The sequence below is a fragment of the Alcaligenes sp. GCM10023179 genome, from assembly GCF_042653705.1.
Taxonomy (GTDB): domain Bacteria; phylum Pseudomonadota; class Gammaproteobacteria; order Burkholderiales; family Burkholderiaceae_B; genus Alcaligenes; species Alcaligenes phenolicus.
The window spans coordinates 1-57,374 of record NZ_JBHSIQ010000003.1; the positions used below are offsets into that span (position 1 = coordinate 1).

At 56.2% G+C, this 57,374-nt stretch carries 48 protein-coding genes and 3 tRNA genes (1 of these 51 running past the window's edge); 31 read left to right on the forward strand and 20 right to left on the reverse strand.

All coding sequences use genetic code 11. The features are described 5' to 3' along the window. The first annotated feature begins 379 nt into the window (after positions 1-379). On the forward strand, positions 380-1,960 hold the full coding sequence (locus ACFPDR_RS13955; protein ID WP_376911272.1) for a phytoene desaturase family protein: 1,581 nt from the start codon (positions 380-382) through the stop codon (positions 1,958-1,960). A gap of 9 nt (positions 1,961-1,969) precedes the next feature. On the opposite strand, the gene glcC is transcribed toward ACFPDR_RS13955, so the two are convergent. Then, a complete protein-coding gene (glcC, locus tag ACFPDR_RS13960) occupies positions 1,970-2,734 on the reverse strand; it encodes a transcriptional regulator GlcC (RefSeq protein WP_051316371.1) in 765 nt (254 codons plus the stop codon). 195 nt (positions 2,735-2,929) lie between these two features. Between glcC and glcD the strand changes: the two genes are divergently transcribed. The 8 genes from glcD to ACFPDR_RS14000 all read left to right on the forward strand — a co-directional run bounded on the left by glcD (position 2,930) and on the right by ACFPDR_RS14000 (position 14,408). Further along, entirely contained in the window at positions 2,930-4,429 is a 1,500-nt protein-coding gene (gene glcD / locus ACFPDR_RS13965; RefSeq protein ID WP_035268958.1) for a glycolate oxidase subunit GlcD, read from the forward strand. Then, positions 4,429-5,514, forward strand: coding sequence for a glycolate oxidase subunit GlcE (glcE, locus tag ACFPDR_RS13970; protein ID WP_374697912.1), 1,086 nt, complete (start codon positions 4,429-4,431; stop codon positions 5,512-5,514). The genes glcD and glcE overlap by 1 nt, the downstream gene beginning before the upstream one ends. Further along, entirely contained in the window at positions 5,499-6,722 is a 1,224-nt protein-coding gene (gene glcF / locus ACFPDR_RS13975; protein ID WP_376911273.1) for a glycolate oxidase subunit GlcF, read from the forward strand. The genes glcE and glcF overlap by 16 nt, the downstream gene beginning before the upstream one ends. 305 nt (positions 6,723-7,027) lie before the next feature. After that, positions 7,028-8,338, forward strand: a complete 1,311-nt coding sequence (locus ACFPDR_RS13980; RefSeq protein WP_197313691.1) for a hypothetical protein — start codon at positions 7,028-7,030, stop codon at positions 8,336-8,338. A 205-nt stretch (positions 8,339-8,543) separates the two neighbouring features. Next, a complete protein-coding gene (locus tag ACFPDR_RS13985) occupies positions 8,544-10,010 on the forward strand; it encodes an APC family permease (RefSeq protein WP_042487679.1) in 1,467 nt (488 codons plus the stop codon). Positions 10,011-10,136: 126 nt separating this feature from the next. Further along, positions 10,137-11,084, forward strand: coding sequence for an AraC family transcriptional regulator (locus tag ACFPDR_RS13990; RefSeq protein ID WP_052363012.1), 948 nt, complete (start codon positions 10,137-10,139; stop codon positions 11,082-11,084). 197 nt (positions 11,085-11,281) lie between these two features. Beyond that, complete coding sequence (locus tag ACFPDR_RS13995; RefSeq protein ID WP_042487677.1) at positions 11,282-12,823, forward strand: aldehyde dehydrogenase family protein; 1,542 nt, start codon at positions 11,282-11,284, stop codon at positions 12,821-12,823. A gap of 55 nt (positions 12,824-12,878) precedes the next feature. Continuing rightward, positions 12,879-14,408, forward strand: coding sequence for an aldehyde dehydrogenase family protein (locus ACFPDR_RS14000; protein WP_080723824.1), 1,530 nt, complete (start codon positions 12,879-12,881; stop codon positions 14,406-14,408). Between the two features lie 71 nt (positions 14,409-14,479). On the opposite strand, the gene ACFPDR_RS14005 is transcribed toward ACFPDR_RS14000, so the two are convergent. The 3 genes from ACFPDR_RS14005 to ACFPDR_RS14015 form a co-directional block, all read right to left on the reverse strand. Then, positions 14,480-15,778, reverse strand: coding sequence for an NAD(P)/FAD-dependent oxidoreductase (locus ACFPDR_RS14005; protein WP_042487674.1), 1,299 nt, complete (start codon positions 15,776-15,778; stop codon positions 14,480-14,482). Between the two features lie 85 nt (positions 15,779-15,863). Further along, positions 15,864-16,286, reverse strand: coding sequence for a Rid family hydrolase (locus tag ACFPDR_RS14010; protein ID WP_042487671.1), 423 nt, complete (start codon positions 16,284-16,286; stop codon positions 15,864-15,866). A 74-nt stretch (positions 16,287-16,360) separates the two neighbouring features. Then, on the reverse strand, positions 16,361-17,500 hold the full coding sequence (locus tag ACFPDR_RS14015; protein ID WP_197313692.1) for a tyramine oxidase subunit B: 1,140 nt from the start codon (positions 17,498-17,500) through the stop codon (positions 16,361-16,363). 307 nt (positions 17,501-17,807) lie between these two features. On the opposite strand from ACFPDR_RS14015, the gene ACFPDR_RS14020 reads away from it, so the two are divergent. After that, on the forward strand, positions 17,808-18,911 hold the full coding sequence (locus ACFPDR_RS14020; RefSeq protein WP_247965777.1) for an AraC family transcriptional regulator: 1,104 nt from the start codon (positions 17,808-17,810) through the stop codon (positions 18,909-18,911). A 203-nt stretch (positions 18,912-19,114) separates the two neighbouring features. Here ACFPDR_RS14020 and ACFPDR_RS14025 read toward each other — a convergent pair whose 3' ends face one another. Further along, positions 19,115-19,549, reverse strand: a complete 435-nt coding sequence (locus tag ACFPDR_RS14025; protein WP_321290964.1) for a hypothetical protein — start codon at positions 19,547-19,549, stop codon at positions 19,115-19,117. A gap of 305 nt (positions 19,550-19,854) precedes the next feature. Between ACFPDR_RS14025 and ACFPDR_RS14030 the strand changes: the two genes are divergently transcribed. Beyond that, positions 19,855-20,913 (forward strand): DUF1176 domain-containing protein, encoded by a 1,059-nt coding sequence (locus tag ACFPDR_RS14030; protein WP_226349710.1) that lies wholly within the window; start codon positions 19,855-19,857, stop codon positions 20,911-20,913. A 327-nt stretch (positions 20,914-21,240) separates the two neighbouring features. Here ACFPDR_RS14030 and ACFPDR_RS14035 read toward each other — a convergent pair. After that, a tRNA-Thr gene (locus tag ACFPDR_RS14035) sits at positions 21,241-21,316 on the reverse strand. Positions 21,317-21,427: 111 nt separating this feature from the next. Between ACFPDR_RS14035 and ACFPDR_RS14040 the strand changes: the two genes are divergently transcribed. After that, a complete protein-coding gene (locus ACFPDR_RS14040) occupies positions 21,428-21,811 on the forward strand; it encodes an MAPEG family protein (RefSeq protein WP_021446846.1) in 384 nt (127 codons plus the stop codon). 104 nt (positions 21,812-21,915) lie between these two features. On the opposite strand, the gene ACFPDR_RS14045 is transcribed toward ACFPDR_RS14040, so the two are convergent. Continuing rightward, positions 21,916-23,004 (reverse strand): AI-2E family transporter, encoded by a 1,089-nt coding sequence (locus tag ACFPDR_RS14045; RefSeq protein ID WP_035268966.1) that lies wholly within the window; start codon positions 23,002-23,004, stop codon positions 21,916-21,918. A gap of 243 nt (positions 23,005-23,247) precedes the next feature. Continuing rightward, the gene (locus ACFPDR_RS14050; RefSeq protein WP_181900220.1) at positions 23,248-24,825 is read right to left on the reverse strand and encodes a Na/Pi cotransporter family protein; all 1,578 of its coding nucleotides are present in this window, start codon (positions 24,823-24,825) and stop codon (positions 23,248-23,250) included. A gap of 217 nt (positions 24,826-25,042) precedes the next feature. On the opposite strand from ACFPDR_RS14050, the gene ACFPDR_RS14055 reads away from it, so the two are divergent. Next, positions 25,043-25,489 (forward strand): IrmA family protein, encoded by a 447-nt coding sequence (locus ACFPDR_RS14055; protein WP_376911274.1) that lies wholly within the window; start codon positions 25,043-25,045, stop codon positions 25,487-25,489. A 114-nt stretch (positions 25,490-25,603) separates the two neighbouring features. Here the strand turns inward: ACFPDR_RS14055 and ACFPDR_RS14060 are convergent. Beyond that, positions 25,604-25,679: transfer RNA gene (locus ACFPDR_RS14060), tRNA-Asn, on the reverse strand. 546 nt (positions 25,680-26,225) lie between these two features. Between ACFPDR_RS14060 and ACFPDR_RS14065 the strand changes: the two genes are divergently transcribed. Beyond that, positions 26,226-27,368, forward strand: a complete 1,143-nt coding sequence (locus tag ACFPDR_RS14065; protein WP_035268974.1) for a porin — start codon at positions 26,226-26,228, stop codon at positions 27,366-27,368. A 260-nt stretch (positions 27,369-27,628) separates the two neighbouring features. Here the strand turns inward: ACFPDR_RS14065 and ACFPDR_RS14070 are convergent. Continuing rightward, positions 27,629-27,704 (reverse strand) — tRNA-Asn (locus tag ACFPDR_RS14070). A 330-nt stretch (positions 27,705-28,034) separates the two neighbouring features. On the opposite strand from ACFPDR_RS14070, the gene ACFPDR_RS14075 reads away from it, so the two are divergent. After that, on the forward strand, positions 28,035-28,955 hold the full coding sequence (locus ACFPDR_RS14075) for a DMT family transporter (RefSeq protein ID WP_026484585.1): 921 nt from the start codon (positions 28,035-28,037) through the stop codon (positions 28,953-28,955). Between the two features lie 18 nt (positions 28,956-28,973). Here ACFPDR_RS14075 and ACFPDR_RS14080 read toward each other — a convergent pair whose 3' ends face one another. Beyond that, complete coding sequence (locus tag ACFPDR_RS14080) at positions 28,974-30,197, reverse strand: DUF3734 domain-containing protein (RefSeq protein WP_026484584.1); 1,224 nt, start codon at positions 30,195-30,197, stop codon at positions 28,974-28,976. Between the two features lie 122 nt (positions 30,198-30,319). Next, positions 30,320-31,225, reverse strand: a complete 906-nt coding sequence (locus tag ACFPDR_RS14085) for a LysR family transcriptional regulator (RefSeq protein ID WP_035268980.1) — start codon at positions 31,223-31,225, stop codon at positions 30,320-30,322. Positions 31,226-31,325: 100 nt separating this feature from the next. Between ACFPDR_RS14085 and ACFPDR_RS14090 the strand changes: the two genes are divergently transcribed. Next, complete coding sequence (locus ACFPDR_RS14090; RefSeq protein WP_026484582.1) at positions 31,326-32,381, forward strand: YeiH family protein; 1,056 nt, start codon at positions 31,326-31,328, stop codon at positions 32,379-32,381. A 230-nt stretch (positions 32,382-32,611) separates the two neighbouring features. Here the strand turns inward: ACFPDR_RS14090 and ACFPDR_RS14095 are convergent, their stop codons facing one another. After that, entirely contained in the window at positions 32,612-32,992 is a 381-nt protein-coding gene (locus tag ACFPDR_RS14095; RefSeq protein ID WP_060186835.1) for a SirB2 family protein, read from the reverse strand. A 117-nt stretch (positions 32,993-33,109) separates the two neighbouring features. After that, positions 33,110-33,976, reverse strand: a complete 867-nt coding sequence (locus ACFPDR_RS14100) for an MBL fold metallo-hydrolase (protein ID WP_115634895.1) — start codon at positions 33,974-33,976, stop codon at positions 33,110-33,112. A 74-nt stretch (positions 33,977-34,050) separates the two neighbouring features. Here ACFPDR_RS14100 and ACFPDR_RS14105 point away from each other — a divergent pair, with 74 nt between their 5' ends. The 3 genes from ACFPDR_RS14105 to ACFPDR_RS14115 are packed head-to-tail and all read left to right on the forward strand — an operon-like array spanning position 34,051 to position 35,216. Further along, the gene (locus ACFPDR_RS14105) at positions 34,051-34,377 is read left to right on the forward strand and encodes an ArsR/SmtB family transcription factor (RefSeq protein WP_009456065.1); all 327 of its coding nucleotides are present in this window, start codon (positions 34,051-34,053) and stop codon (positions 34,375-34,377) included. Continuing rightward, the gene (locus ACFPDR_RS14110; protein WP_060186881.1) at positions 34,367-34,795 is read left to right on the forward strand and encodes a YeeE/YedE family protein; all 429 of its coding nucleotides are present in this window, start codon (positions 34,367-34,369) and stop codon (positions 34,793-34,795) included. Before ACFPDR_RS14105 ends, ACFPDR_RS14110 begins: the two co-directional genes overlap by 11 nt. A gap of 10 nt (positions 34,796-34,805) precedes the next feature. After that, positions 34,806-35,216 carry a DUF6691 family protein gene (locus ACFPDR_RS14115; protein ID WP_060186837.1) on the forward strand — a complete coding sequence of 137 codons (411 nt, stop codon included), beginning with the start codon at positions 34,806-34,808 and terminating at the stop codon, positions 35,214-35,216. A gap of 18 nt (positions 35,217-35,234) precedes the next feature. Here ACFPDR_RS14115 and cadR read toward each other — a convergent pair whose 3' ends face one another. Then, positions 35,235-35,666, reverse strand: coding sequence for a Cd(II)/Pb(II)-responsive transcriptional regulator (gene cadR / locus ACFPDR_RS14120; RefSeq protein ID WP_021446839.1), 432 nt, complete (start codon positions 35,664-35,666; stop codon positions 35,235-35,237). Between the two features lie 78 nt (positions 35,667-35,744). Between cadR and ACFPDR_RS14125 the strand changes: the two genes are divergently transcribed. Next, positions 35,745-38,066 (forward strand): heavy metal translocating P-type ATPase, encoded by a 2,322-nt coding sequence (locus ACFPDR_RS14125; protein ID WP_376911275.1) that lies wholly within the window; start codon positions 35,745-35,747, stop codon positions 38,064-38,066. A 336-nt stretch (positions 38,067-38,402) separates the two neighbouring features. Further along, complete coding sequence (locus ACFPDR_RS14130; protein ID WP_060186838.1) at positions 38,403-40,103, forward strand: SulP family inorganic anion transporter; 1,701 nt, start codon at positions 38,403-38,405, stop codon at positions 40,101-40,103. A 118-nt stretch (positions 40,104-40,221) separates the two neighbouring features. Here the strand turns inward: ACFPDR_RS14130 and ACFPDR_RS14135 are convergent, their stop codons facing one another. From ACFPDR_RS14135 to glpK, 4 genes are all read right to left on the reverse strand, one after another. Next, positions 40,222-41,331 (reverse strand): formylglycine-generating enzyme family protein, encoded by a 1,110-nt coding sequence (locus ACFPDR_RS14135; RefSeq protein WP_376911276.1) that lies wholly within the window; start codon positions 41,329-41,331, stop codon positions 40,222-40,224. After that, positions 41,318-43,039 (reverse strand): arylsulfatase, encoded by a 1,722-nt coding sequence (locus tag ACFPDR_RS14140; protein ID WP_205717080.1) that lies wholly within the window; start codon positions 43,037-43,039, stop codon positions 41,318-41,320. Before ACFPDR_RS14140 ends, ACFPDR_RS14135 begins: the two co-directional genes overlap by 14 nt. Positions 43,040-43,545: 506 nt before the next feature. Beyond that, entirely contained in the window at positions 43,546-43,998 is a 453-nt protein-coding gene (locus ACFPDR_RS14145; RefSeq protein WP_035269009.1) for a TM2 domain-containing protein, read from the reverse strand. A 27-nt stretch (positions 43,999-44,025) separates the two neighbouring features. Beyond that, positions 44,026-45,519: a glycerol kinase GlpK gene (gene glpK, locus ACFPDR_RS14150; protein ID WP_035269011.1), complete on the reverse strand. Its 1,494-nt coding sequence runs from the start codon at positions 45,517-45,519 to the stop codon at positions 44,026-44,028. 200 nt (positions 45,520-45,719) lie between these two features. Here glpK and ACFPDR_RS14155 point away from each other — a divergent pair, with 200 nt between their 5' ends. Beyond that, complete coding sequence (locus ACFPDR_RS14155; protein ID WP_060186842.1) at positions 45,720-47,318, forward strand: glycerol-3-phosphate dehydrogenase/oxidase; 1,599 nt, start codon at positions 45,720-45,722, stop codon at positions 47,316-47,318. Positions 47,319-47,442: 124 nt separating this feature from the next. On the opposite strand, the gene ACFPDR_RS14160 is transcribed toward ACFPDR_RS14155, so the two are convergent. Then, entirely contained in the window at positions 47,443-47,940 is a 498-nt protein-coding gene (locus ACFPDR_RS14160; RefSeq protein ID WP_009455189.1) for a C40 family peptidase, read from the reverse strand. Between the two features lie 437 nt (positions 47,941-48,377). Between ACFPDR_RS14160 and flhD the strand changes: the two genes are divergently transcribed. The 9 genes from flhD to ACFPDR_RS14205 form a co-directional block, all read left to right on the forward strand. Next, positions 48,378-48,704 carry a flagellar transcriptional regulator FlhD gene (gene flhD / locus ACFPDR_RS14165; RefSeq protein ID WP_009455187.1) on the forward strand — a complete coding sequence of 109 codons (327 nt, stop codon included), beginning with the start codon at positions 48,378-48,380 and terminating at the stop codon, positions 48,702-48,704. 30 nt (positions 48,705-48,734) lie between these two features. Next, the gene (gene flhC / locus ACFPDR_RS14170; protein ID WP_035269018.1) at positions 48,735-49,385 is read left to right on the forward strand and encodes a flagellar transcriptional regulator FlhC; all 651 of its coding nucleotides are present in this window, start codon (positions 48,735-48,737) and stop codon (positions 49,383-49,385) included. Between the two features lie 191 nt (positions 49,386-49,576). Continuing rightward, a complete protein-coding gene (motA, locus tag ACFPDR_RS14175; protein WP_026484570.1) occupies positions 49,577-50,452 on the forward strand; it encodes a flagellar motor stator protein MotA in 876 nt (291 codons plus the stop codon). Positions 50,453-50,464: 12 nt separating this feature from the next. Next, complete coding sequence (motB, locus tag ACFPDR_RS14180) at positions 50,465-51,403, forward strand: flagellar motor protein MotB (RefSeq protein WP_009455181.1); 939 nt, start codon at positions 50,465-50,467, stop codon at positions 51,401-51,403. An 86-nt stretch (positions 51,404-51,489) separates the two neighbouring features. Beyond that, positions 51,490-53,571: a chemotaxis protein CheA gene (gene cheA / locus ACFPDR_RS14185; protein WP_374697924.1), complete on the forward strand. Its 2,082-nt coding sequence runs from the start codon at positions 51,490-51,492 to the stop codon at positions 53,569-53,571. Between the two features lie 16 nt (positions 53,572-53,587). After that, entirely contained in the window at positions 53,588-54,088 is a 501-nt protein-coding gene (locus tag ACFPDR_RS14190) for a chemotaxis protein CheW (protein ID WP_009455177.1), read from the forward strand. A 127-nt stretch (positions 54,089-54,215) separates the two neighbouring features. Then, entirely contained in the window at positions 54,216-55,952 is a 1,737-nt protein-coding gene (locus ACFPDR_RS14195; protein ID WP_376911277.1) for a methyl-accepting chemotaxis protein, read from the forward strand. A 4-nt stretch (positions 55,953-55,956) separates the two neighbouring features. After that, positions 55,957-56,799, forward strand: coding sequence for a CheR family methyltransferase (locus ACFPDR_RS14200; protein WP_026484567.1), 843 nt, complete (start codon positions 55,957-55,959; stop codon positions 56,797-56,799). Between the two features lie 62 nt (positions 56,800-56,861). Further along, positions 56,862-57,374, forward strand: partial view of a protein-glutamate methylesterase/protein-glutamine glutaminase gene (locus ACFPDR_RS14205; RefSeq protein WP_021446831.1) — the 5' portion only. It continues 546 nt past the right edge of the window; 513 of the gene's 1,059 nt are visible here — the first part of the coding sequence; the start codon lies at positions 56,862-56,864; its stop codon lies off the right edge, out of view.

Consider the following 57,374-nt stretch of genomic DNA (forward strand, 5'->3'; position numbering starts at 1 on the left):
TCTTCTTCTTCTTCTTCTTCTGCTGCTGCTGATTGCCCCGGGTAGTGACTCTGATCGGCATGAGGGGGGCCTGCTCTATGATTGGTGCGCATAGCGCGTTTAATGCTTTAGTTGCAGACAACGTGGCTGGATCATCGCTGCAGAGTGGTCGCTCTACTCTTCGCGCTCGTAGCATTAGCAGCTGAGCTTTTCGCACCAATCAGCTTTGTCTACCAAGATTGGCGCCTGCAACTGCCGACATCTGTCTCCTTAGCTTAGGGCTGTAGCGTACTTAGTCACTGCCTGTATTCGTCCTCCCTGATCCTCCTGAAATTCCTACTCAGTTTTCTCTTTGCGCCGTAGAATATGGGTAAATACTTTAGAGCTAAAGGAGTTGCTCGTGGGTGCAGAGACAGTAGTAGACGCGATTGTGGTTGGGGCAGGGCACAACGGCTTGGCAGCAGCGGTTGAACTGGCCAGTAAAGGCTGGAAAGTTCAGGTTGTGGAAGCCAAAAGCTCGGCAGGTGGTGCGGTCAGCACTCAGGAGTTGACCTTGCCAGGCTTCAAGCATGATGTGTGCGCCATGAACTTGTCCTCCTTCGCAGGCTCTGCGTTCTTCCAGCGCCATAAAGAAGCTTTGGCTCGCCATGGCTTGGCATTCGTCCCTGCAGAGCATTGCTTTGCCAGCGTGTTCCGGGATCAAAGTTATTTGGGCGTCAGTACAGACCTGGAAACGACCTTAAGGCGTATTCGAGCTGTTTCTGAGAAGGACGCTCAGGCTTGGCAAGCCATGCTAGATGACTTCCAGAGCAAGGCTCCCCATCTGTTTGCTGTGCTCGGTAGCCCTATGCCTTCGTGGGGCCTGATGAAAAGCGCCTGGAAGAGCTGGCGGGAGCTGGGCAAGGATGGCGTTGCAGAGCTGATGCAATTGCTGCTGGCGACGCCTCGTGACTTTCTGGACCGCCATTTCGAGAGCGACTCAGTGAAAGCCATGATGGCAGCCTGGGGGCTGCATGTGGATTTCACACCAGACACAGCAGGCGGTGCCTTGTTTCCTTATCTGGAGTCCATGGCCAACCAAGCCTTCGGCATGGTGATCGGGCAGGGCGGTGCTGACACGATTATCCGTGCCATGACGAGCTTGCTGCAGGAGCTGGGCGGTGAGCTGCTGTTGAATGCCCCCGTGCAGACAATTGAACAAGAGAATGGTCGCGCCAGTGGTGTTGTTTTGGCCGACGGTCGCCGTTTGAAGGCACGCAAGGCGGTCATCGCGAATCTGAATCCTCAGCTCGTCTTTGGGCGCCTGGTGCAGTCTGCTACCGTCCCCAAGGATTATCAGAAGAAAGTCGATGCCTTCCGCCCCGGTTTGGGCACCATGATGATCCATTTAGCTCTGGATGGCTTGCCTGATTGGACAGCGGGCACCGAGCTGCAGCGTTTCTCCTACGTCCATCTGGCACCCGATATGGCCATGATGAGCCGCGTCTATGCCGAAGCAGCTGCAGGTTTATTGCCTGCCGAGCCAGTTCTTGTGGTTGGACAAGGTACAGCACTGGATCCTTCCCGCGCCCCGGAGGGGAAACATACCTTGTGGATTCAAGTGCGTGTGCTGCCAGCCCAAATCAAAGGCGACGCTTCTGGCAAGATTGCCGCTGGCGATTGGTCGCAGCTTAAGGATGCATATGCAGAGCGCGTCCTGGATCTGCTTGAAAGTTATGCGCCGGGCCTGCGTAGCAAGATCCTGGCCCGCCATATCATGTCGCCCCAGGATCTGGAGCAGTTCAATGCGAACTTGATTGGTGGTGATAACCTCTCGGGCAGCCACCATCTGGATCAGAACTTCTTCTTCCGCCCAGTGGCCGGTTACTCCAAATACAAAACGCCGATCAAGGATCTGTATTTGTGCGGCGCCTCGACCTGGCCCGGTGCAGGGACGGGGGCCGGATCAGGTTATATGCTGGCCAATCTGTTGGCGAAGTAAGTCAAAGAACTAAAGGCCATTCAGACGTTGCCGGGCATGTTCCAGGCGCAGCTGTTTGGCCTCCATCTCCTGTAGTTGTCGTCGTATCCCATCGATATGTTCTTTGGCGGCGCGTCGGGCCAAGTCAGCTTGGCCTTGTGTGACGGCATTGCATAAACGCGCATGTTGTCTGTCCAACCTGCGTTTGGAGTCATGGTCGGGATACAGGTGCTGCACGGACACGCGCACCGTAGATAACATCAAATCGTTGAACAGGCTGATCATATGTACCAGCACCGGGTTGTGCGAGGCCTCACAGATTGCCGCATGAAAAGCATGATCTGCCCGCGCAACCTGTTCAGGCGCTGCATCCTGCATTTGCAGATCCTCCAGTTCCTGAAAGCGTCGTCGTATCATGATGTGATCGGCTTCCGTCCCCCTGGAGGCGGCTAGTTGAGCCGCCTCGCTTTCCAGCAGTTCACGCACTTCCAGCAAGTCATATAGAGTGCGCCCTTGCGCTTGAAGCAGGTGCTCCAGCGGCTTGCTGACGGCTGAATCAATCAGGTTGGCGACAAAGGAACCTTTGCCATGTCGGGTTTCAATCAAGCCGCGCACGCGCAGGATTTGTAGCCCTTCGCGCAGGGCAGATCGGGACACCGCCAGTCTTTGCGTCAGTTGCCGCTCGGAGGGCAGGACTTGTCCCGGTTTCAGGACGCCATCCATAATAAAAGTTTCGATGCGTTGGGCGACCAGCTCGGCGGTGACTTCCAAACGCTTGGGTTCCTGCATTTTCATTCGTGGTCAGACCAGTTGTATGCCTGTGGAAATGATAACAAGCTGATTATCTATCTGTCTGATTTATAAGTATAAAGATAAACCCTAATACTCTCTTAGGGTAAAAACTGGTCGGACCAGTAGCCTGACGGCTGGACAAGCCAGCCCGCATCAAAGACCATCCGTTTCAGGAGACTTTAAAAGACAGGAGGCGTCATGAGCTTGCGCTACGACGAAAAACTGGACGGTGTGCTGCCCCGCGTGGACAGGATGCAGCTGCTTAGCCGTTTGCGTGATGATATTCCCGGCCTGGATGTGCTGCACACTGATGAGCAACTGCATCCTTACGAGTGTGATGGACTGAGTGTTTATCGCGCCAAACCCTTGCTGGTCGTTTTGCCCCGTAATGTGGAGCAGGTACAGGCCGTGATGCGCTTGGCTCACGAAGTCGGCGTGCCGGTGGTGGCTCGTGGTGCGGGTACCGGCTTGTCGGGCGGTGCCATGCCTTTGGAGCAGGGTATTTTGCTGGTGATGGCGCGCTTGAACCAGATTCTGGATCTGGACCCTGTAGCCGGGATTGCTCGCGTTCAGCCCGGCGTGCGTAATATCGCGATCTCTCAGGCGGCCCAACCCTTTGGCTTGTATTACGCACCGGACCCGTCTTCGCAGATTGCCTGTTCAATTGGGGGCAACGTAGCGGAAAACGCGGGCGGTGTGCACTGCCTGAAATATGGTCTGACCGTACACAATATCCTGCGCCTGGAAGTGATTACCGTCACAGGCGAACGATTGATTTTGGGCTCCGAAGCTCTGGATACGCCCGGCTTTGATTTGATGGCCCTGTTTACGGGTTCCGAAGGAATGCTGGGGGTAGTCACGGAAATTACTGTCAAGTTGCTGGCACGTCCCCCCTGTACGGTGGTGCTGCTGGCCAGCTTTGACGAAGTGGAAAAAGCAGCTGATGCCGTGGCCCAGATTATTGCCCAAGGCATTGTGCCGGCAGGGCTGGAGATGATGGATCAAATGTCCATCCGCGCAGCCGAGGACTTTATCCACGCTGGCTATCCCGTTGATGCACAAGCGATCTTGCTTTGCGAGATTGATGGCGCTTTGGAAGACGTGCAGGACGATGTGGCTCGTGTTGAGCAGGTTCTTTTCAAGGCCGGCGCGCAAGAAGTGCGGGTTGCGCGGGACGAGCAGGAGCGACAACGCTTCTGGGCCGGTCGTAAAAACGCCTTTCCCGCTGTAGGCAGGATTTCTCCCGACTATTACTGCATGGACGGCACCATTCCGCGTCGTCAGTTGGCTTATGTGCTGAAGAAAACCGCCGAGCTTTCCGAAGAGTACGGCCTGCGCGTCGCCAACGTGTTTCATGCGGGCGATGGCAATATGCACCCGCTGATTCTGTTCGATGCCAATCAACCTGGCGAGCTGGAGCGAGCCGAAGCCTTGGGCGGCAAGATTCTGGAATTGTGTGTGGAAGTCGGCGGCACAATTACCGGCGAGCACGGTGTAGGCCGAGAGAAAATCAATCAAATGTGTGTGCAGTTCAATGAAGACGAGCTGCAGTTTTTCCATGCGATCAAAGCTGCCTTTGATCCCAAAACCATGCTGAATCCCGGCAAGAACATTCCCACTTTGCATCGCTGTGCAGAAATGGGCGGCATGCACATCCATCACGGGCAATTGCCTTTCCCAGAGTTGGAGCGCTTCTGATGAGTACCGTAGAACATAAAAATCAGGATCGCAGCGCTGAATTGCTGGAGCAGGTCCAGCAAGCCCTGGCCACTAAAACCCCCTTGCGTTTGCAAGGCGGCAATACCAAAGCTTTTTTAGGCAAAGCCGTGCAGGGGCAAGAGCTGAGCCTGGCAGGCCATGAAGGGGTGGTCGATTACGATCCGGCGGAACTGGTCGTCACGGTGCGTGCCGGGACTTCCGTGCAAGCGCTGGAAACGATCTTGAACGAGCAAGGCCAATGCCTGCCTTTTGAGCCGCCTCTGTTTGATGGCCGCGCCACTGTTGGTGGAGCCACCGCCTGTGGTCTGTCGGGACCGCGTCGTCCCTGGGTAGGCTCATTACGAGATTATGTACTGGGCTGCCGTTTGATCAGTGGCATGGGCACACATATGCGTTTTGGAGGCCAGGTCATGAAGAACGTCGCCGGTTATGACGTATCGCGGCTGATGGTCGGCGCACAGGGTTCTTTGGGTGTGATTACCGAGGTGTCTTTCAAAGTCTTGCCTCGCCCACGTAGCCGTGCCAGCCTGGTTCTGGAGGTAGCCCAGCAGGAAATCGCCGGTTTATTGCGCAGTTGGCGTGACCAAAGCCGTCCCATTACGGGCGCAGCTTGGCAGGACGGACGTTTGCATTTGCGTCTGGAAGGTGGCGACAGCTCAGTGCAATTGGCTCAAGAGCAAATCGGTGGGGAGGCTTTGGACTTGTCCTATTGGGACGATTTGTGCGAGCAGCGCCTGGAGTTCTTCAAGCAACCCGGCACCTTGTGGCGGATCGCCTTGCCAGTCGATGCCCCAGTGCACACATGGCCCGGCCAGATTCTGGTGGATTGGGGTGGGACACAGCTGTGGCTGAAATCCGATGCGCCTGCCGAGCAGATTCATGCGCAAGCTCAAGCCTTGAAAGGGCATGCCCGTTGCTGGTCCGGATCAGGCGCCGGGCAGGATGTCTTGCCCGAGTCCTTGTTGATATGGCATCAGCGCTTGAAGCAACAGCTGGACCCTGCTGCCATTTTTAATCCAGGTCGTCTCTTTCCTTCGGCGGAGTCCACATGCAAACACAACTGACACCATGGGCTCAGCAACTGCCGCAAGCCGAGCAAGCCCAGGCCATTTTGCGCTCCTGTGTGCATTGCGGGTTCTGTAATGCCACCTGTCCCACCTATCTGGACCAGGGCAATGAGCTGGACGGTCCCCGTGGCCGTATTTACCTGATCAAGATGTTCCTGGAAGGCAAGGCTACCTCGGAATTGACCCAGCATCACCTGGATCGCTGCCTGAGCTGCCGTAACTGTGAAACGACCTGTCCTTCGGGGGTGAAATATCACAACTTGCTGGATATAGGTCGGGCCGCTTTGGAACCCAAAGTAAAGCGGCCTTTGAAGGACCGCGCCATGCGAGTCGCCTTGACGCAAATTCTGCCTGAGCCTGGTCGAGTCGGTGCCTTGCTGGGGGTCGCGCGAACCATGCGCCCCTTGCTGCCATCTTCTTTACAGGAAAAAATTCCGCCCAAGCAAAATGCGGATTTGACGCGACCTGCACAGCGACATAGCAAACGAGTCCTGATGCTGGAAGGCTGTGTGCAGCCAGCCATGGCACCTTCCATTAACGCCGCGACGGCCCGAGTGCTGGATCGCTTGGGCATCAGCGTGACGCCCATCGCTCAGGCAGGCTGCTGTGGCGCTTCGTCTTTTCACTTGGGTGCGCAAGAACAGGGCCTGGAGCAGGCGCGTCGCAATATCGACGCCTGGTGGCCGCAGATCGAACAGGGAGCTGTGGCGATTGTGCAGACCTCCAGCGGTTGCGGCGCTTTTGTGAAAGAGTACGTGGACCTGTTCAGGAACGATCCGGCCTATGCCGAGCGCGCTCGCCGCGTCAGTGAACTGGCCAAGGATCTGGTCGAAGTGCTGGAAGAGCAGCCTTTGGAAGAATGCCTGAACACGCAAACCCGCCCACGCCTGGCTTTCCATTGTCCGTGTACTTTGCAGCATGCGCAAAAACTGGGAGGGAGGGTTGAGACCGTGCTGACTCGTCTGGGTTTTGATCTGGGCGCCGTGCCGGATAGCCATTTGTGCTGCGGCTCGGCGGGCACCTATTCATTGACTCAGCCCGAGATCGCAGGACGCCTGCGGGATCGCAAGATGGATGCGCTGGAAAGCAGCAAGCCTGACCTGATTGTCACGGCCAACATGGCCTGCGGGAATCATTTGAATGGAGCGGGTCGGACTGCGGTCAAGCATTGGATTGAGTTGGTGGATGAGTTTTTGTCTACCTGAACGTATAGCTGTACTTCTACAGTGAAGTGAAAGCCCGCTTAAAAAAGCGGGCTTTTTTTATTTCGTCCAGGCTGCGAGCGACGGGCGGAAGGGCGGTTTTCGCCAGTTTGGTGAATAAGTGCAGGAAAGGGCTGCCATCTGCGTGAATGGGATAGCGGGACAGGAGGGGGGCTATTTAGCCTGATAGGGCTTGAATTTGTTGCTGCATGCCAAGGTTCTGGCGCTTAGCACAGGTTCTGCATACATCGGCATCCCACAAGATGATTTCAGGCTGTAGTTCCTATAAGAAAGAAAGGAGTTGCTCCATGCACTCAATCATTCGCGCATCCTTGCTCGCTGCGGGCATCTTATGCGTCTCTATTCCTCAGTCTCAAGCCTACGAGCTCTATCGTGAAGAGGGTACTGAGCTCAATGCTGATCTGACCGTTGTCTTTGGTGTCTTGAACAGCAAGCATAACTATATAGGTCGTCCAGGCCGTTTTGGATGGCAGGAAGGGTTTGCCAAATATGGTTTAAGTGGTGAAACGGACCGCATTGGTGCTGGCTCTGTGTACGGTAGCCTGGCCTTGATCAGCTCTGGCACTTGGGGCGACGGCGACCCTGGCGGTTATTCGATAGGAAAAGAGAGGCGCACCAGTTTTGAGGATGCCTATGTGGGGTGGCGCTCGGGGAGCTTGTTTCCCTTCTTGGGCCAGGATGGCATTGATATTTCCTTTGGTCGGCAGAGCATCAAGGTTGGCCGAGGGTTTCTGGTCTATGACGATGCAGCCAATCCAGGCAGAGGCATGGGCAGGGAGTTTGATCGAGGTGGTGCTTACTATCTGGGCCCTCGTCATTCTTTTGCCAAGACCGCTGTTTTACGTTTGGGCGGCAAGGAGGGGCTGCATGGTAGTGCCATGTGGATCAAGTCCGACAACCCGGCAATGGCCAAGACGGAAATGGCGGTTGGGACGGTCGAGTACACCGCTGCTGAAGGGACCGTAGGCTTCAGTTATATCCGGGGTCTGGATGTAGATAAGCAGTACGCCGATGCCATGGCATTGGAGCGCAAGAATATGAACATTTACGGCCTGTTCGGAGAGGGAAGCGCGGGTATAGAAAATGCCAAATTCGGCTTCGATTTGGCTCGTCAGGACAAGCAGTCTGGCCATGAAACGGCGTGGTCTGTTCAAGCTGGCTACACCTTTGCCGATATGGCCTGGAGTCCGGAAATCAGTTACCGCTACAGCCATTACTCAAAGCGCTGGGATCCCTTCTTTACGGGTGGGTACTTGGATGATGGCTGGACGCATGGAGAGGTAGCAGGAAACTATGTCCCAGGTGCATTTGCCAGCAATCTGGCGGTACATGCCATCTCCTTGCGAGCCCGACCTTATGACAATCTGACTGTGGGCGCGATTTTCTATAACTACAGAACCGTTGCCAATCGAGATGTGCTCAACAGTGATGCCAATGCCGTCGATCTGTATCTGGACTGGGCGGTGACGGACCACATCACCATTACCCCTTTGGTGGGCTTATACAAGCCACGCCAGTATGAGGCCAATGGCGGCAGCCAGAACAGAAATGCCTCAACCAATATCTATACGCAACTGGTCCTCAGCGCCAGTTTCTGATCCTGCTTTGAAATCCATGTGTTTGCTTGCGTTGAGCTGTCTTGGCACATCAGCTTGTTCGGTACCTGATTTTTTATGCATTTCGGCTTATTTGGCCGGAATTGCAAATTTTCGGGGAAGAACGGCAATACCTGCTTTCAGAGCGACAAATTAGCATTAATTGCACATGGCGCATAAATCACATAATACGAAAACGGAGACAACAATGAGCCACATTGATGCGCGATCAGTGTCCAAGCCGGGTTTGATTCCTGGTCAATTGGGCACTGCTGACATTATTTTCATGATTCTGGCCTGTGCTGCCCCTTTGGGGGTGTTGGGCGGGCTGGTTCCACTGGCTTTTGCGTTTGGCAATGGTGCGGGCACACCTGGCACCATGCTGCTGATTTGCCTGGTGATGCTGATCTTTGCGGTGGGCTATGTGCGCATGATTCCCCATGTACGAAATGTGGGGGCCTTTTACGCCTATATTGCGACCAGCCTGAACAAACAGGTGGGGGTGGCAGCCGCCTATGTGGCCATCATTGCCTATATCTGCGCATCTACCTCCACCTTGGGGGCGATGGCCTTTTTTTCCACTGATTTTGTGCAAGAGGTTTTCGGCGTCACTACACGCTGGGAAATGTGGGCCGCGATCAGTGTTGCCTTGATTGCCTACCTAAGCTATCGAAAAATTACGATGGCGGCCAAAGTGCTGGCGGTGTTGTTGATTCTGGAGGTGGCCTTCATTCTGGTGCTGGATGTGCTGATTTTGTACCACGTCGGATTTACTGGCCTGGATTTCAGCAGCTTTACGCCTGCTGCCGTGCTGGCGCCTGGTTTTGGTATCTCCATTATCTATGCCATCAATGGCGTGGTTGGCTTTGAGGCAACCGCTATTTATCGAGAAGAGGCCAGAAATAGCCTGGTGACGATTCCACGGGCAACCTACGGTGCCATTTTGGTGTTGGGGACGTTTTATGTCTTTTCTTCCTGGTGCCTGGTGTTGAGCGTGACTCCCGAGAAACTGCAGGCAGTGGCCGCCGCAGACCCGGGACGTTTGCTCACCGGCATGGGTGAACAATATTTGGGCGAGTTAGGCCGTCATGCATTGAATCTGTTGGTGGTGACCAGCCTGTTTGCCGCTGCCCTGGGCTTTGCCAACAATATTGCCCGCTACTTGTTTGCGGTGGCGCGCGACGGTTTGATTCCGGCTGTGCTGGGCAAGGTTCATCCGCAACATGGTTCGCCGTATGTGGCGTGTATCTTCTTGACCTGTATTTTTATTGTGGTGATTGGCGCTTTTGCCTTGGCCGGCCTGGACCCTTTGCTCAATCTGGCGACAAGTCTTTCATCCATGGGGGCCGTGGGCTTGATGTGTTTGCTCACGACTACATCTTTTTCTATCTGCGTCTTTTTCATCCGACGTGGTGAATATTCTTTGGCCAAGACAGGCGCCCCTTTGCTAGCGGGTCTGCTCCTGGCCATTGCGACCTGCTTGTCACTGGCTAATTATTCGGCACTGACAGGTACGGACTCTGTTCTGGTCAATAACCTGCCATTTCTGTTCCTGGTGGTGGTCATTGCGGGCTATCTGCATGGCAGTTGGCTGAAACGCAATCGGCCATCGGTCTACCTCAAAGTGGGCTCCACCCGAGTTGAGGAGGAGGTACTGGTACCCGCAGCCGCCTGATTGGCCGGTGCAGGAATTCTTGATTCAAGCGGAGGCGAGATGAGATACGAGACAACAGCTCAACGTCAGGCCCGAAGCCAGGCAGGGTGTGTGAACCCTGCGTTGAGGCTGGAGGGGTTTCCGGCGATGAATACACGGTTTGCGGATCAGGCGCGTGAACACTTGAGCGCAATTCTCGCCCCGCATCGGTTAGAACTGGATACGCGGCAAGCCGTGTGTTTTACGCATAATCGCTTGCTGCTGCAGGGACTCTCCTTGCATTTCATCGAGTATGGCGTACCCGCTGGTGTTGTCAGCCTTGAGGCCCAGGAACTGAGCGATCACTACTTGTTCAAGATTCCGTTAAGTGGCATGGCCCAGTACCGTCAGGCGGGTGCTCATTTTGAGGTTCGGCCAGGTATGTTGTATGTCGTGCATCCCGGAGAGACATTTGTTTCCTCAATGTCGGCAGACTACACCCACCTGACCTTGCAGCTGAATGCGGCACTGATTGATTCCCTGGATGAGGAAGATGGGCTAAGTCCAGGGGGGCAGCGTGCCTTTTTTGAAATAGCTCGTATCAATGCCGACGGTCAGGCACGGGCCTTGTCAGGAATCTTGCAGGCGATTTGCGAGGACACGACCAGTGGCGCTTCTTTGCTGGGCTTGCCCGCATTTCGGCAGACCATTGAAAAAATAGTCGTTAATGCCGTTCGTGCCTTGCCACGCAAATTAGCGCAACCCGCTTGCTCGGCAACAACGAGTCCGGCTCCGTTTTTCATCAAACGAGCAGAAGAATATATGCATGCTCATTTAACGGCCTCCATCTGTGTTGACGATCTGGTGCAGGCGGTGGGCGTCAGCCGTCGCACCTTGCATGCCGGATTTCGCAATTTCCGGCAGACCACACCTGGCGCACAGTTAAAGCGCATGCGGCTGGAGGCAGCCCGATCCGCCTTGCTGGATGCTCGGGAAACAGGGGAGAACGTCACGGACATCGCGACACGTTATGGCTTTTTCCATCTGGGAAAGTTTGCACGTGATTTCAGGGCGCGATTCGGTCAAAGCCCCTCCGAAGTCCTCAAACCTCGCTGACGGCGACACGGCTCTTTTTTTGCTGCACTTAAGGGATAGTGGCTGCGCATTGGTGCCTATTGCCGCCGGAGCTGGATTGCTACGCTGGAGTGGCTAGCAGACTCCTGGTCGAAGTCCATGAGCTGTGCACTGAAGATTGAATCAACTTTGTTTTGAATGTTGCCAAGCGGCCTGATCGTGCAGACCGCAGGGGCGGCATGTCTGTGGAGATTGAATTGCGTCTGGACAATGATTATGGATCGCTCGGGCAGAGCACGCGCTCTTTTCTGGACTCGTCACATGGCTTTCATATCGGTGGAAAGCAGGTCAGGGCTGCGTCGACGTATGCGTTGCAAGACCCAAGCACCGGGCAGGTTTTCGCCCATGCCGGACAGGCTCGGATGCTGGATGTGGCAGATGCCGTATCGGCAGCCAAAAAGGCTTTAGGGGGAGCTTGGTCAAGGTATCGCCCCCATCAGCGTGAGGCCTGTTTGCTGCGCCTGGCTGATTTGCTGGAGCAACATGCTCGCCCCTTGTCGGAAATCGAGACAGTGTGTAGCGGGCGCTTGTTGCAGAACACCTTGCATGTTGACGTGCATTACTCGGCTCATGTGTTGCGTTATATGGCGGGTTGGGCGACCAAACTATCGGGGCGAACGACCCCTTTGTCGGTTCCCTATGTGCCTGACGGCGAGCTGGATGGTTTCACGTTTCGAGAAGCTGTAGGAGTGGTGGCTGCCATTGTCCCCTGGAATGTTGCTCTGGGGATTGCGATCTGGAAAATTGCACCGGCACTGGCGGCGGGCTGCACTATCGTTTTGAAGCCGGCACCCCAAACTCCGCTGACTGCTTTGTACCTGGCACAGCTGGCGCTGGAGGCAGGCCTGCCTGAAGGGGTACTTAATGTGGTGACAGGCAGTGAGCCTGAGGTGGGGGTTGCGTTAGTGCGGGACCCGGATGTGGACATGGTGAGTTTTACCGGTTCTACCGAGGTTGGCAGGCAGATTGCGCTGGATGCGGCAGGGGCTTTCAAACGTTTCAGCCTGGAGTTAGGCGGTAAATCGCCCGTCATTATTGCCCAGGATGCCGATCTGTCGCGTGCTATTCCTCAGGCCGCTTGGGCCATCTTTGCCAATCATGGTCAGAACTGTTGTGCGGGATCACGCCTGTATGCTCATGCCCGTGTCTTTGATGAGGTTGTTGACGGTATTAGTGCGATTGCCGAGTCCATCACGTTGGGAGCTCCACTGGATTCGCAAAGTGCGATGGGCCCCTTGGTCAATCGCGCTCACAGTCAGCGTGTGCTCGCTTACGTGCAAGAAGGGATTCGAGAAGGAGCCTCGTTGCGCACGGGCGGGCAAGGCCTGGATCATCCTGGGGCTTATGTACGGCCGACGGTGCTTGCTGGGGTGAGCCCGCAGATGCGGGTCGTGCGTGAAGAAATATTTGGCCCTGTTCTGGTGGCTGCCTCGTTTGAGAATGATGCCCAGGCGGTGAGCTTGGCTAATGACTCCGAGTTTGGATTGGGTGCCAGCATCTGGAGTCGGGATCTGGACCGGGTGCGCTATATGACGCGCAAGCTTCAGGCCGGCTCTGTCTGGGTGAATACCCACAATACGCTTGATGTCAGCTTGCCATTTGGTGGCTGGAAGAGCTCGGGCATGGGGCATGACCTGAGCGAGGAGGCGGTTTTGGCACATACCCGTCTGAAGAGTTCCGTTCACCACTATCTGCAGACGGACACAACGGATTTGCCTTGATGGCACAGCCGTGCACGCACCACATCTATTTTTACTCGAATAAGCAGAGACACTTATGAAGCAAGCATCTGTTTTAAATCCGGACCTGGCCTTATCTGAAATACGTATGCCTGAAGGCCTGTTGTTATTGGATGGAAAGCTCAGTGGGGCCTCCCCGTCAGCACGACGGATTGATGTGCTCAATCCGGCAACGGGCGAGTTTATTACGACGATTCCAGCTTGTACGGCGGCGGATGTCGACCATGCTGTCATGGCGGCCCACCGTTGTTTTGAGAGTCAGGCCTGGCGGTCCATGCGTCCTTTGGACAGGGGGCGGCTGTTGGAGCGTTTGGCTTTGCTGATCGAAGAACATGCAGAGGAACTGGCTCAGCTCGAGTCCCTGGATAGCGGCAAGCTGTTAAGTGTCACACGCATGATTGATATTCCTTTTGCGATCGAGGCGCTGCGTTATTTTGCAGGTTGGAGTTCTAAAATTTCCGGCGAATATATTGCCCTTTCACCTCTGGTTCAGGATGGGGCGTCCTACCGGGCTTATACCGAACGCAAGCCCATGGGCGTCGTGGGCGGAATTACCCCTTGGAACTTTCCTCTGGGACAAGCTATTCAGAAATTGGCACCGGCAATCGCTTGTGGATGTACCGTTGTCCTCAAACCATCTGAAGAAACCTCCTTGACGACCTTGCGCTTGGGGGAGTTAATTCTGGAGGCGGGCTTTCCAGCAGGTGCAGTCAATATTGTCACGGGCTATGGCCATGATGTAGGAGCGGCTCTGGTCGAACATCCCCTGGTGCGCAAGATCTCGTTTACTGGCTCTACCGCGACAGGGCAGCGAATTTGGGCAGCAGCGGCACCGACCATGAAACGTGTCACTCTGGAGCTGGGTGGCAAATCCCCCACCATTATTTTGGCCGATGCTGATTTGAGCCGAGCAGTGCCTGGGGCGGCTGCCGCTATTTTTTCCAATTCAGGTCAGATATGTACAGCGGGCTCGCGCTTGTTGATTGAGGCCGCGGTGTATGAGGAAGTGATTGCGGGTGTGGCCGATATCGCCAGGACGCTGAAATTGGGATCGGGTGCTGATCCGCAAGCTCAAATAGGTCCATTGATCTCTGCTCGCCAGCGGGAGCGGGTGGCTGGCCTGGTTCGCTCCAGTCTGGATGAGGGGGCGGTGGCATTGGCAGGCGGCGATATGATTGGCGAGGCAGGCTGGTTTTATCAGCCTACCGTGTTGACGGAGGTATCGCGTGAAATGCCTGTGATGCGTGAGGAAGTGTTTGGACCTGTGGTCTGCGCCTTGCGTATCGAGGAGTCCTCACAACTGGTCGATCTGGCCAATGACACGCCCTACGGTCTGGCCGCCAGTATCTGGACGCGTGATCTGGAGCGGGCTCACCTGCTTGCGGATCGAATTGATGCCGGGACGGTGTGGCTCAATACCCATAATGTGCTGGATTTGGCCGTGCCGTTTGGCGGTCGGAAACTGTCCGGGGTGGGGCGTGAGTTTGGCAGCGAGGCTATCCAGGCCTACACCGAACCGAAGGCAGTTTGTATGCGTCTGGATCGTGGAGCGATGGTTGGCTATTAATCTTTGAGTCTGTAGTGACGTGTCTGATTATCGCGGCGACCCCGATAGTGGGGGGTCGCCGCGATTTGTTTTTATCGTTGAAAACGATCGAGGCGATAGGGAGCCGGATCGACGAGAGGAGTAGTATCGCAGATCAGATCTGCGGCCAATTGACCAGCGGCCGGACCAGTACCAAAACCGTGGCCTGAAAATCCACTGGCCAAGGTGAGTCCAGGAGTCTGTTCTAGCTTGCAAATGACGGGCAGGGAATCCGGGGTGACATCAATCATGCCCCCCCAGGCTTGCTTGATAATGGCGTGCTGAAAAACGGGCCAGGCTGCAATCAAGTTGTTCATGGCTTCTGTATTCAGAGCAGGCAAGGTAGGTGGGTCCATCGTTCTGATACGTTCGAAAGGGGAAATTTGATGTCCCTTCCAGCGGCGTCCCAACATAAGATCCGACAGGAAGTCACGGCCTAGAGAAATACGTACATTTTTCCATTGAGCACGCAGCATGGGCAGGTACTGCCTGCCCAGTAACAGACTGTCCAGCATCAAGGGAGCATACAGAGCCCCGCGTTGCGTAATGGTAAAGCCGCCGTCCAGGCGCTTGCGAAATGAGAAGTCGGGGGCACCGACGGCAATATCCGCAGGGCCCTCCAAAGGAGCGGTGCGCACGACAGAGGCCACCAGGGGCAGTGTTGGCAGTGAGACTCCCAGATTCCCCAGAAAGCGTCGAGACCAGAGGCCGCCTGCCAACAGCACCTGTTCGCAGTGTATTGCGCCGCGTTCGGTCATGACGCCACTGACGCGGCCTGCTGACATGATCAAGTTACGGACGGCACAGTTTTCGACGATCAGAACCCCTTTTTTCAGGGCAGCCTGCGCAATGGCACTGCAGGCCAAGGTGGGTTCGGCGCGACCATCAGAAGGGGTATAAATACCGCCCGCCCACCGACCCTGACCACCAGGCACCATATCATTGATCTGGGAAGGATTGAGCAGGCGAGAGTCCAGCGATAGATGCCGAACCGAGGCTAGCCATTGCTCATGCTGCTGCATTTCAGCCTCGCTGCGGGCCAGGTACATAATGCCAGCCTGACGGTAGCCCACATCGGCTCCGAGGCGTTCAGGCATTTGGGACCAGAGCTGGTCGGCGGCCAGGGCCAACGGTACATCAGGTGCCGCACGGCTCATTTTGCGCACCCAGCCTAGATTGCGGGAGGATTGCTCGCCTGCGATACAGCCCTTTTCAAGCACAACAACGGGGATGCCGCGTTCGGCCAGGGTCAGGGCGGCGCTAAGGCCAATGATGCCCGCGCCGATAATAACAACGGTTGAAGAGTCTGGCAGCTCGATAGAGCTGGATACAGGAGTGATGACGGGAGCCACAGCTCGTCTCCTTGGACTGTAGAGTAGACCGGATGTCTCGTTCCATGCGGCGCGACACCGGTCACCGTCAACCGCATGGCGCTTTTCAAGGGGTAATGGTCAGCTCTTTGATCGTGCCTTTGGAGGCACCGCGATAGGCCGTCACTTCAATTTCTACCCTGTACTCGGGTGAGCCCAGAGGAGGGCTGGTCATGGTGAGGGTTGGATTGATTCCACGCATTTTTTCACCATATACCTGCATGATGGTGTCCACATCCTCAGGAAACTGGATGAAGACGCGAGCAGCAACAATATCTGCCAGACAGGCGTCGACTGAGGCCAGTGCGGTTTCGATATTGCTCAGTACTTGCAGTGTTTGTTCGCGCAAGTCGGTGGGAATCAGCTTGGTACGGGGATTGCGTCCGGCGGTGTTGGACATGAAGATCAGATTGTCGACGGCAACCAAACGCGAGTAGCTGCCCAACTCTTCAAATTTGGAGCCCGTTTTGACTTTGACGATAGAGGTCATGTTTATGTCCTGAAAGAGGCGGTGATGAAAGCGCCACACAAGGTGGTCAGGGCTGCTTGTGTGGCCACATGGGATTAACGCAGAACGGGTTCGTCCCAGAGATTGAGGCGGGTACCAATGCCTTGTTTGAGGGCATTGCGATACACCACTGTTCCCCAGGCCACGTCTTCAACCGGCATTCCGCCCACGGACATGATGATGATTTCTTCATCGTTTCGGCGGCCCGGTGCTTCTCCGGCCACGATCTGGCCCAGATCCTCCAGCTGATCGCGGGACATGCGGCCTTCAGCGATCAGATCCATGAAGCGAATCCCTACTACAGGCACACTGGCATGGACGGGTTTGGGGTTCTCTTCGTACCAGGCGTCATACAGACCGATATGGTCCAGAACCTTGCGAATTTCGGGGGACTCCATGTCCTGATCGATGTTGCCTAGCGCGGGCATGGCCAGAAAGGTGCCGGGGCGAACCCAGGCGCGCTTCACCGTGGGATAGGTGGAGGGGTCGCCAACCGCTCCCGAACCACAGAAGGTCACGATGTCACTGTCCCGAACCACAGCTTCATCGGTCTCCACAACCTGGACCGTGGTGATCTGTGGGAAGGTTTCCGCGAGCCAGGCCAGGAAAGCGTTCAGGTTTTTCTGGCCGCGTCCTTTGACCTTGACGGTGTCAATTTGCGGGCACACGGCCATAAAGGCAGACAGGGAGGTGCGAGCCATGACACCGGGGCCCAGGATGCCGACCACCTTGGAGTCCTTGCGTGCCAGATGACGCGCACCGACACCTGGAATGGCTCCTGTGCGATAGGCGGACAACAGGTTGGCAGACATAAATGCCAATGGTGCTCCGGTGTCCGCGTCATTGAGCACAAACATCAGGATGGAGCGTGGCAGCCCCTTTTCCCGGTTTTCTATATTGGAGCCGTACCATTTCATCCCCGCCGTACGGAAACGTCCGCCCAAATAGGCGGGCATGGCCATAAAGCGCCGGTCAGGGGTCGGTTTTGGCATGTCGGGGAAGGGGGAGTTCTCCGGAAAGACAACAATGGACCCGTGCGAGTTGTTGTTGGCTCCTGCCATTCGGTAGTCGTTATGGTGCAGCAGGCTGAACATCTCCTCCATCGTATCTACGCAGCTGGCCATATCGGTCACGCCAGCACGAACCATGTCCTGTTCGGACAGATAGATAAAGTCGATCTTCGTCGAGGTGCTCATGTCTCATATCCTTGTAGTGCGTTATTTGCAATGACATGGTGCCCCAGCGACGAAGGTGGGGAAATTGCAAAGCGGGATAGAGAATTTGCAGAATAGGCCAGCTCGCATTGAGACTGATCTGGCGGGTAAAAAATAAGGGAAGGGGTAAATACCGATATTGCAAGTGGCTGATTTTATAAGTTATATATAGCGTAAAACTTCTTGTTAATTGAAGCTTGAAGATTTAAGTCAGCATAAAAAAAGAGATATTACGGATTGGCTTGATACCGGTGGATAGGTAGAAGCAGGAAACAAAAAGGGGGGGAAGATGAACCAGGGTCTTGACGGGTCGGTGGGTGTGGCTTGCGGCCTGGACTCGGTCTGTCCAAATGCCGTTAATCCGACTGAGGATAGGCAGGCCACAATACGAACCTTGTATCTGAGTGCTTTGGTTGACGCTTTGTCAGAGCATGGGCATCAGGTAGATACGCTATTGCGTGAATACGGTTTTTATCGAAATCAGACGGCAACCCCTTACGAGCGGGTCCCTTTGCATCGCTATGTGTCCTTGCTCGAGCATGCCGCCAGGAAGTTTGATCGGCCTTATCTGGGATTGGAGATGGGGGCGAAGTTTGGCCTGGAAGAAATGGGTCCATTTCATGCCTTGTTTGTGGCAGCGGGGAGTTTGCGCGCTACGCTGGATTCGTTTGGCATGTTTCAAGGCCATTGGCAAACCAGAACATCCCTGGATGTGACAGCTCAGGCTGAGACCACCACGCTTAGTTACCGGATTCAGAATCGGGCCATTTGGCCGCGCAGCCAGGATGCCGAGTTTACGATGGCAGGGATGGCCTTGATGCTCAAGCAACTGGCGACACCAGGCTGGAAGCCGATTGAAGTTCATTTTGAACATTCGATTGTGGGGCGAGAACAGACCTTGGAGCGGTTTTTCCGAGCGCCTGTCATTGGCAACCAGGTCGCCAATCAGCTTGTAATGCGCAACAGCGACCTGGATCGGCAGTTTTCCCGTGCCAGCGGGTTTCAGGATACCCGGCTCAAGTCCGTGCTGGAATGTCATTTGCTGGACCTGATGGGACCAGAGGTTACGGTGGCGAAAGCTGTGACAGAGCAAGTAGAGGAAGCGATTGCCCGGCGATTGGGGCGTGCGCCGGTAGATTGCGATTCCATTGCTTTGGTTCTGGGGGTGTCGGCTCGATCTTTGCGTCGACGCTTGATGGAAGAGGGGGCATCTTTTCGTAGCGTATTGCAGACCGTACGCCAGGAGCGAGCACAAGCCATGTTGCAGTCTGCTGATCTGCCTTTGTCCGTCGTTGCCGAGCAGCTCGGTTATTCGGATACCGCGACTTTTTCGCGCGCCTTCAAAGAGTGGACGCGGGCTTCCCCACGTCGTTTCTCCAGGCGGCAAAGCTGAGGCTGGCTTTTTTATCCCTTTTCAGCTCCGCGGTTGATGCTTGCCTGGCTCAAACAGCAAACCCAGGTTGCGGTATCGGTTGATCCAGACGTAGCTCTGGATACAAGCCAGGTGCCAATTTGTAGGACGGTCTATGAGTGCCATCAAACCTTTAAGGCTTGTCCCTGAAAACAGCGCGCAGGCTGTATGCCTGGGGCTGGTTTCTATCTGAGCTCATGTACCTTGCAACGAGTCTTCCCTAGCTCGTCCTCTCGGCAAGAGGTAGCTGCGGTGCCGTCGGCATCAAAATAAATCCCCATATTTTCTTTCTTGTTGTTGGGCGGGCCGAAGCGATTGGCCGGGTTTCTGTTCTGCTCAAGCTGGGGCAGGCGGTTGCGCTCCAGTTGCTGTTCTCGTGCCGCTTGGCGTGCCTTTTCCTCATTGTTCATCGCCTTCTGGAAGTTTCTGCTGAACTCCGAGTCCTTGGCCGGATCTTTGAGTGTGGCTGCCGAGGGATTCGCTTCGCGTGGCATGACGGAGGTCGAGCGCAGCTTTTTAAGATCTTCAGTCGTGACGGAAAAGTCCGGAGAAGCCGCATGGCTGGCAACGGCGAGGAAACTGAGCAAGCCAACTGCAATAGGGTTCAGATATTTGCGCATCAGAATTTACTCGACCTGGATGAGGTTTGATTATCTATCGTTTAATGGACACTGCATGTTTTTTCGTCTGCATTCTATATAAAGGATTTACACGAGCGCAAACGGAAACAGGGTGAGCCAGGTGCCTGTGGCTTAGCTAAATAGCACCATGCCTTGCAAGGGGTGATTGAACAGAATAATGTCACGAACGCACGTGGTCAGTCGTTTAATGTGGTTTTCTGGCATGGGTTTGGGAGAGCGCATTTAGCGTTGCCGCGACGTAATATGTGCTGTGTATTTAGATAACAGCTTAGGGAGGAGAGAAAATGAGCGGGCAAAAGCAAGATCACAGTGCGTTTTTTTCAGTACGAACAGCCGCCATATCGCTAGTGCTTTGTATGGGAGGTGCAGCGGCTAATGCCGCTTCAGTGACGTTTTCTCATAAAGACTGGGATCTACGTTGCGATAACACGCTAACCTGCCGCGCTGCCGGTTATGCGGCTGATGGTGAGGAGCTGGGTTCAACGGTGTTATTGACGCGTAAAGCGGGCAGTGGAGAGCCGGTGGCAAATAGAGTCATGCTTGCACACTACGACGATCCCGAGTGGCCAAAAGACTCATTACCAGAACTTGTTATTGCGGGCCGTAAAGCCGGTTCACTGAGTGTTGCGGGTGACGAGTCTTGGCAAATGAGTGAGGCGCAGTTAGCCCAGTTTTTGGCAGCCTTGAAAAAAGACGCCGTAATTTCCTTTCGTGGGAATGGCAGCACTTATGCATTCTCGGGGGCTGGTTCAAGTGCCGTCTTGTTGAAAATGGATGACGTTCAAGGACGTGTCAATACGCCAGGGGCTATTCTGCGTAAAGGGAAGGGCAGCGAGTCTACGGTCAAGGCACCTATTGCTGCGCCAGTCATCAACCGTGCCCCGGTAGTGGATAAAAGCCTGCGCCCCATGACAGCGCAAGAGGACGCCTTGATAAGGCCTGTGCTGTTGAAGGTACTTGCCGCTGATGAAGAGCAATCCTGTAGTGCTGACATGCTGTCCGAGCCATGGGAAATCGCACGGTTGAATCAGCAGTTCTCCCTGGTTGGCGCGCCTTGCTGGTTAGCCGCTTATAACGGTGGGGCAGCCTATTTTGTGATCAATAACAATATGCAGTCTGCTCCGGTGTTAGTGAGTACCAGCGCTACTGATTACGATAATGGAATGATCTCGTCCAGCATGAAGGGGCGGGGTTTGGGCGATTGCTGGAGTTACGAGGCATCGGTCTGGGATGGAACCGACTTTGTTGAAAGTGAACGCGGCGACACCGGGCGTTGTGCTCTGATTCGCGCTGGGGGCGCCTGGAATATTCCGGAGCATGTCAGCCAAGTGGTCGGGCCGTGAGGTTATAAAAAAGCTACCGACGTGGCCTTGGAGTACTGATCCCCCCGGCTTTCGAGCCTGGGGGTTTATTTTTTTTTGTTCTCAGCTCGGCAATGGTATGTTGGTGAGCGGAGAAACCTAACGGTTTCTGGGCTGGCTTGCTATGGCCGCTGCATGTTTGGCATTGCTTGCTATATGCCAATTTTCATGAGGCCAGTCGTGGGGCTTTTTGGGGCCGTCTATGTGGAATAGCTGAAAGCGGGCGATTAATTGCTTCGGATGTCAGGAAGCTAAACCATTGATTCGATTAAATTATTGATTATTTTATTTCAATGGTTTTAGATTAGCTGGTGCCGATGAAAGGAATCGAACCCTCGACCTTCTCATTACGAATGAGCTGCTCTACCGACTGAGCTACATCGGCTAACCTAAGACGATAAGTATATCCTGTTTTTTTCGGGTTTGTAAATTCTGCGCACGCATTTGGGCTGCGGCGTGCTATGTTGGGCGTTTTCAGCCTGTGAAGGGGACGATGATGCTGGGGATCAAGATCAGTTTGGTGGTAGCGGCTTTCTTGCCTTGGTTGGCGGCGATTTGTGCCAAAGCCGGTGGGGCGGGCTTTACGAATCATGAGCCTCGTCCGTGGTTGGCCAGCCTGTCGGGCTGGCGTGGCCGGGCCAATGCGGCGCAGGCCAATGCATTTGAGGCTTTACCGTTCTTTTACGCGGCTGTCTTGCTGGCCTTATGGTCAGGGGCGGACGCCTTGCGCGTGCAAAACCTGATGATTTCCTGGATTGTGCTGCGCGTGCTGTATTTGCTGATGTACATAATGGACAAGGCCACCTTGCGTTCGCTGGTGTGGTTCCTGGCCTTGGCCGTCAATATCTGGATTGTGTTCCTGCCCGTGCTGCGGACTTGATGAAATGAAGAAGGGCCTGTTCTGTGCTTTTGATCAAGCATGGAACAGGCCCTGGGATTGTTTGCTTGGACTATTGGCAGGCCAGCCGCAAAGCTGGCCTGTTTTTATTTGCCGTTGCTTTCTTGCTCTTCCGCTTCCACGCGGGCGCTGACGGCTGAAGGGAACAGGTCCCAGCAGGCAATGAACATGGCGGCGATCAGCGGGCCAATCACAAAGCCGTTCAGGCCGAAAATCGACAAGCCGCCCAGGGTGGAGATCAGGATCACGTAGTCCGGGATCTTGGTGTCTTTACCCACCAGCAGCGGGCGCAGCAGGTTGTCTACCAGGCCGATTACCAAAATACCAAAGGCGGTCAGGATGATGCCGGGAACGTAGTGGCCCGAGACAAAGAAGTAGATGGCAACCGGAGCCCAGATCAGCGAGGCGCCCACGGCAGGCAGCAAGGACAGCACGGCCATCAGCACACCCCAGAACAGTGCGCCTTGAATGTCCAGGAACCAGAACATGACCCCGCCCAGCGCACCTTGGGTGGCTGCCACAGCGATATTGCCTTTGACGGTAGCGCGTACCACAGTGGTGAATTTGCGGAACAGATGGGTTTTCTGGCCCTCGCTCAGAGGGATCAACTGGCGGTAATGACGACCCAGCTCTACGCCATCGCGCAGCAGGAAGAACAGCATGTACAGCATGATGCCCAGGCTGACCAGGAACTGGAAGGTGTTCTGGCCAACGTTCAGGGCTTGTTTCGTCAGGAACTGGCCGCCTTGCACGGCAAACTCAGAGAACTTCTCTTGCAGGGATGCAAAGTCATGCAGACCAAAACGAGCGGCAAAATCCGTCACGCTAGGGGGCAGGGCATTCAGTATTTTTTGCAGGTAGGCGCCCGGATTGAGCTGACCGCTATTCATCAAATCGTACAAAGAGGCGATTTGTTGAACCAGGGAAATGGAAATCAGGATGACCGGAATAATGACGATCAAAATGATGACCAGCAAACTGATCAGGGCAGATAGAGACCGCCGGCCTTTGGTTTTAGCCAGCAGTTTGCGTTGCAAAGGGGTAAACAAGATAGCCAGAACGGCACCCCAGAATACGGCCCCATAAAAGGGAAGAAGTATCCAGACAAAGGCAGCGGATACGGCGGCCAGCAAAAGCAAAAAGGTATGGAATTGTAGATTTGGCCGGGTGGACATGGAGTTTTTCCATTAGCGTGAATTTGAGCCGATTGTAAGGGGGAATCCTTACTATGAGCGTGAATCTTGGTATCTGTTTATTGGGTTTCTGTGGGCTTTAAAACACGCTTGTTTTGCATATTCTTGTCATATGAGTTTTGCGCGGCAGGAGAGTCCCAAAAGCTGCTTTAAGTATGAAGGGTAAGCTGGGGGCGCCTGCTTGCGGGTAGCGGCGCCAGCCGGGTTGATGCATGGGCTTGGGGCTTATTGCTCCGGTTGGCGAGCCCGCTGCAAGTAATAGCTGCTGCGCCAGACATGCTGGCTGCTGCGTTCGAACCAGCGATGGGTGTCTGTGATGCGCAAGGTGCGTGAGACATCATCATGGCTTTGTGGCGCGGCTAGAAGCTGACTGCGAACGGCGCTTAACAAATCAGCCAGGGCCTGGGCTCTGGCTTGTACTTGCTCCAGCCAATCACCAGGGGCTTGTCCGTGCAGGCTTTGCTGCGCCAGGGTATTTAGCTCTGTGGCCAGGGTTTGGGCTTGCTGGTAACGATTGTCCTGCAGGTCCGTGCTGGGCGGATGTTGCAGCCGGCTGCGCAGGCGCTGCATGTGGTCAATGGTGTGCAAGAGCGCGCTGATACGGGCGGCAACGGCGGGATCATCGGCAGCGCTGGGGATGCGTAATACAAATTCGTAGGCTTGATCCAGGACTGTCTCGATTTGCTGCAGGTCGGCAGTGGCGGTGCTGGGGCGGCTCATGTTCAGACTGTGCTGATACAGGTTCAGCAGGCGCTGGGCCAACTCTTCCAGGGTGCGTTGTGTGGTTTCCAGGGCCAGGGCCGGTACTTGCAGCAAGCTGTCGTCCAGATGGTGCTGGGGGCGGGCAGCCCGGTCGGGTACCAGGCCTTGTACCCAGCGAGCAAACTGCTGGGTAAAGGGCAGGCACAAGGCAGCCCCCAGGCCGATGAACAGGCTGTGAAAGGCCGCCAGTCCCAATGCACCGGGAGGAACGTTGATGTAGGAGCCTGTGGCGTACATGGCTTTCAGGAACAAGGGCAGGATCAGCAGCCCCAATAGACCGGCAATAACGTTGAACAGAATGTAGGCGATGGCCGTGCGTTTGGCGTAAATGGTGCCACCGATCGCAACCAGTACGCCGGTCAGGGTGGTGCCTATGGAGGCGCCTACGACAATGGCGGCGGCTTGATCAAAGCTGATGGCACCAGCATCCAGTGCCGTCAAGGTCATGGCGATTGCGGCGGTCGAGGATTGCAGCACGGCGGTTAGAGCCAGGCCAGTCAGCATGATCAACAGGTGTGCGCCATAGCCTCCTGTCGGCATATGGGCCAGGCTGAAGCTGGCTGCCAGCCCTTGCATGCCGTCTTGCAGCATGCCCAATCCTAGAAATAGAGTGCCAAAGCCCGCCAGTGCCCGACCCAGCTCTTTATAGCGACCGGGGGCGAGCAGTTTGAGCAGGGCACCCAAGCCGATCAACGGCAGGGTGTAAAAGCCCAGATTCACTTTCAGCCCCAGACCGGAGATGATCCAGCCGGTAGCGGTATTGCCCAGACTGGCACCGATGACTACGCCTATGGCTTGTGTAAAGGAGATCAGGCCCGCACTGACAAAACCAATCAGTGTGACGGTGGTGGCGGTGGAGGATTGGGCCAGCGCGGTAATCAGGGCGCCGGAAGCAAAGGCCTTGATGGGCCTGCCGGTAAACGCCAGCAGGATCTGCTTGAGAGAGCCACCCGCAAAAGCCACCAGTCCTTCGGACAGCAGCATCATGCCAATCAGGAAAAGGCCAAGCCCCCCTAAAAAGGGGAAAAGAGTATCAAGCATAAAAGAGTGCAAGCAGCGAAATAATCGGCAGGTTCCGGCGCGACAGACCGGGATAGAAATCAGGATGCTGCATTATCGCCAGTTACGCAGCCTATGGAGTGAAATACTTCAGTGTTGCAAACTGGACGTTTCTGGAAGCGTATGTTGCAAACACAGCGGTCATTCTCTTTTTTGTGTATAAGAGCGCTTGGGCTTCTATTGCAAAAGAGAGGGCAATGTGGATTTTCGTAAAAGTGTGAAGCTGGCTGCAGGGACCATGCTGCTGGGTGGTGTGGTTGCTGGCCAGGCACAGGCGGTGCAGATGTGGCATTCCGATACGGTCTTTGTGAATCAGGGAATGTGCGCTGCGAACTTTACTTTTGATTCCCAAATGGAGCCGGTGCAGCAACTGAGGGTTCATATTCAGGTGCTAAGCAAGAAGAACAATAAGCTGGTGGCCGAGGATGTGATCGAGGTGGACGATTTTGGAAGTTCCAGTGCCGATCGCTATGCCACTGGTTATTGGTATAACGAAATCGCTTGCGATCAGAATTTGCGGGTGGTGGTGACGGGGGCGACTGCAGTGATGAATGGCGAGCGTGTTGATTTGTTGGCCAAGGATCTGCTGGAAGTGGAGAACTTCGTGCCGTATGAGATCAGCATTACACCCGCAGGAGCCAAGTAAGCGATTCTGGATAGTGATCTTGCAGACAAGGCCTCTTGAGCAATCAAGAGGCTTTTTTCATGAGGCCAGACGTAGAAAAGCCCAGCTACTTGCGTAGCTGGGCTTTTGTATTTTTGGCTCCCCGACCAGGGCTCGAACCTGGGACCTGCGGATTAACAGTCCGTCGCTCTACCGACTGAGCTATCGGGGACCAGCAAAGAAAATGATTATAGGGTAGGGCTACCGAGATTGTAAAGAGGTATTTTTTGAGAAATGTATTTTCATATACGCAAAACCGGATATGGCCTTGGCAATAGGCGTAAATCCTGATTTTTTCATTGGGAACATACCGTCTGGTCAATAAGGCTCATGAGCCCGTTTTGTAGCAAATGGTTGCAAGCCTTTTGTTTATTGGCTTTGCGACCGTTTAGCCCATTTTTTGCTGAATTCTCTGTAGGTGAAAAACTAGGGAAAATGCGTATGAAACCCAGTAAACACGCTGGATTCGGTTTATTGACACCAATATTGTTTATGTCTGAAATATAAATGCTTGCAGTATATGTGTTTCAACTATCAAGCCCCTTTCATCCCTGTTTCAGGGCTGATCTGTTGAGCAGTTTTGCTTCAAGAAATAGGAGGGGGTGCAGGGGATTGGCGTCGGGAAATCAGCTTTTCAGGCGGTGGGACTCAGCACTTGATCAAGAGCCGGACAACGATAAGAAATCCGGCATTCAGACGTTTACAGAGAACAGAGAACATGAAAAAAACTATCTTGGCAGCCATGTTGATGCCTGTGTTGGCGGTTCCCGCATACGCCGCATCGAACGTGACCTTGTACGGCGTGGTGGATACAGGCCTGGGCTACGAGCAGTGGAAAGGGAGCGACCTGAAAGGCGGCGCAGAAAAACAAAGTCGTTTTGGTCTGTACGATCAGGGCTGGATGGGTAACCGCTGGGGCCTGATGGGCAGTGAAGATCTGGGTGGCGGTCTGAAAGCCAACTTCATGCTGGAAAGCGGCTTTGATCTGAGCGATGGCAATATGCGCCAGAACCGCTTGTTTGGTCGTCAAGCCACCTTGGGCCTGAGCGGCGAATCCTGGGGTCGTGTGGATCTGGGTCGTCAAACCACTGTGACTTCCCTGTACGTTGCCGGTGTAGCCAGTCCCTTTGGTGGCAACGGCTACCAGTACGGCGTGGGCGCTGCATTTGATGCGGCCAACACGGTTCGTTACGACAATATGGTCGCCTACCAGAGCCCCGAGTTCTCCGGCTTCCAGTTCGGTGCTGGCTATTCTTTCAACACCAACGGCGCACAAAAGTGGGATCGTAGCGGTTTGACTGGCAATGCCATCAACAGCGACGACGCTAACGTGAAAGCCTTTAGCGTGGCCATGCGTTACACCAATGGTCCTTTGAAAGCGGCCTTGAGCTTTGACCAGGCCCGTTATGGTTCGGCTCGTGAGCAAGGCGGCAACCTGGTTGCGGCTGAAAGCGGCAATGTCAGCGCCTGGAACCTGGCTGCCAGCTACAAATTCAGCTTTGCTACCTTGCACGCTGCTTTTGGCCAAAGCCGTAATGGTTACATCGGTGGCTCGCTGCAAACCGAACAGTTTGGTCCCGGACTGCACAAAGACCTGAAGGTTAACTCCTACGCGCTGGGCGTGACAGTTCCTGCAGGCAAGGCCGGCTCGGTTCTGGCTTCCTGGACCATGGCTGATCCACGCTCGACTCCGCGCAGTACTGATGATGCCAAGACCCAGCACGTATTTAGCGCTGGCTACCTGCACAACCTGTCCAAGCGCACCAATCTGTACGCGATTGGCTCCTACGCTCGCAACATCGGCTACTACAGCGATCTGAAGAGCACGGTTGCCACGGTCGGTATCACGCACCGTTTCTGATCTTTCTGACTGATTCTGCCAGCTCCGGGTCGACGTAGTGCGTTAGCAGCGGCGGCATCGGCCCGGGCAGGGGCTAGGTCAGGGGAAAAGAGCCACAGCGGGGCTGCATCAACATGCAGTCCCGCTGTCTTTTCGGCTGAAGGATTTTGTTTGTCCAAATGTTAATGGCGCTGCTGCGTCGTTATCGGACAGACGCGTTTTGCAGGGACAAAAAAAATCAGCCCAAAGCAAATGCTATGGGCTGATTTCAATGGTTTTCTTGGCTCCCCGACCAGGGCTCGAACCTGGGACCTGCGGATTAACAGTCCGTCGCTCTACCGACTGAGCTATCGGGGACCAGAGAAAAAGAATATAGCATGTATTTTGTGAAATGTGCAAGTTTTCATGGAGGAACAGCACAAAAGTTTTGGCATGTTGGTGCTGTTTTCACGGGCGGGCAGGCTAAGTCCTTGTCTTTATTGGGGAGTTGGCTCGACATCGTGTCATTCGCGATATTCGGTTTTGGAGAGTCGTGCACTCTAGTGGGTCATTGGCTGCAATATTGGCAGGGTCAACGTGGCCGCTGCCAGAAGCAAAGAGTAGAATCGACGGCTTGTTGACTCTTTTTTTCGCTGGGGCCAGCAGCTCTTGTGCTGACGGTGTCGCCCTGCAAAGTGATGAATTCCCATGCAAGCTAGTCAAAGCTCCAGTGCGCAGCGCAGTTCCTTTTTAATTGGACTGGCCCTGTCGGGGGGCGGCTCTATTCTTTTCTCCGCCAAAGCGGTGGTTGCCAAGCTGACCTACCAATACGATGTCAACGCCTTGACCGTTATTGGCTTTCGAATGCTCTTGTCGCTGCCTTTCTTTCTGGCTATTGCCCTTTGGCAAGTGAAGAAAGTACGGCAGGGCAAGCTGGCCGCACTGACTGGTCGTCAGAAGCTGGAGCTGGTGGTGCTGGGCTTTCTGGGCTATTACCTGGCCAGTTTGCTGGACTTTATCGGCCTTGAATATATTTCGGCAGGGCTGGAGCGGCTGATTCTGTTTTTGTCGCCTACCTTTGTGCTGATGTTCTCCGCCATCTTTCTGAAACGACGCATTCTGCCCAAACAATGGCTGGCTCTGGCGCTGGCCTATTTAGGGGTAGGGCTGGTCTTTGTGCAGGACTTGAGCCTGACCGGCGATGATGTGCTGCTGGGTGCGCTTTGCGTGTTGGGTTCGGCCATTTCCTATGCCATCTACCTGATTGGTTCGGGCGAGCTGCTCAAGGCCATTGGTTCTACACGGCTGGTGGCTTATGCCATGTCCTTCTCGGCGGTCTACACCCTGATTCACTTTTTTGCCGTGCTGGGCTGGCAGGGGCTGGTGCAGCCTGCGCCGGTCTATGGCCTGTCCATGATTCACGCCGTCTGCAATACGGTTTTGCCGACCTTTATGACAATGTGGGCGGTGGAGCGCATAGGCGCACCCATGAGTGCTCAAATGGGGCTGATTGGCCCAGTTTCGGTTCTGTTTCTGGCGAACTGGTTTCTGGGGGAACCGATTACGCTCATGCAATTGCTGGGTACGGCCTTTGTACTCAGCGGCGCGATGGTCTTGAGCCGCCGCTAAGTCCCGGCACAGGCTGGCTTACTTGCCGTTGTTGGCCAGCCGTTTTTCGATTTCGTCGCGGTGCACGTCGTAGGTGGTGAAGCCGGCCAGGTTCTCCGGCATGTTCAGCTTGTCTCGATGGATCAGCGTCTGGCGAATATCATCCAGACCGCTACGCCAGTGCTCGCGCATGGTCATGCGACCAAACTGATAGTCCTTGTAGTGCTGCTCGTAGGGCTGGTTGCGGTAAATCAGGTGCACCACGTTGTAGCGCTTGTTGCTGGCCAGCTCTTCGGCCAGGCGGCACGGCAACAGGTCTTTGCGTTGATCTTCGGGGATCAGGGTGAGCAGCTCTGACAGGATATGACGCATGTACTGCGAATGACGCATGTCCTCGGTCACCATACGGGTACGGCTGGAGTAGCGGATCTCGTTCAAGCGGTCGCTGACTTCACCCATATTGTTGGGTACCGGGCCACGCGCACTCCACAAATCCACTTGAAACACCAGAGTGTCCCGGCGGGGTGACTGATCCAGCACATAAGAGAGCGGCGTATTGGAAACCAGACCGCCGTCCCAGTAATACTGACCATCAATTTCCACGGGGGCAAAAGCCGGAGGCAGGGCACCCGAGGCCATGAAGTGTTCGGCTCGCAAGGTGGTGCGATGGTTGTCAAAGTAAACAAAGTTGCCCGTGCCTACATTGACCGCACCTACCGAGATGCGCTGACGCTTGTCGTTGATGCGATCAAAGTCACATAAACGTTCCAGCGTGTCTTTCAGGGCGCTGGTGTCGTAATAGCTGGCACCTTCGGGCACGCCCGGTGTGGCTTGCATTGGAGGGGGGAAACGGGGGCGGAAAAAGCCACGCTGTCCCAAGACCAGGGCGTTGCTGGCATTGAAGGCGCTGATGGCCTCACGCATGACATCGTTGATACCAAAGAGGGCACGCTCCAGGCAGGCTGGGCTGGACCAGCCATAGTAGGGCTCGCAAATGGTATTCCAGAACTCCCGCAGGCGTTCTACCTGCCGCTCGGGGGGATTGCCCGCAATAATCGCGGTGTTCAAGGCCCCAATCGAAATCCCGGATAAACAGTCTGGCTCGATTCCTGCTTCCAGCAAACCTTCATATACACCGGCTTGATAGGCTCCCAAAGCGCCGCCGCCTTGCAATACCAGGGCTACCGTTTCGTAGGGTGGCAAATAAGAGGGGCGGGCAAAAGCGGGGACATCTTGCGCTTGTGGCGTAGGAACAGTGTTCATGGCATCACTCGGTTCAAGAGGTGGGCAGGAGAGCGGGACTTATGGTCCCTTCTGTTTGTGCTGCACTGCAGCAAGAATAGCATTGCTGCGGGTGTCAACCATCATCAGAATGCAAACTTGCGTCAAGTTTCCGATGCGCTTGAACCGGACTCCGGGCTGTGTACATGTTCCGCAAAAGCGCTTAACACCTGGCTACGGTAGCGTTCTTTATGCAGGACCAGGGACAGGCGGCGCTTCAAATCCAGAAAAGGGGTGTCCAGGATGCGTAGTCGCTGATTGGCAACAGCATCCAGGGTAGCTGCCTGTGGCAGGCAAGCCAGGCCCAGTCCGGCGATGACCGCCTGTTTGATGGCTTCTACCTGACCCAGCTCCATCAGCACATGGCCGCCGGGCAGCACATTCAAGGCTTGTTCGGTCAGCGCTCGGGAGGCCGAGCCACGTTCGCGCATGATCCAGCTCATGCCCGCAAAGTCCTGTTTTTCCAAGGTGGCCTTGGTAGCCAGCGGGTGATCAGGGGCGGCGCAGACGACCAGCGCATCTTCGCGCCAGATCCAGGTTTCCAACTGAGGGTGATTGACCGGGCCTTCCACGCAGGCAATGTCGCAGCCATGTTCCAGCAATTGATTGATGATGTTGGCCGTGTTGTCCACGGACACATGCAGGGACACGCGCGGGTGCTGGCGCACAAACTGCCCCACCAGATCCCCAATCAGATAGTTGCCGACGGTATTGCTGGCCCCGATGCGGATTTCACCACGCAACTCGCTTTCTTCCTGCTGGCTTTGCATCTCCCGCAGGCGCTCCAGAATTTCGCGAGCGTGCGGCAGCAATTGCTTGCCGCGGCTGGTCAGTTGCATGCGCCCCGGCGTGCGTTCAAACAGGGGACAGTCCAGCTGCTTTTCCAGTTCGGCCAAGGCCATGCTGGCGGCGGGTTGGGACAAGTGAATCTGGGCTGCGCAAGCACGCACGGTGCCCAAGGTGGCAATGCCTACGAACACTTCCAGTTGTCTGATGCTGATCGCATTCATGATAAATAAAATTGATACTTACGATAAGTAATAATGAATTTTTTAATACTCGGGGTCAACCTAAAATTACTTTTACTTATTACATATCTGGAATGACGAGATGAGCAGTGTGACCGATTTACCAGCAGGAAGCACGACCCTGAAGGCACAGGGCAAATCGGGTTTCTCTCTGAAGCCGTCGCGTTGGTGGGGTTTTTTACTGGCGGTGGCCGTAGGTGTTGCGGCTATGGGCCTGGGCAAAGTGTGGCCTTTGATTGGCGGTCCGGTTTTTGCGATTGTCTTGGGCATGGTACTGCGTAACAGCATGGGCGTGGCTACGGTGTTTCAGCCCGGTTTGCGCTTTTCGTCCAAGGTGTTGTTGCAGTGGTCGATTATTGGTCTGGGTTTTGGTTTGAGCCTGCCGCAAGTGATGCGTACCGGTATGGATTCGCTGGCGGTGACCCTGGTGACCTTGACGGTGGCGTTTGTGACGGCGCTGGTGCTGGGCCGAGCCTTGGGGATTCCTTCCAAGCTGCGCACCTTGATTGGGGTGGGGACAGCGATTTGTGGTGGCTCGGCCATTGCAGCCGTCACGCCCATTCTCAAGCCTGAGGAACATGAAACCGCACTGGCGATTTCCACCATCTTTATCTTCAATATTGTGGCTGTGCTGATTTTCCCCTTGGCCGGTCACATGATGAATATGTCGGACGCAGGTTTTGGGGTGTGGGCGGGAACCGCCATCAACGATACGTCTTCGGTAGTGGCTGCAGGCTATAGCTACAGCCGTCAGGCGGGTGACCACGCCACTATCGTCAAGTTGACTCGGGCAACCTTGATCATCCCGATTTGCCTGATTCTGGCGGGTCTGGAAGTGTGGCGTTCGCGTCAGGCTGGTCGGGACTTTGACTTGATGCGTGTGTTCCCCTGGTTCATCGTCTGGTTCATGGTGGCCTCGGCTCTGCGCTCGCTGGGTTGGGTGCCGGTGGAGTGGCTGGAACCCCTGCGTTTTCTGGCTGAGTTCCTGATGGTGCTGGCCCTGGCTGCTATTGGTTTGTGTTCGGACTTGCGTGTGATGGCCCGAGCCGGCGTGCGGCCTGCCTTGCTGGGCTTGGGAGTCTGGATCGCGGTGGCGGTCAGCAGTTTGCTGGTACAGCGTTGGATAGGTGTCTGGTAAGACAGGTATGTAAAAAGCCCCTGTCAGTGGAAGATAACTTTCACTGACAGGGGCTTTTTTGTCGCCGGACCGTCCCAAGACAAAAACTCCCCCTCGGGGGGCAGCAAGCCGAAGGCGTAGCGTGGGGGCTTTTTTTGTCGCCGGGCCGTCCCAAGACAAAAAGCTCTCCCTCGGGGGGCAGCAAGCCGAAGGCGTAGCGTGGGGGCTTTTTTTGTATGTGGGCTACTGGCTTAGACGAACCAGGACGCCGGGCTGCGATTCAGCGCCACGCCTACGATATAGGCAAAGATGGCAATCGCAATCAGGGCTGCCACGCCGCGGCTAAAGGCGGTTTTACCGCGCTTGATGGCATAGCTGCCTACCACGATGTAGACCACCAGCAGCACAATCTTGGTCAGCAGCCAGGGCTGGTTGGCGGCTGCGCCCAACATGCCGGCCAGCGCCAGACCACAGACCAGCAAGACGGTATCGATGACATGCGGGGCAATGCGCACAAAGCGATTCTGCAAACAGGATGATCCGCTGACTGACCAAAAGGCCCGAATAATGAAAAACAAAATGCTCAGCCCGGCGGCTGTCATGTGCAAGTGTTTGATGGCCACGTAAGTCATGCCTGTTATTTCCTTCTGAAGTTCAGGGTGCAGAAAAGGGCAGTATACGCAGGCTGAGCCTTAAAAGTTTTTCTACGTCCGAGCCTGTGTCTGCCCGGACGCAAAAAACAGTCGTATTCAAAGCAGATTGACGGGCAGTTTCAGATAGATCTGACCATTGCTTTCTGGTTCGGGAAAGTGTCCGGCGCGGATATTGACTTGAATGGAAGGCAGGATCAGACGCGGCATGCTCAGGGTTTTATCGCGTGCGTGGCGGCGCTCGCAAAACTGTTTCTGGCTGATGCCGTCGTGTACGTGGATGTTGCTGTCCTTCTGCTCCTGAACCGTGCAGTGGAACTGGGGCTCCCGTCCTTCAGGCGGATAATCGTGGCACATGAACAAGACCGTATCTGCGGGCAGGGCTAGCAGGCGCTGGATGGATTCATAAAGCTGGCTGGCGCTGCCACCCGGAAAGTCGCAACGGGCGGTACCGACATCGGGCAGGAACAAGGTGTCGCCCACAAATACGCCCAGACCTTGAACGTGATAGGCCATATCTGCCGGGGTATGACCGGGCACGTGCAGAGCCTGCACCTGAATGGCACCGATCTGGAACGGTTCCTGATCCTTGAACAGCGTATCGAAGGGTGTGCCGTTGGCCTGAATCTCGGACTCTATATTAAAGATGCGACTGAACGTGGACTGCACTTGCTTGATGTGTTCGCCAATGGCTATTTTCCCGCCCACCTGTTCTTGCAGCCAGACCGCAGCGGACAGGTGGTCGGCATGGGCATGGGTTTCCAGAATCCATTGCACCTCCAGCTGATGCTGGCGCACAAAGTCCACGACCTTCTGGGCAGACACGGTGCTGCTGCGGCCGGAGGCGGCGTCGTAGTCCAGCACCGAGTCAATGATGGCGCATTCGCGTTGATCTTCGGCATAAACCACGTAGGTGAACGTGGACGTGTCCGTATGAAAGAAGCTGGCGACCTGGGCTTGGAGCATGTCAGACCTCTTGTTGCTTATAAAATATGAAAAGATATTATATAATAATATATATTGTATTTTTGTAGAACGTTATGAATCAAACCGAACTGGAAGCCCTGCGACAGGTAGCGGGCCGAGCCAGCAGCTTGCTGGGCAGCCTGGCCAACCCCGACCGCCTGATGATTCTGTGCACGTTGGTGCAGGGCGAATGCAATGTGGGGGAGCTGGCGCAGCGCAGTGGAATTTCACAACCTACTTTATCCCAGCAATTGACGGTTTTGCGGCGCGAAGAGCTGATTGCCAGCCGCAAAGAGGGCAAGTACGTCTATTACCGCCTGGAAAACCCGGCGGTGTTGGCTGTCATGCAAACTTTATATGGAATTTTTTGTGCCCCAGGAGGCATTGATGATCGCAATTGACTGGAGTTCCTTTACCCCGTGGAGCGCCTTGTTTGGCGGCGCCTTGATTGGTTTGGCGGCCGCTGTGCTGGTGCTGTTCAATGGTCGGGTGTTTGGCATATCCGGCCTGCTGTCGGGCACCTGGAGCGGGGAGGCGGGTGACAAGGGCTGGCGCTGGATGGCCTTGTTGGGTCTGGCGGCGGCGCCCTGGCTGTATCGCCTGGCCGGGGAAACCGTACCTGTCGTGCAGCCGCAGCCCTGGATGTGGGTGGTGATAGCCGGTTTGCTGGTGGGGTTCGGAACCCGTTTGGGTTCGGGGTGCACCAGTGGTCATGGTGTGTGTGGTCTGTCGCGTTTGTCGCCCCGTTCTTTGGTGGCAACGCTGACGTTTATGGCCAGCGGCTTTCTGACCGTGTTTGTTTTGCGCCATCTGATCTAAGGGGCCCGCCATGTACTATTTCATCGCTTTAGTTTCCGGCCTGATTTTTGGCTTGGGTTTATTGATTTCCGGCTTGGCCAACCCCAGCAAGGTGCTGGCGTTTCTGGATCTGGCCGGAGCCTGGGACCCGTCTTTGGCCTTGGTCATGGCCGCGGCAATTGCGGTGGCGATTGTGCCGTTCAGTCTGGCACGCCGTCGTCCTTGTGCTTTTGTGACTGGCCAGCCCATGAATCTGCCCAAGCAGCGTCAAATAGACCGTCCTTTGGTGTTGGGTGCTTTGATTTTCGGCGCTGGTTGGGGTGTGGCAGGTTTCTGCCCTGGACCGGCCATTGTGCTGGCTGCGTCGGGCGCACCGTTGGCTATTTTGTTTCTGGTCGCGATGCTGATCGGAATGTGGGCGGCAGGGCGGGTGCGTGGCTAAGGACCACGTCACACCGCCTTAGCCTAAATGGGTTGTGGGAGCCGGGACTTGATCCGGCTCCATATTCACCAATCCCTGCAAAATGCCGCAATGCTCCAGGCCACCGGCCTGTCCGCAGCGGTGACGCAGTTCAATCAGTTGTTTTTGCAGGTGTTCCAGCTCGGCAATGCGTACGGCCACATGCTCGATGTGTTCATCCAGCAAATCGTTGACCGGGGCGCAGTCTTGCGCTGGGCCGTCCATGAATGCCAGCAGGCCGCGAATTTCTTCGTGCGTCATATCCAGGCTGCGGCAGTTGCGAATAAAACGTAGCCGTTCCAGGTGGATACTGCGGTACAGGCGGTAGTTGCCCTCGCTGCGCTCCGGCTCGGGCAGCAGCCCAACTTTCTCGTAATAGCGGATGGTTTCCGTGTTGCAGTGGCTTTTTTCCGCCAACTCACCAATTTTCATTGCTTGGCCTCCAAAGGGCTTGACCTTGTAGTTACTTTAGGCTTTCTACTGGTCCCATGCAAGAAGCGAGGAACTGCTATGACATCAGCTAACAACACATCAAAGCTCGGCGTGGGGCAGTGCACAACATCAGCCTGCCAGACCGAGCACGTACATGACCATAGTCATGATCACGACCATGCGGCGGGCGATCACAGCCACGAGCATAGCCATGATCACGATCACAGCCCTGCAGAACAAGCGTCGCACTCCCACGAGGGGGCGTGCTGCTCGGCACCCGCATTTGGCCCATCGGTGACCTTGGCGGCCAGTACCTCCACTCGTCTGGTCGTGCATATTGCTGATATGGACTGCCCGGCGGAAGAGAACATGATTCGCTCCGGCCTGAAAAAGCTGGATCAGGTGCAGAACCTGGGTTTTGACCTGATGCAGCGGGTTTTGACCGTAGACCACGTGGATGGTGCCCGTGACAAGGTGCTGGGTGCGTTGCGCGGCCTGGGCTTTGAGCCCCGCATGGCCGATGAAGAGCCTGTGAAGCAGGTATCGCCCAAGCAAGGCCTGATTCGCATTGCCGGCGCCGTGGTGCTGGCTTTGGCCGCCGAGATCAGCCACTGGCTGGCGGCCCCCGAGTGGCTGGTGATTGTTCTGGCTCTGGCCGCGATTCTGTCCGGCGGCGTGCAGGTCTACAAGAAGGGCTGGATTGCGCTGCGTAATGGTCAGCTCAATATCAATGCCTTGATGAGTATTGCCGTTACCGGCGCGGTACTACTGGCCCAATGGCCTGAAGCCGCCATGGTGATGTCCTTGTTCAGCCTGGCTGAGTGGATTGAGGCTCGTTCCCTGGACCGCGCCCGTAATGCGGTGGACAGCCTGCTCAAGCTGGTCCCGGATGAAGTGCTGGTCAGTGCCGATGGCAAGGATTGGCAGCGTGTACCGGCCAATCAGGTGCAGGCAGGCTGGCAAGTACGCGTGGCCCCCGGCGAGCGTTTTGGCCTGGATGGCAAAGTTCTGCAAGGGCTAAGCACGGTTAACCAGGCTCCTATCACGGGTGAAAGTGCCCCCGTGGACAAAGCGCCCGGTGACGAGGTTTTTGCAGGCACCATCAATGGCATGGGCGAACTGGTGTATCAGGTCCAGGCCGCGCATGATGAAACCTTGCTGGCCCGAATCACACGTTCGGTTCAGGAGGCCCAAGCCAACAAGGCTCCGATTCAGCGCTTTGTCGACCAGTTCTCCCGCATCTACACCCCGCTGGTTGTGGTGGCGGCAGCCTTGATGGCTGTAGCCTTGCCTTTGATCTGGGGTGTGAGCTGGTCGGAGTCCGTATACCGCGCTCTGGTTCTGCTGGTCATTGCGTGCCCTTGCGCCCTGGTGATCTCCACGCCTGTGGCCGTAGTCAGTGCCCTGGCCAGTGCCGCGCGTGCCGGTATTTTGATTAAAGGTGGCGTGTATCTGGAGCGGGCTCGTCAGCTACGGTACTTGGCCGTGGACAAGACCGGCACCCTGACCTTGGGCGAGCCTTCCTTGAGCGAATATGGCAGCCTGCGTCCAAGCCTGTCGGATAGCGAAGTGCTGGACATGGCCGTTGCTCTGGCCGAGCGTTCGGATCATCCTGCCTCGCAAGCGATTGCCCGTGGCCGTGTGGCATCGGGTCTGGTGCGCCTGGATCAATTCGAAGCTTTGGCGGGTAATGGTGTGCAGGCACAAGGCACGACTGGCCAATTGCGTCTGGGCAAGCGTAGCTGGGTGCTGGGGCAGAACAAGGCTGAGTCCAGCCAGGCCGAGCAGCAAGCGGTAGAGAGCGGTGCCACCATGGTGTATCTGGGTGACGAGCACGGTCTGCTGGCCTGGTTCGCCATGATGGATACGCTGCGTCCCACCACCAGCCAGGCGATTCGCGATCTGCAAGCGCAGGGTGTTCAGGTGGAAGTGCTTTCGGGCGACCACGAGCAAGCCGTGCGTCATGTCGCCCAGCAAGCCGGAATCAAGGATTTCCGAGGTGGTTTGCTGCCACAGGACAAGCTGGACCGTATCGAGGAAAAACTGGGTAACGGTTTGGTGGCGATGGTGGGTGATGGCATCAATGATGCACCCGCCCTGGCTCGTGCCGATGTGGGTATCGCGATGGGAGCTTTGGGTTCGGACATTGCGATCGAGACCGCTGACGTGGCCTTGATGGACGATGATCTGGGCAAGATTGCCTTGCTGATGCGTCAGTCTCGAGCCTTGCATACCGTGTTGTGGCAGAACATCAGCCTGGCTTTGGGTATCAAGGCCGTGTTCCTGGTGATGGCCCTGACCGGCCAAGCCACCATGTGGATGGCCGTGTTTGCCGACGTGGGTGCCAGCTTGCTGGTGGTGCTGAACAGCTTGCGTTTGCTGCGCGCCCGCAACCCTTGAATTCCGTGTTCGTTGTCACTGAGCCCCACCTCTTTGAGGTGGGGCTTTTTTTATCGCTGGGCCGTCCCAAGGCTCGGCGCCCCCGGTAAAAAGCGCCCCCTCGGGGATGAGCCTGGACACACAGTAGTCCATTGCGGCCTGCTGTGTGCCAGGCGAATCCGAGCGGCATGCAGGCCGCAGGCGCAGCGTGGGGGCCTTTTTATGCCGCGTCAAATAAGCCCATCACTAACGTGAAGTTTTTTTGACACGCAGTAGTATCATTAAGGCTTCATTTGGGTTGAGGCCCTGCTTGTTTCTCATCTGTGTCGAGCAGGCTGGGCATGACAAGGACGCGCGATGATTGCACTGCTGGAAGCGGGTCGAGCCGGACTCCTGGGGCGAAAACACTGGCTAAATAACCTGTTGGCTGGTTTGGTGGTGGGGGTGGTGGCCTTGCCGTTGGCCATGGCCTTCGCCATTGCCTCCGGGGTCAAGCCCGAGCAGGGTTTGTATACCGCCATTATTGCCGGTTTGGCGGTGTCTTTATTTGGCGGCAGCCGGGTGCAGATTGCCGGGCCGACGGGGGCCTTCATTGTCATCCTGTCCGGGGTGGTGGCCCAACATGGGGTGGCGGGCCTGCAAATTGCCACGCTGATGGCCGGGGTGATCTTGCTGCTGCTGGGCCTGCTGCGCCTGGGAGCCGTGATCCGCTTTATTCCCGATCCGGTCATCGTGGGTTTTACCGCCGGTATCGGGGTGATCATCTGGGTGGGTCAATGGCGGGACTTTTTTGGCCTTCCCGTCGTCGAGGGCCAGCACTTTCACGAGAAACTCTGGTTCTTGCTGCAGAACCTGCCGTCCCTGGATTGGGCAACCACACTGCTGGGGATTTTGTCTCTGGCGATTCTGATTGTCGTGCCCAAGATCCCAAGTCTGGCGCGTTTGCCCGGACCGCTGGTGGCCCTGGTGGTCATCACGCTTATCCAGGCGATTTTCCGTTTTGAGTCGGTGGCCACTATCGGCTCCAGCTTCGGTGCCTTGCCCAGCGGCTTGCCGTCGTTTCAATGGCCGGAAATTACGCTGACTCGCGTGGTGGAGCTGATCGGGCCTGCGTTTGCAATTGCCATGTTGGGTGCGATTGAGTCCTTGCTGTCCGCTGTCGTGGCCGACTCCATGACAGGGACCCGTCACGACTCCAATCAGGAATTGGTGGGCCAAGGGATTGCCAACGTGCTCTCGCCCTTGTTTGGCGGGATTGCGGCTACCGGGGCTATTGCCCGTACCGCTACCAATATCCGTAATGGCGGTGACAGCCCCATTGCCGGCGTGGTGCATGTCATTTTCCTGGTGCTGGTTTTGCTGTTGCTGGCCCCGCTGGCGGCTTATATCCCGCTGACGGTGTTGGCGGCAATTCTGTTCATGGTGGCCTGGAATATGAGTCAGGCCAAGCTGGTCCTTCGCCTGCAGCGCCGTATGCCTACCGCTGACTTGTTCATTCTGTGGGTGACGTTCGCCCTGACGGTATTTGCGGATCTGGTGGTAGCCGTCAATATTGGGGTGATTCTGGCCATGCTGTATGTGCTCAAACGCACCTCGGATGGGGTGCAAGTGCGGGCCTTGGAAGGCCGCCGTTTACAGCGGGCACTGGATTTGTCCTTCAGCCAGGAGTTGCGCCAGGATATTTCGGTGCTGACTCTGGAAGGACCGTACTTCTTTGCCAGTGTGGAAGCGGTGAATCGTTCCTTGCTGACGGTGCCGGAGCAGGTTCGGGCCGTGGTCTTGCGCCTGAATTACGTGCCTTTTGTGGATGCGACGGCCATGCAGGCTTTGGAGACTGCCTTGGCGGAGCTGGAACAGCGCAATGTCATGGTGGCGCTGTGCGAGGCGAACGAGAAAGTGGGTCGCAAGCTGATTCGCATGGGTCTGTTCAAGCAGATTCACGCGCATCGCGTTTTTGATAGCTTGCAGAATGCGTGGGAAAGCGTCAGCGAGACCCTGGACCATCAGGCCGTCAAGCAAAAAGAAACGGCCACGCCGGAAACGGGAGCGGCAACGTAGGCCTTGATGCCTTGCTTGTCTGCCCTGAAAGAACTTGATAGTGAACAATCCCCTCGTCAAAAGCGAGGGGATTGTTGTTTGGTGCCGGGCTTGGCAAGGGTGAGCCTGGCTTTTGAGCTTAGTTTTTTATTTCATTAAGCACCGTACGAAAGCCCACATGCTGGGTAGACATGGTGGTTTCCTGGGGTTGTCGTGATGCCGGGCGATAGCGTACGCAGAAATTGGCTGCACACAGAAAAGAGCCGCCCTTGATAACGCCGGTTGCCGGGTTTCCTTTGGCATCCGTTGCTGCCGTGACAAGGGGTTTGGGCGTCAGGGGCCGATGCTGGGGGTGCCACGCGCTACGTGTCCATTCCCAGACATTGCCGACCGAATCCCACAGGCCATAGTTATTGGCCGGGAAGCAGCCTACGGGGGCGGTGCCTTCGTAGCCATCGCGCAGCAGGTTCTGGGCGGGGAAATTACCTTGCCAGGTGTTGGCCATCAAGCGGCCGCGCACTTCAGGCGTATTGCCCCAAGGGTAGGTAGCGCCTTCCAGTCCGCCGCGCGCTGCAAACTCCCATTGCTCTTCGGTGGGCAGATCGCGTCCCAACCAGCGGGCGTAAGCCAGCGCATCCTCGTAGGCGATATGGACGACGGGATGATTGTCACGGCCGTTCAGATTGGTATCGGGACCACCGGGATGCCGCCAGTTGGCTCCCGGCACCCATACCCACCAGTTGTAATTGCCGGAAGGGGCGTGCTGATTGTGTCCTTCGTGGTGATCGTGATCATGCGTTGCTGCTGGTGGTGTGAAGACGGCAGATCCGGGCTGACGATACTGCTCGGGAACCTGAACATGCGGCGGAAATTCCGGCACCCGTTCCGCCTGGGTGACATAGCCTGTGGCCGCCACAAATTGTGCGAATTGGGCATTGGTGACTTCGTGCTGGTCTATCTGAAAAGCCTGGACCTCCACGGGATGTACCGGCTTTTCTTCCGGATAGCCTTCGTCGGACCCCATCAGAAAGCGCCCCCCAGGAATGGTGACCAAACCAGCCTGATTGGCGGCTCCTTGCCTGGCCGGGCCGAAGCCCATTGGTATGCCGCTATAGGCTTGGCAATCGTGGGCCGGAACCGGAGGAGGGAGGGTATCGGAGCCGTCTGCCGTTGCAGGCAGCGGGGCTGCTGTCAGCAGCCCGCATACCGTCAGCAGTGCCTTGGCTCGGGAGAGCTTAAAGGACTTCATCCAGATCCTTGTAGTAGTTCAGGCTGTTGCTGTAGCCAGGGCGCGAAGCCAGACCTTCAAAATCCTCCACCCCGTTGCGCTTGGCATATTGCTCGTACTCGGCAATCAGCTCTTTCAGCTTTTCAGGATGTTTTTCGGACAGGTCATTCAGCTCGGAGCGGTCTTCGACCACATTGAACAGTTCCCAGCGGTCTTTGCCCCACGGTGCATTGGCGTACACGATTTTCCAGTCACCCACGCGCATGGCGCGGCGGCCATTCAGCTCCCAGCCTTGGCGGAAGGTTTCATGGACCTGATCGCTGCGACCGGTCAGCACATCCACCATGGAGTTGCCTTGCATGGGGATGACCTGGCGGCCACGGTACTCGCCCTTGGGCTGTTCGATCTGGGCCAAGGCCAAAATGGTGGGGGCGATGTCGGTTACATGGGCCGGAGCGCGCACAAATTCGCCCTGACGCTTGCCACCGGGTACGCGCATGATGCTGGGTACCGAGATACCGCCTTCATACATGAAGGCTTTGTACAGATTGAAGGGCGTGGAGCCAACTTGCGCCCAGCCTGGGCCATATTCCACAAAGGAGCCGGGACGGCCCGTGTTTTCATAGCTGTTATCGCGATGCTTGTGGGCCCAGGCGCGGGTTTCACCTTCATCGAGCACGGTATTGCCGTCGGCACCGTTATCGGACATGAAGATCACAACGGTGTTGTCGTACTGGCCGGTTTGTTTCAGGTGCTCGATGACACGGCCAATCTGTGCATCCATGGCTTCCACCATCGCGGCGTAGACCGCCATACGTTTGCTTTCAACACGTTGCTGTTCAGGGCTTAACTCTTTCCAGCGTGGCCAGGCCGGATTGCCCACATAGCCTTGCATATCCTGGGGCACCAGACCCAGCTTCTTCATGCGCTCCAGACGCTCCTCACGCAGCACGTCATAGCCTGCGTCATAGCGGCCTTCATATTTGCGTATGTATTCCTCGGGTGCGTGCAAGGGCCAATGGGGAGCCGTAAAGGCCAGGTAGGCGAAGAAAGGCTGGTCCTTGCGCTTGTCCGCATCGATATAAGACATCAGGCGCGAGGCAAAAAACTCGCTGGAGTAGAAGTCTTTGGGCAGTTGCACTTCCTTGCCGTTCTCGCGGTACAGGGCAACCGGTGCTTTATTGGCATCAAAGGTGATGATGCCGCTTTGGTCAAAGTGGCTGGCGCCGCCGTGCATCAAGGCGTAGGACTGGTCAAAGCCGCGATTGGGTGGGGCGACTTCCTCTTTCACGCCCAGATGCCACTTGCCCGCCATATAGGTGCGGTAGCCATTGTCTTGCAGGACCAAGGGGAAGGGCAGGGCCTGGTCGCTCAGAAAGCCTTCGTAGCCGGGCAGGGCGCGCTGCTGGGGCGTCATCAGTTCGGCCATGCCACCAAAGCCAACCTGGTGGTTGTCCGCGCCTGACATCAGCATGGCGCGGGTGGGGGAACAGAAGGGGGACGCGTAAAAGTCGGTCAGTGCTACGCCGTCTTTGACCAGGGCATCCAGGTTAGGGGTGGAAATTTCCCCGCCAAACGCGCCAATGTCTGAATATCCCAGATCATCGGCCACGATCAGCAAAATATTGGGGCGTTGTTTCTCTGTGGCTGCGTGACTGCTTAGCGTACAGGCGGCCAAAGCCAGGCCCAGCAAGCTGCGCAGTAAATAGCTAGTTTTAGTGCGTCGCATTTTCTTGTGTCTCAATCTAGTTATGTTTGTAGTGACCCTCGTCGTCTGCAGGCCTCCGATGCAAGTCGGAGATGTGTCTCTACATAAAGCCGTGGACGCGAGTGCCATAGGGCGTATTGATGGGTTTTTATACGTAAAACCATCGGGTAACGGATGTGTAGACAGAGCCAGCAACAATGGCCTCACACTTTTGATCTGAGCCGCCGCTGCCAGTCTTTTAGAGGCTTGGCGTGTCTCCCCCAATTCGATTGAACACGAAGCCGCTTGGGGATTTCCAAGACTAAAAAGGTTTGCTTGCATACCTGGAAGGTATGGTGGCTAATATAAGCATTGGAAATCAAGGAACTAGGCTTGCAAGCGGCATGGGCTGTGGTTTTCCCTGATAAGTCCACAAAACGCCCTGAGTGGAGCCTGTTTATTTGACGTAGCCAGGCTTCTGGCATGCGTGAAGGGGGCAGCCATAAAAAAAGCCCCAGCAAGTGGGGCTTTGGTGAGCAGTCTGGAAATTAACGGGCCAGCTTGAACTCGTCGTCGCCCATGAAGGCGTAACGCAAGGCGTCGATCAAGGCCAGGAAATAGGCCAGCGGCGACCAGATGGCAAACAGCACTAGGAATAACAAGCCCATGCCGATCTGGCCCAGGTAAAAGCGGTGCACGCCCAGCCAGCCCAGGAATATCGCCAGCACAATCGCGATCTTGCGGTGGCTGTTGGGCTTGGACATTTCGTCTTTCTTGTTCTTGGAAATCCAGATCACCAGCGGGATGGTAATGATCAAGGCGATCAGCGCCTTGCCCCAATGTACGGTCAGGTAGCGCTGAACTTGCTGCATCAATTCGATGAAGTCATGGAACAGGAATCCCAGGTACGAGGAAATGTAGTGGAAAATGGCCTCGCCAAAGGTCAGGCCCAACATCACGATCAGGAAGATGGCAATGCCCAGAATGATTTTTTGCAGCATGGTGTTTCCGTCAAAAAAACAGCAAGTTCAATAAGTGCGTGCCTGACGCACGGCTTGTTCCCAACTGAGCATCAGGTTTTGGGCTTCATCGCGCGACATGATGGGCTCGAAAACCCGGTCGCATTGCCATAGCGCCGCAATCTCAGGCAGACCTGAATACAGACCGCTGCCCAAGCCCGCCAGATAGGCGGCGCCCAGCGCGGTCGTCTCAATAGTAACGGGACGCACGACAGGCAGGCCCAACAAGTCTGCTTGAAATTGCATCAGAAGATTATTGGCGCAGGCCCCACCGTCCACACGCAGCTCGTGCAAGGCCGGGCCGCCGTTGGCCTGTACATCCCGATTCATGGCTTGCAACACGGCGGCGCTTTGGTAGGCAATGCTGTCCAGAGCGGCGCGGGCAATGTGGGCCATGGTGGAGGCACGTGTCAGGCCGGTAATGGTGCCGCGGGCTTGGGCATCCCAATAGGGGGCGCCCAGGCCGGTGAAGGCAGGGACCAGTCGTACGCCTTGTGCATCCGGCACGCTGCGAGCCAGCTCTTCGACTTGCGCGCTATGTTCCAGTGCGCCCAGACCATCGCGCAGCCATTGGACCACCGCCCCCCCAATAAAGACGCTGCCTTCCAGCGCATAGGCGGGAGCATCGCCATGATGGGCGGCGCTGGTTGCGATCAGGCCGTTATGGGATTGGGGGACTTGCGAGCCACAGTGCATCAACAGGAAGCAGCCTGTGCCATAGGTATTCTTGGCCATGCCGGGTGTTGTGCAAGCCTGGCCGAACAGGGCGCTCTGTTGGTCGCCCGCCACACCACAAATGGGAATGGGGCTACCCAGAATTTCGGGGCTGCAATGGCCAAACTCGGAGGCGGAGCTCTGTACCTGGGGCAAGACGCTGGCCGGGATGTTGAACAGGGCCAGCAACTCATCGTCCCATTGCTGGCTATGAATGTTGTAGAGCAGAGTGCGCGAGGCATTGCTGACATCGGTGGCATGGACTTTGCCGCCACTTAAATGCCAGATCAGCCAGCTATCAATGGTGCCGAAAGCCAGTTCACCACGCGCTGCACGTTCACGGGCGCCGGGTACGGAGTCCAGCAGCCAACGCAGCTTGGAGGCCGAAAAATAGGCATCAATAGGCAGGCCGGTCTTGCCGGTAATGGTGGCTTCGTGCCCTTGTTCGCGCAACTGGGCGCAGAAGTCCTCGGCGCGTCTGTCTTGCCAGACGATGGCCTTGTGCAGGGCCTGCCCGGTTTGCCGATCCCATAGCACTGTGGTTTCACGCTGATTGGTAATGCCAATGGCGTGTATGTCCTGAGGGCGCAGCCCTGCCTGCTCAATCGCTTGCCGGGCGGTTCGGAACTGGGTGTCCAGGATTTCCTGGGGATCATGCTCCACCCAGTCTGTACGCGGGTAGTATTGCTGAGTTTCCTGCTGCGCCTTGGCCAGAATGCGGCCGTCTGCCGCTACCACAAGGCTGCGCGAGCTGGAAGTTCCCTGATCAAGAGCAAGTATGAATGTCATGCGAATGAGGCAGTAAAAGCGGAGCAGACCACAGTGTACTGGCTCTGTGTGCTCTGTGTCCGGTCGCAGAAGGGGACTTGATACGCGAGCAAACAAGTTTCACTGGACGGTAAAAGTTCAGGGGCTAAAATCAGGGTAAATCCCGAGCCAGTCAGTGTTTTTTTCGGGTGTCTGCTAATTTCAGGTCCAAAGCTCATCTTATGACTACATTAAGTTCCCCCTTATTGACCGACAGAGCCCAGATGCTGGGCGCCTTGGCGCGCACCACGCAGGTGGATATGGTCGTGGTGGGTGGTGGTGCTACCGGCTTGGGCGTCGCTCTGGACGCGGCCTTGCGGGGCTTGAGTGTGGTTGTGCTGGAAGCCTGGGACTTTGCCAAAGGCACGTCCTCGCGGGCGACCAAGCTGGTACACGGCGGGGTGCGATACCTGGCCCAGGGCAATGTCAGTCTGGTGCGTGAAGCCTTGCGCGAGCGTATGCATTTGCTCAGCAATGCGCCCCATCTGGCGCAGCGCCTGCCTTTTGTCATGCCCAGCTACAAGTGCTGGGAGACTCCGTTTTACGGGGTGGGCCTGATGGCCTATGACGGTTTGGCGGGGCGCGAGGGGTTGGGTCATACCCAATTTTTGAGTGCTTCCAAGATCCGGCAGCTTCTACCCGGTGCGCGGCAAAGTGGCCTGAAAGGTGGTGTGAAATATTGGGACGGCCAGTTTGATGATGCCCGTCTGGCCTTGGCCCTGGCCCGTACGGCGGCTCTGAATGGGGCCTTGCTCATTAATTACTGTCCGGTTGTGGATGTGATGCACAGCGAGGGCAAGGTCTGCGGGGTGCGCTGCCAGGACAAGGAAAGCGGTCAGACCTACGAGATCCAGAGCACATGCGTGGTCAATGCCACGGGCGTGTGGGTGGATCAGGTGCGACAACTGGATGCGCAGGAAGCCGGGCGTGAACTGCGCCCTATGGTTTCGCCCAGCCAGGGTGTGCACTTGGTGGTTGATCAGGAATTCCTGCCCGGTGAACACGCCTTGCTTGTGCCACGGACCAAGGATGGCCGGGTCTTGTTTGCCGTGCCTTGGTTGGGCAAGCTGATTTTGGGCACGACGGATACTCCCCGAGACGATATTCCGCTGGAGCCGCGCCCCTTGGCCCAGGAAGTGGATTTCATTCTGAAAGAGTCCGCGAATTATCTGCAAAAAGCGCCCACGGTGCAGGATGTGCGCAGTATCTGGGTGGGGCTGCGACCGTTGGTGCGCCCTGCAGCCGAGTCGGCCGCGGGGCAGACGCAATCCATCAGCCGGGAACATAGCATTACGGTTAGTGCGAATGGTTTGCTGACAGTCACTGGCGGCAAATGGACGACGTATCGTGCCATGGCCGAGGATGTGCTGGAACGCTGCCAGCAGTCCGGCTTGCTGAGGCCTTTGCCAGCCTGTCGGACTCAGGAGCAACGTTTGGTCGGTGCTTCTTATGTAGGTGACCGGCGTTCTCTGGGGCGTACAGCCGGTCTGGATGCGTATGGCAGCGAGGCCGATTGGGTGCAGACCTTGCCGGGAGCGGATCAGGAATTGGCGCCGGGCTTGAGTGTGGCTATGGTGCGCTTTGCTTGCCGCTTTGAATATGCCCGTACCGTTGAAGACATGCTGGCCCGTCGTTCGCGCCTTTTGTTCCTTGATGCGCGTCTGGCGCAATCACTTGCCCCAGCGGTGGCGGCAATTATGGAAGAAGAAACCGGGCGCTCGCCCGAGCTGGAGGCCTTTCTGGAACTGGCCGAGCAATACGCCACCGTGCCTACGCGTTAAACGTATGGCAATAAGAAAGGGCCCGTTCATTACGGGCCCTTTTGCTTTCTGCGCCCAATGAAATTGGGCCTGGTGAAAGATCAGGCCTGCTTTCTTTCAATGCCCGCGCTGGCTTGCCGATGAGTCAATCAAAGAAAGTGCGAGCTGTTTCAAAGCGTTTGGCGAAATAGGGATTGTCCAGTGAATCAATCCGCACGCGTCCACCACTGGAGGGAGCGTTGATGAATTGTTGCTTGCCTATATAGATGCCTACATGCGAGTTCGGGGTACCCAGCGTATTGAAAAACACCAGATCACCCGGGCGCAGCTGTGAACGGCTGACACGCCGGGCCGCGCTGGCCTGGTCGCCGGTGCGGCGTGGAATGGGGGAACTGGATTCCTGGCTGAATACATAGTGCACCAGGCCGCTGCAATCAAAGCCGGTAGACGGTTCGCGTCCGCCGTAGCGGTAAGGCGTATCCAGCAAGGTCAGGGCAGACAGGACTACGGCTGAGCGGCGTTGTTCATCCACACCAATGGGTTTGCCGGCGGGTAGGCGGGACGAGGGCGTGTGCGCACAAGCCGCCAGGATCAGTGTCAGGCACAAGGCAAACAGACGTTGCGTAAAAGCAGCAGGAACCATGGGCTGTTACAAAACGGATGTGGGGGCGGCGGGGAAAGCTGTCACCAGAAGATTATCCGATATTTCGACGCTTTTTAGGCAGCGCGTGAGATGGATCGTCGAAATATGCATTAATTAATGGCTAATGTATGCAACAAAACATAATTTTGATACAGACGCTTTGATCTTTGTCATGTTACATCTCGTTTATAACTACAACATTAAGTGAGCATCTGATAATATTCTGCTGTGTCTTGATACGTTTATTGCATATATTTGATGTTTTCCATGTTTTTAGGGCATTAAAAGAGGGTGTGTGTCGGAAACATCGAGAATGTAAAAATTATATTCATGCAATAGATTGCAAGGCATGATACATATTTATGTAACTTTATATATTTTAAATGTGTTTTGTTACAAGAAACTGGCTGATTAACAGATTTACAAGGATGGCTGACATGCCCGTATCGGAAAATTCGCTGCTGAATGATATTCAGGAAGTCAATTTGTCGTACTTGTTACTCGCGCAGCGCCTGCTGCGGGAGAATTTTTCGGCAGGTATGTTCCGTTTGGGCTTCGATACCGATGTGGCAGAGACCTTGTTGCGTCTGTCGCCGGCCCAATTGGTCAAGCTGGCCAGCTCCAGCTCGTTGATTTGCGGCTTTCGCTTCAATGACTACGACCTGCTCACCACCTTGACGCAGGATGTGCTGGGAGGGGTATTGCAGCAGGCCCACTCCACCATTCTTCTGTCACAGCGCGCGACGGCAGAACAAGCCGGTTAAACCGGCTGCGAACTTATTACATCAAGAACTATGGCTATAAAAAGCGTCGCCAAAGAAGCCCAGGAAATTGGGCTTGCTTCCGACATGATTGAGCTGGGGGCGCGTTTGCAGGTCCTGCAAGCAGAAACATCATTAAGCTACGACCGGCTGGCCCGTTTGTACCGTGAAGTCAAAGGCTGCTCGCCACCCAAAGGGATGCTGCCTTTTTCTGTCGACTGGTTCATGACCTGGCTGCCCAATATTCATTCCAGCCTGTTCTACAGCATTTACCAGTTCATGGCCGTGCATACGCCGTGCGATAAAAGCCGTGCACTGGTCGAGGCTTATCGCCTTTACCTGGAGCAATCGTCGGCCGGGCGTCTGGACGTGGGGCCGGATGAAGAGCCCGTGCTGAGTTTTACTCGTGCCTGGATGCTGCTGCGCTTTTTTGATAGCGGTTTGTTGCAGCTGTCCCAGTGCGAGCGCTGCAAGGGGGGCTTTGTGGCCCATGCGCACGATCCTGAATCAGGCTTTATTTGTGCCATTTGCCGTCCGCCACCACGGGCTGGCAAGACCCGTGCCAGCAAGGCACGCAGTACACCTAAATCTCCGGGCGGCAAAAGTCGAAAATCAGAGCCGGTCAAGGAGCCGCAAGCCAGGGTCACGGGGCACGTCAACGCACAGGTAGACGTGCCCATCTAGCAATAGCTTTTGTCGTCAGTGTGCAGCAAAGCCGGATAGATGCTGGTTTTTGATGTGGATCTGATAAGAATCTGAAAGTGTCAAGGCAACTGGAAGCGTCGATCTAGGCTGGAAAAAGGCCATTAACGCGTCGTTTTAGCCTGGTTGCTTGCCGCCATCATTAGCAGCGTGTATTTGAAGAAGGCGTATCCGTGCTTATTATCCTTGGATATATCATTGTTTTCGTCTCCGTTTTCGGGAGCTTTGTGGGGCTGGGCGGGCACTTGGGTGCGCTATACCAGCCTTTTGAATTACTGCTGATTGGTGGCGCGGCCCTGGGGGCCTATTTTGCGTCCAACAGCGGCAAGTCCATCAAGCTGCTGGCCAAAGCGTTGCCGATTGCATTTCGCAGCAGCCCCTACAACAAGCAGTTGTACATGCAGTTGATGGGCATGTTGTCTGTGCTGCTGAACAAGGCTCGACGCGATGGCATGATGTCCATCGAAGCGGATATCGAAAACCCCGAACAAAGTCCCATCTTTGCTGATTACCCCAATGTGGTGAAAGATCCGGCTTTGATGAACTTTGTGTCCGACTACCTGCGTTTGATGATCAGCGGCAATATGAGCTCGTTTGAAATCGAAACGTTGATGGACCAGGACATTGAAACCCACCAGCACGAACGTAACGTGCCTGCACGTGCCTTGCGTGAGGTGGCTGACGCCTTGCCCGCTTTCGGGATTGTGGCGGCCGTGCTGGGTGTGGTGAAAGCGCTGGCCTCTGTAGACCAGCCGCCTGCCGTGCTGGCAGACCTGATTTCCAAGGCCATGGTTGGTACCTTCCTGGGTATCTTGCTGGCCTACGGCTTTGTCGCTCCCTTGGCGGCCACCATCGAACGCCGTACCTCGGATTCGGTCAAGGTGCTGGAGTGCATCAAGGTCACTTTGCTGGCCAATCTGAATGGTTACCCGCCCCAGCTTGCCGTGGAATTTGGCCGTAAAGTGCTGTTTTCCTCCGATCGCCCTTCGTTCCAGGAGCTGGAAGAGCATGTACGTCAGGCCCGCTCGGGTGCTGGTCGCAAAGCCTAAGCGGATGCGTTCATGAGCAATCATAAAGATCGCGTGGTCATCCGTCGCAAGAAGACGGCCCATGCCGAGCATCATGGTGGTAGCTGGAAAATTGCCTACGCTGACTTCATGACGGCGATGATGGCTTTTTTCCTGGTGATGTGGATTCTTTCCCTGGTTCCCAAGCAGGACTTGAAGGAAATTGCCGATTACTTCCGCATGCCCTTGATGGACGCCGTTTCGGGCGGCTATCAGGCCGACTATTCGCGCAGCGTCATTCCCGGTGGCCAGCCCAGCCTGGTTCCCAATCCCCATCCCGGCACGAACAGCAGCCAGGCGGCCGATGATCGCCAGGATGTGGAGCGTCTGGAAGATTTGAAATCGGCTCTGGAAGAACTGATCCGCATCGATCCCGTGCTGAAAGAATTCCGTCCGCAACTACTGCTGGACATGACTCAGGACGGTTTGCGCATCCAGATTATCGACCGTCAAAGCCGCCCCATGTTCTCGACGGGCAGCGCACAGGTGCAGATTTACATGCGGGCCATTTTGCGCTCGCTAAGCGCCCCCTTGAACGAGATGCCTAACCGGATTCTGATTTCCGGCCACACCGACTCGCTGCAGTACGCCAGTGGCGAGCGTTTGTACAGTAACTGGGAGCTGTCGGCCGACCGTGCCAATGCGGCTCGACAGGAGCTGGTGGCTGGTGGTCTGGCCGAGGCCAAGGTCAAGCAGGTCGTGGGTTTGGCCGATAGTGTCAGCCTGGTTAAAGATAACCCCGCCGCAGCCGTAAATCGACGTATCAGCCTGCTCGTGCTCAATAGCCGGGCCGAACGACGCATGGACGAGCAAGCCGCAAGCGGTTCGGAAGAGTTTGATTTGCGCGAAGCCATGCAGGAGACCGAGGGGCCTATCAGTATTCATATTCCCGGTCTGCCTGAAATGCCTTCTGCCTTGCCAGTGGTGCCCTAGGGCTTGTTAACAGGCCCGACGGCCCAGGTGTTTGGGCTGTGCTTTTTGTTTTGTTGTTCTAAGCCATAACCAGGAAGGAAGTGTTCATGAGCTCCGGCGTAGATCTGAGTCAGTTTTACGAAACCTTTTTCGATGAAGCCGATGAGTTGCTGGCGGACATGGAGCGCTTGCTGCTGGAGCTGGATCTGGACGAGCCTGATCGCGATCAGCTCAATGCCATCTTCCGGGCCGCGCACTCGATCAAGGGCGGTGCAGGCACGTTTGGTTGCTTCGGTCAGCTGGCTGAAACTACCCACTTACTCGAAAATCTGCTCGATCTGGTCCGTAATGGCGAGATGCAATTGCGCAAGGACATGATTGACCTCTTTCTGGAAACCAAGGACGTGCTAACCGGACAAGTCAATGCCTACCGCGAGGAACAGGAGCCTGACGAGGAAGCCTATACCCGTATCTGCGCGCAATTGAGGCAACTGGCCCTGGAGCAAAAGGGCATTCTGGCAACGGACGCCAAAGGAACCGAAGCGATTCTGCAAGCCGAAGCGGAACCCGAGCCGGAACCGGCCGCCAATACGGATGGCTTGCCACTGTGGGTGTCCATGGGACCGGTATCGGATAAAGATGCGGAGGCGCTGCAACAAGAAATGGAGTTGATGGGCACCATCGTCCATCAAACCCGTGAAGGCGATCGCCTGGATATCTGGGTGGAAACCACAGGTTCAGCGGACGACATCCTGGCCGTTTGCTGCTTTATTCTGAATGCCGATCAGGTGTCGGTAAAACCGGCTGCTGCTCCTGGGCAAGCGGCGGCTCCAGCATCCGCGGCTACTTCTGCTCCTGCCGCCGCCGTGGTTGTCGAACCCGCCGCTGTCGCTCCGGCCGCTCCAGCACCAGCCCCTGTTGCGGCTGAACCTGAAAAAACCGAAACGCCTGCTCCTGCTGCTGCCCCTAAAGCTGCCGACAAACCCGCCAAGGCCGCGGCTCCCAAAGAGTCCGGCACGATCCGTGTGGGCGTGGAAAAAGTCGACCAGATCATCAACCTGGTGGGCGAGCTGGTCATTACACAAGCCATGCTGGTGCAAACCGCCTCGACGCTGGACCCGGTCGTGCATGATCGTCTTTTGAATGGCATCGAACAGTTGGAGCGCAATGCGCGCGACCTGCAAGAGTCCGTGATGTCCATTCGCATGATGCCGATGGATTACGTGTTCAGCCGCTTTCCGCGTGTGGTGCGTGAAAGCGCGGCCCGCATGAACAAGAAGATTCGTCTGGTCACCAAAGGGCAGGCCACCGAGCTGGACAAGAGTCTGATCGAACGCATTATTGATCCGCTCACGCACCTGGTGCGCAACAGTATCGACCACGGCATTGAAATGCCCGAGGATCGTCTGGCTGCGGGCAAGGAAGAAGAGGGCGTGCTGACCTTGTCGGCCCAGCACCAGGGCGGCCATATCATCATTGAAGTGGTGGACGATGGCGCTGGTCTGAACCGCGAACGTATTTTGAAGAAAGCCATGTCCTCGGGCCTGCCGGTGACCGAGACCATGCCGGACGACGAAGTGTGGCAACTGATTTTTGCCCCCGGCTTTTCCACCGCTGACAAAGTCACGGAAATTTCCGGACGCGGCGTGGGCATGGACGTGGTGCGACGCAATATCCAAAGCATGGGCGGCCATGTGCAGCTGTACTCGCGCGCAGGCAAGGGAACGACCACCCGTATTGTTTTGCCGCTGACGCTGGCGATTCTGGACGGCATGTCGGTCCAGGTGGGCAATGAGGTGTTCATCCTGCCGCTGGCTCACGTAACCGAATCCATGCAGCCCACTGAAGAACAGTTGCGCAGCGTCACCGATACCGATCACGTCATGTTTGTACGTGGCGAGTATCTGCCCCTGATTTCCCTGCGTGACATCTTCTCGGTTGAAGGGGCCGAGACCGATGTGACTCGTGCGATTGCCGTTATCTTGCAGGCCGAAGACATGCGCTTTGCCTTGCTGGTCGATCACCTGATTGGTCAGCATCAAGTCGTGGTCAAGAACCTGGAAGCCAACTATAGAAAAATTCCGGGTATTTCCGCTGCCACCATTTTGGGCGATGGCAGCGTAGCCCTGATTGTTGATGTTTTTGCCTTGCAACGTCTGGCGCGGGACCCCGCCTCGACGTGGGCCTGATTATTCGGAGATCTTTATGTCCAACGACTTTACTTCCCACTCCGAAGCTGCCGAGGCTGGCGGCAAGGAGTATCTGGTATTTACTCTGGGCGACCAGGAATACGGCATCGATATTCTGAAAGTTCAGGAGATCCGGGGCTACGACTCCCAGACCGTCACTCGTATCGCCAACGTGCCCAATTTCATCAAGGGCGTTACCAATCTGCGTGGCGTGATTGTTCCTATCGCAGACTTGCGGGTGCGTTTCAACATGGAACGGGTGGAGTACGACCACCAGACCGTCGTGGTGATTCTGAACTTGCACGACCGCGTAGTGGGTGTGGTGGTGGATGGTGTCTCGGATGTACTGGTGCTGCAATCGTCCCAGATCAGCGCTGCCCCCAGCTTCGGCACCGCCTTCTCGACCGAGTACCTGACCGGTATCGGTACGCTGGGCGAACGTATGCTGATTTTGGTGGATATTGAAAAACTGATGACCAGTGAAGAGATGGCTCTGGTTGACAGCGCAGTGGCCTGATCGCCCGAGTCTGCAAAGACTTGCCAGGCGGGGACTTGTTTAACGGGTCCTTCAAGGAATGTTCGGGCCGGGGGAGGCGTCACAAGCGCCTCTGATGTTCGGATCTACTCTAGACAAGGTGCTTGCAATGCTGGATGGATTACGTTTAGCCAATCTGAAGGTGCGGACCAGTCTGATTCTGGTACTGGTGTTTTTTTTAGCAATGCTGGTGGCAGGCGCCGCTCTGGGGATTTTGTCCCTGCGCGCCAATAACGGTGCGCTGCAAAGCATCGTGGTCAATCAGCGTGTAGGCTCGGCCATGTATCAGGCCATCGAGCGCTACAAAGAGACTCAAACCCTGATTGGACGAGCGGCCATCAGCTATGTGGTCAGCAATGATCTGCAAAACCAGGACTTGATGGCCGAGTGGAGCGATGTGGCTCCCAAAACCTCGGCGATCAGCTCGGCAACCCGGGATGCCCTGGATGCCACGCGCAAGCAGTTTGAACTGGCCCAGGAAGCCTTCTTTGAATACCAGGGTGTTGCCACCCAGCTGGAAGGCACCAACGATTACTACCAGCGTGTCGATGCGGCGTTCATGTCCCTGATGCAAGGTGGCGTGCTACCTTTGATCGCCTATCTGGAGCAAGGTGATATTGCGGGTTTCCGCAGCTATGTGGCGACTATCACCAAGTTCCTGGAAGAGGATCTGTACAGCGCCTTGAACACCTTGCAGGAAGCTCAGCAGCGTTCTATCGACTCGCAATACCAGAAAGAAAACGACCAGTACAACATGGTGATCCGCCTGGTGGGTCTGGCCATGGTGCTTTGTCTGTTTATCTCCTTGGCCGTGTATGTGTTCTTGAATCGCATGGTGTTGCGCCCCTTGCGTCAGGCCGGTGCGCACTTTGATCGCATCGCCAGCGGGGATCTGACCCAGCGCGTGGAAGTGAAGTCCACCAATGAAATTGGTGTGCTGTATGACGCCGTGCGTCGCATGCAGGGCAGCTTGCAGTCCATGGTGCAGACCGTGCGCCAGGGCGTGGAAGAGATCACTTTTGGCTCGCATGAAATCTATGTGGGCAATACGGACTTGAGCAGTCGCACGGAAGAGCAGGCCGCCTCCTTGCAGCAGACTGCGGCCAGCATGGAGCAGTTGGCCAGTACGGTTCGTCAGAACTCGGACAATGCCCAGCAAGCGGATCAGGTTGCCAAGAATGCTTCCGAAGTGGCTCTGCGCGGTGGCCAGGCGGTCTCTACCGTGGTGCAAACCATGGAAGACTTGTCGGCCAGTTCGGGACAGATTGCCCAGATCGTGAACGTGATCGACGGCATTGCCTTCCAGACCAATATTCTGGCCTTGAACGCCGCGGTGGAAGCCGCCCGTGCAGGCGAGCAGGGCAAGGGTTTTGCGGTGGTGGCCGGTGAAGTACGCAGTCTGGCCCAGCGCAGTGCGCAAGCGGCGCGCGAGATCAAGGGCTTGATCGAGCAGTCGCTGGCCAAAGTGAAAGAAGGGACTCGACAGGTGGATGAGGCGGGCAAGGTGGTCATGGAAGTGGTCAGCTCGGTACAGAGCGTAACGACCATCATGGCGGAAATCTCCTCGGCTTCAAACGAGCAGTCCGAAGGAATTGAGCAGGTGAACCGGGCGGTTGCGCAAATGGATGTGGTTGTGCAGCAGAACGCGGCCCTGGTCGAGCAGGCTACCGCTGCGGCGGGCTCCTTGCAGGATCAGGCGACCCGTTTGTCCGATGCGGTGTCGGCGTTCAAAGTCAGTGCGCAAGACATTATTGATGATCCGTTTGAAGCGCCCGAGCCGGAACGATTACGTTCTACCGAGCGTCTGTCGGCGGGGCCTTTTAGCGGGACCTTGGCCAGCCTGTAGTTATATGAGCACATCTGTGGAACCTTTTGTTTATACATTGCCCTCGATCCCGCAAGCCTCGAGGGCCGACTGTGAGCGAGCCGCGCGCTTGCTCAAGTCGTATGCGGGCATCATCTTAGGTACCCACAAAGAAGATATGGTGGCCCGCACGCTGGGTATGCGCAGTCAGAACGCGGGCATGCGCGAGGTACGCCAGTACCTGGATATTCTGGAACAGGACACGCATAGCCAGGAGTGGCAGGACTTCGTCAACGCTTTCACCATCAATCACACCGCGTTTTTTCGGGAGCAGCATCACTTCGATATTCTGGGCAAGTTTGTCAGTACACGCGGCAAACCCCTGGATATCTGGTGCAGCGCCGCCTCTACGGGCGAGGAGGCGTATTCCATTGCCATGACGGTGCGCGAACACTGCCCTTCACCGGATGTGAACGTATCCATTCTGGCTAGCGATATTGACTCGGCGGCCTTGGACAAGGCCCGCCAGGGCGTGTATACCCTGGAGCGCATTCAGCCCGTGCCCGATTTGTGGCTGCCGCGTTACTTTCAGCGTGGCGTGGGCGCTCGCAAGGGGCTGGCACGCGTCAAGCCCGTGTTGCGCAATATGGTGGAGTTCGAGGAGTTCAATCTGGTGGGGCCGGCCTGGCCGTCTTCCAGCCGTTTTGATGTGATCTTCTGTAGAAACACCATGATTTATTTTGATCGTGATGATCAGACACGCATTCTGGAGCGCTTTGCCGCCGTCACCAAGCCTGGCGGACTGCTGTTTGTGGGGCATTCCGAGAACTTCTCCTATCTGACCAAGGCCTTTCGTTTGCTGGGTCAGACGGTGTATGTCCGGAACTAGGGCCCATTAGTTTCACCCCGCCCCAAGCTCTGTTGGCGTTTGAAATCGGGATTATGAGTAGCATGAAGAAAATTCGAGTTTTGTGTGTAGACGATTCCGCCCTGGTGCGCAGCCTGATGGTGGAAATTATCAACAGTCATGCGGATATGGAAGTGGTGGCCGTGGCCCCCGATCCGCTGGTGGCGCGCGAGCTGATCAAAGAACACAATCCGGATGTGCTGACGCTGGACGTCGAGATGCCGCGCATGGACGGGCTGGACTTTCTGGAGCGCCTGATGCGCTTGCGTCCCATGCCCGTGGTGATGGTGTCCTCGCTGACCGAGCGCAATTCGGACGTGACCTTGCGTGCCCTGGAGCTGGGCGCGGTGGACTTTGTGACCAAGCCCAAGCTGGGCCTGCGTGATGGCTTGCTGGATTACTCGGACCTGATTGCCGACAAGATCCGCGCCGCTTCCATTGCCCGTCCACGTCGTGCGACCCCGGCCCCGGCAGGGTCGGCCCCGGCTCGTCGCCTGACGCACAACTTTTCGACCACTGAAAAACTGATCATGATCGGTGCATCCACTGGCGGCACC

What these genes read in the sequence shown, in the direction of transcription:
- glcC (WP_051316371.1), bottom strand. Translation starts at nt 2,734, where the DNA reads ATGAAAATGCAGGAACCCAAGCGTTTGGAAGTCACCGCCGAGCTGGTC.
- glcD (WP_035268958.1), top strand. Translation starts at nt 2,930, where the DNA reads ATGAGCTTGCGCTACGACGAAAAACTGGACGGTGTGCTGCCCCGCGTG.
- glcE (WP_374697912.1), top strand. Translation starts at nt 4,429, where the DNA reads ATGAGTACCGTAGAACATAAAAATCAGGATCGCAGCGCTGAATTGCTG.
- glcF (WP_376911273.1), top strand. Translation starts at nt 5,499, where the DNA reads ATGCAAACACAACTGACACCATGGGCTCAGCAACTGCCGCAAGCCGAG.
- ACFPDR_RS13980 (WP_197313691.1), top strand. Translation starts at nt 7,028, where the DNA reads ATGCACTCAATCATTCGCGCATCCTTGCTCGCTGCGGGCATCTTATGC.
- ACFPDR_RS13985 (WP_042487679.1), top strand. Translation starts at nt 8,544, where the DNA reads ATGAGCCACATTGATGCGCGATCAGTGTCCAAGCCGGGTTTGATTCCT.
- ACFPDR_RS13990 (WP_052363012.1), top strand. Translation starts at nt 10,137, where the DNA reads ATGAATACACGGTTTGCGGATCAGGCGCGTGAACACTTGAGCGCAATT.
- ACFPDR_RS13995 (WP_042487677.1), top strand. Translation starts at nt 11,282, where the DNA reads ATGTCTGTGGAGATTGAATTGCGTCTGGACAATGATTATGGATCGCTC.
- ACFPDR_RS14000 (WP_080723824.1), top strand. Translation starts at nt 12,879, where the DNA reads ATGAAGCAAGCATCTGTTTTAAATCCGGACCTGGCCTTATCTGAAATA.
- ACFPDR_RS14010 (WP_042487671.1), bottom strand. Translation starts at nt 16,286, where the DNA reads ATGACCTCTATCGTCAAAGTCAAAACGGGCTCCAAATTTGAAGAGTTG.
- ACFPDR_RS14015 (WP_197313692.1), bottom strand. Translation starts at nt 17,500, where the DNA reads ATGAGCACCTCGACGAAGATCGACTTTATCTATCTGTCCGAACAGGAC.
- ACFPDR_RS14020 (WP_247965777.1), top strand. Translation starts at nt 17,808, where the DNA reads ATGAACCAGGGTCTTGACGGGTCGGTGGGTGTGGCTTGCGGCCTGGAC.
- ACFPDR_RS14025 (WP_321290964.1), bottom strand. Translation starts at nt 19,549, where the DNA reads ATGCGCAAATATCTGAACCCTATTGCAGTTGGCTTGCTCAGTTTCCTC.
- ACFPDR_RS14030 (WP_226349710.1), top strand. Translation starts at nt 19,855, where the DNA reads ATGAGCGGGCAAAAGCAAGATCACAGTGCGTTTTTTTCAGTACGAACA.
- ACFPDR_RS14040 (WP_021446846.1), top strand. Translation starts at nt 21,428, where the DNA reads ATGCTGGGGATCAAGATCAGTTTGGTGGTAGCGGCTTTCTTGCCTTGG.
- ACFPDR_RS14045 (WP_035268966.1), bottom strand. Translation starts at nt 23,004, where the DNA reads ATGTCCACCCGGCCAAATCTACAATTCCATACCTTTTTGCTTTTGCTG.
- ACFPDR_RS14050 (WP_181900220.1), bottom strand. Translation starts at nt 24,825, where the DNA reads ATGCTTGATACTCTTTTCCCCTTTTTAGGGGGGCTTGGCCTTTTCCTG.
- ACFPDR_RS14065 (WP_035268974.1), top strand. Translation starts at nt 26,226, where the DNA reads ATGAAAAAAACTATCTTGGCAGCCATGTTGATGCCTGTGTTGGCGGTT.
- ACFPDR_RS14075 (WP_026484585.1), top strand. Translation starts at nt 28,035, where the DNA reads ATGCAAGCTAGTCAAAGCTCCAGTGCGCAGCGCAGTTCCTTTTTAATT.
- ACFPDR_RS14080 (WP_026484584.1), bottom strand. Translation starts at nt 30,197, where the DNA reads ATGAACACTGTTCCTACGCCACAAGCGCAAGATGTCCCCGCTTTTGCC.
- ACFPDR_RS14085 (WP_035268980.1), bottom strand. Translation starts at nt 31,225, where the DNA reads ATGAATGCGATCAGCATCAGACAACTGGAAGTGTTCGTAGGCATTGCC.
- ACFPDR_RS14090 (WP_026484582.1), top strand. Translation starts at nt 31,326, where the DNA reads ATGAGCAGTGTGACCGATTTACCAGCAGGAAGCACGACCCTGAAGGCA.
- ACFPDR_RS14095 (WP_060186835.1), bottom strand. Translation starts at nt 32,992, where the DNA reads ATGACTTACGTGGCCATCAAACACTTGCACATGACAGCCGCCGGGCTG.
- ACFPDR_RS14100 (WP_115634895.1), bottom strand. Translation starts at nt 33,976, where the DNA reads ATGCTCCAAGCCCAGGTCGCCAGCTTCTTTCATACGGACACGTCCACG.
- ACFPDR_RS14105 (WP_009456065.1), top strand. Translation starts at nt 34,051, where the DNA reads ATGAATCAAACCGAACTGGAAGCCCTGCGACAGGTAGCGGGCCGAGCC.
- ACFPDR_RS14115 (WP_060186837.1), top strand. Translation starts at nt 34,806, where the DNA reads ATGTACTATTTCATCGCTTTAGTTTCCGGCCTGATTTTTGGCTTGGGT.
- cadR (WP_021446839.1), bottom strand. Translation starts at nt 35,666, where the DNA reads ATGAAAATTGGTGAGTTGGCGGAAAAAAGCCACTGCAACACGGAAACC.
- ACFPDR_RS14125 (WP_376911275.1), top strand. Translation starts at nt 35,745, where the DNA reads ATGACATCAGCTAACAACACATCAAAGCTCGGCGTGGGGCAGTGCACA.
- ACFPDR_RS14130 (WP_060186838.1), top strand. Translation starts at nt 38,403, where the DNA reads ATGATTGCACTGCTGGAAGCGGGTCGAGCCGGACTCCTGGGGCGAAAA.
- ACFPDR_RS14135 (WP_376911276.1), bottom strand. Translation starts at nt 41,331, where the DNA reads ATGAAGTCCTTTAAGCTCTCCCGAGCCAAGGCACTGCTGACGGTATGC.
- ACFPDR_RS14140 (WP_205717080.1), bottom strand. Translation starts at nt 43,039, where the DNA reads ATGCGACGCACTAAAACTAGCTATTTACTGCGCAGCTTGCTGGGCCTG.
- ACFPDR_RS14145 (WP_035269009.1), bottom strand. Translation starts at nt 43,998, where the DNA reads ATGCTGCAAAAAATCATTCTGGGCATTGCCATCTTCCTGATCGTGATG.
- glpK (WP_035269011.1), bottom strand. Translation starts at nt 45,519, where the DNA reads ATGACATTCATACTTGCTCTTGATCAGGGAACTTCCAGCTCGCGCAGC.
- ACFPDR_RS14155 (WP_060186842.1), top strand. Translation starts at nt 45,720, where the DNA reads ATGACTACATTAAGTTCCCCCTTATTGACCGACAGAGCCCAGATGCTG.
- ACFPDR_RS14160 (WP_009455189.1), bottom strand. Translation starts at nt 47,940, where the DNA reads ATGGTTCCTGCTGCTTTTACGCAACGTCTGTTTGCCTTGTGCCTGACA.
- flhD (WP_009455187.1), top strand. Translation starts at nt 48,378, where the DNA reads ATGCCCGTATCGGAAAATTCGCTGCTGAATGATATTCAGGAAGTCAAT.
- flhC (WP_035269018.1), top strand. Translation starts at nt 48,735, where the DNA reads ATGGCTATAAAAAGCGTCGCCAAAGAAGCCCAGGAAATTGGGCTTGCT.
- motB (WP_009455181.1), top strand. Translation starts at nt 50,465, where the DNA reads ATGAGCAATCATAAAGATCGCGTGGTCATCCGTCGCAAGAAGACGGCC.
- cheA (WP_374697924.1), top strand. Translation starts at nt 51,490, where the DNA reads ATGAGCTCCGGCGTAGATCTGAGTCAGTTTTACGAAACCTTTTTCGAT.
- ACFPDR_RS14190 (WP_009455177.1), top strand. Translation starts at nt 53,588, where the DNA reads ATGTCCAACGACTTTACTTCCCACTCCGAAGCTGCCGAGGCTGGCGGC.
- ACFPDR_RS14195 (WP_376911277.1), top strand. Translation starts at nt 54,216, where the DNA reads ATGCTGGATGGATTACGTTTAGCCAATCTGAAGGTGCGGACCAGTCTG.
- ACFPDR_RS14200 (WP_026484567.1), top strand. Translation starts at nt 55,957, where the DNA reads ATGAGCACATCTGTGGAACCTTTTGTTTATACATTGCCCTCGATCCCG.